General features: G+C 57.1%; 35 protein-coding genes. 14 read left to right on the forward strand and 21 right to left on the reverse strand.

Features of this window, described 5'->3' with window-relative positions; translation table 11 throughout:
* Positions 1-142: 142 nt before the first annotated feature.
* A complete protein-coding gene (locus QN377_RS15620; protein ID WP_095018823.1) occupies positions 143-1330 on the reverse strand; it encodes a methionine gamma-lyase in 1188 nt (395 codons plus the stop codon).
* Between the two features lie 124 nt (positions 1331-1454).
* Here QN377_RS15620 and QN377_RS15625 point away from each other — a divergent pair, with 124 nt between their 5' ends.
* The 3 genes from QN377_RS15625 to QN377_RS15635 all read left to right on the forward strand — a co-directional run bounded on the left by QN377_RS15625 (position 1455) and on the right by QN377_RS15635 (position 3375).
* On the forward strand, positions 1455-1925 hold the full coding sequence (locus QN377_RS15625) for an Lrp/AsnC family transcriptional regulator (RefSeq protein ID WP_095002348.1): 471 nt from the start codon (positions 1455-1457) through the stop codon (positions 1923-1925).
* A gap of 170 nt (positions 1926-2095) precedes the next feature.
* Positions 2096-2776, forward strand: a complete 681-nt coding sequence (locus QN377_RS15630; RefSeq protein ID WP_095018824.1) for a glycoside hydrolase family 19 protein — start codon at positions 2096-2098, stop codon at positions 2774-2776.
* A gap of 65 nt (positions 2777-2841) precedes the next feature.
* Entirely contained in the window at positions 2842-3375 is a 534-nt protein-coding gene (locus QN377_RS15635) for a DUF3087 family protein (RefSeq protein WP_095018825.1), read from the forward strand.
* A 157-nt stretch (positions 3376-3532) separates the two neighbouring features.
* On the opposite strand, the gene ppnN is transcribed toward QN377_RS15635, so the two are convergent.
* Positions 3533-4906 carry a nucleotide 5'-monophosphate nucleosidase PpnN gene (gene ppnN / locus QN377_RS15640; RefSeq protein ID WP_095002351.1) on the reverse strand — a complete coding sequence of 458 codons (1374 nt, stop codon included), beginning with the start codon at positions 4904-4906 and terminating at the stop codon, positions 3533-3535.
* Positions 4907-5140: 234 nt separating this feature from the next.
* Between ppnN and QN377_RS15645 the strand changes: the two genes are divergently transcribed.
* The gene (locus QN377_RS15645) at positions 5141-5461 is read left to right on the forward strand and encodes a YbjQ family protein (protein WP_095018826.1); all 321 of its coding nucleotides are present in this window, start codon (positions 5141-5143) and stop codon (positions 5459-5461) included.
* 46 nt (positions 5462-5507) lie between these two features.
* Here QN377_RS15645 and QN377_RS15650 read toward each other — a convergent pair whose 3' ends face one another.
* On the reverse strand, positions 5508-6053 hold the full coding sequence (locus QN377_RS15650) for a DUF1269 domain-containing protein (protein WP_016780418.1): 546 nt from the start codon (positions 6051-6053) through the stop codon (positions 5508-5510).
* A gap of 296 nt (positions 6054-6349) precedes the next feature.
* Positions 6350-6544, reverse strand: coding sequence for a carbon storage regulator CsrA (gene csrA, locus QN377_RS15655; RefSeq protein WP_016780419.1), 195 nt, complete (start codon positions 6542-6544; stop codon positions 6350-6352).
* Positions 6545-6795: 251 nt separating this feature from the next.
* On the opposite strand from csrA, the gene QN377_RS15660 reads away from it, so the two are divergent.
* Positions 6796-7152, forward strand: coding sequence for a hypothetical protein (locus tag QN377_RS15660; protein WP_095002352.1), 357 nt, complete (start codon positions 6796-6798; stop codon positions 7150-7152).
* A 122-nt stretch (positions 7153-7274) separates the two neighbouring features.
* Positions 7275-7895 (forward strand): TetR/AcrR family transcriptional regulator, encoded by a 621-nt coding sequence (locus tag QN377_RS15665; RefSeq protein WP_095002353.1) that lies wholly within the window; start codon positions 7275-7277, stop codon positions 7893-7895.
* A 115-nt stretch (positions 7896-8010) separates the two neighbouring features.
* Here the strand turns inward: QN377_RS15665 and preA are convergent, their stop codons facing one another.
* From preA to QN377_RS15685, 4 genes are all read right to left on the reverse strand, one after another.
* Positions 8011-9285, reverse strand: coding sequence for an NAD-dependent dihydropyrimidine dehydrogenase subunit PreA (preA, locus tag QN377_RS15670; RefSeq protein ID WP_095002354.1), 1275 nt, complete (start codon positions 9283-9285; stop codon positions 8011-8013).
* The gene (locus QN377_RS15675) at positions 9286-10653 is read right to left on the reverse strand and encodes an NAD(P)-dependent oxidoreductase (RefSeq protein WP_095018828.1); all 1368 of its coding nucleotides are present in this window, start codon (positions 10651-10653) and stop codon (positions 9286-9288) included.
* Positions 10654-10711: 58 nt separating this feature from the next.
* On the reverse strand, positions 10712-12151 hold the full coding sequence (gene hydA / locus QN377_RS15680; RefSeq protein ID WP_095018829.1) for a dihydropyrimidinase: 1440 nt from the start codon (positions 12149-12151) through the stop codon (positions 10712-10714).
* A gap of 313 nt (positions 12152-12464) precedes the next feature.
* Complete coding sequence (locus QN377_RS15685; RefSeq protein ID WP_133144381.1) at positions 12465-12704, reverse strand: hypothetical protein; 240 nt, start codon at positions 12702-12704, stop codon at positions 12465-12467.
* Positions 12705-12757: 53 nt separating this feature from the next.
* On the opposite strand from QN377_RS15685, the gene QN377_RS15690 reads away from it, so the two are divergent.
* The 6 genes from QN377_RS15690 (at position 12758) to QN377_RS15715 (ending at position 19609) form a co-directional block, all read left to right on the forward strand.
* Positions 12758-14245, forward strand: a complete 1488-nt coding sequence (locus tag QN377_RS15690; RefSeq protein WP_095018830.1) for an NCS1 family nucleobase:cation symporter-1 — start codon at positions 12758-12760, stop codon at positions 14243-14245.
* Positions 14246-14281: 36 nt separating this feature from the next.
* Positions 14282-15550, forward strand: a complete 1269-nt coding sequence (locus QN377_RS15695) for a Zn-dependent hydrolase (RefSeq protein ID WP_095018831.1) — start codon at positions 14282-14284, stop codon at positions 15548-15550.
* Between the two features lie 330 nt (positions 15551-15880).
* Positions 15881-16831 carry a cysteine synthase family protein gene (locus QN377_RS15700; protein WP_095018832.1) on the forward strand — a complete coding sequence of 317 codons (951 nt, stop codon included), beginning with the start codon at positions 15881-15883 and terminating at the stop codon, positions 16829-16831.
* Positions 16828-17394 (forward strand): phosphoribosyltransferase family protein, encoded by a 567-nt coding sequence (locus QN377_RS15705; protein WP_165446483.1) that lies wholly within the window; start codon positions 16828-16830, stop codon positions 17392-17394. The genes QN377_RS15700 and QN377_RS15705 overlap by 4 nt, the downstream gene beginning before the upstream one ends.
* 50 nt (positions 17395-17444) lie before the next feature.
* Positions 17445-18359 (forward strand): DMT family transporter, encoded by a 915-nt coding sequence (locus QN377_RS15710; RefSeq protein ID WP_322213150.1) that lies wholly within the window; start codon positions 17445-17447, stop codon positions 18357-18359.
* Between the two features lie 11 nt (positions 18360-18370).
* Positions 18371-19609 (forward strand): ATP-grasp domain-containing protein, encoded by a 1239-nt coding sequence (locus QN377_RS15715; protein WP_254925896.1) that lies wholly within the window; start codon positions 18371-18373, stop codon positions 19607-19609.
* 116 nt (positions 19610-19725) lie between these two features.
* Here the strand turns inward: QN377_RS15715 and QN377_RS15720 are convergent, their stop codons facing one another.
* From QN377_RS15720 to QN377_RS15730, 3 genes are read right to left on the reverse strand one after another with little or no spacing between them, the layout of a single operon-like run.
* Positions 19726-21138 carry an efflux transporter outer membrane subunit gene (locus QN377_RS15720; RefSeq protein WP_095018835.1) on the reverse strand — a complete coding sequence of 471 codons (1413 nt, stop codon included), beginning with the start codon at positions 21136-21138 and terminating at the stop codon, positions 19726-19728.
* Positions 21122-22288, reverse strand: a complete 1167-nt coding sequence (locus tag QN377_RS15725; RefSeq protein WP_095002363.1) for an efflux RND transporter periplasmic adaptor subunit — start codon at positions 22286-22288, stop codon at positions 21122-21124. Before QN377_RS15725 ends, QN377_RS15720 begins: the two co-directional genes overlap by 17 nt.
* Positions 22278-25499 carry an efflux RND transporter permease subunit gene (locus QN377_RS15730; protein WP_095018836.1) on the reverse strand — a complete coding sequence of 1074 codons (3222 nt, stop codon included), beginning with the start codon at positions 25497-25499 and terminating at the stop codon, positions 22278-22280. The genes QN377_RS15725 and QN377_RS15730 overlap by 11 nt, the downstream gene beginning before the upstream one ends.
* Positions 25500-25688: 189 nt before the next feature.
* Here QN377_RS15730 and QN377_RS15735 point away from each other — a divergent pair, with 189 nt between their 5' ends.
* Positions 25689-26099 (forward strand): hypothetical protein, encoded by a 411-nt coding sequence (locus QN377_RS15735; protein ID WP_095018837.1) that lies wholly within the window; start codon positions 25689-25691, stop codon positions 26097-26099.
* 120 nt (positions 26100-26219) lie between these two features.
* On the opposite strand, the gene mapR is transcribed toward QN377_RS15735, so the two are convergent.
* The 5 genes from mapR to QN377_RS15760 all read right to left on the reverse strand — a co-directional run bounded on the left by mapR (position 26220) and on the right by QN377_RS15760 (position 31443).
* Entirely contained in the window at positions 26220-27632 is a 1413-nt protein-coding gene (gene mapR, locus QN377_RS15740) for a GntR family transcriptional regulator MpaR (RefSeq protein WP_095002453.1), read from the reverse strand.
* A gap of 146 nt (positions 27633-27778) precedes the next feature.
* The gene (ccoG, locus tag QN377_RS15745; protein WP_095018838.1) at positions 27779-29200 is read right to left on the reverse strand and encodes a cytochrome c oxidase accessory protein CcoG; all 1422 of its coding nucleotides are present in this window, start codon (positions 29198-29200) and stop codon (positions 27779-27781) included.
* Positions 29201-29422: 222 nt separating this feature from the next.
* Positions 29423-30163: an ATP-binding cassette domain-containing protein gene (locus QN377_RS15750; RefSeq protein ID WP_095018839.1), complete on the reverse strand. Its 741-nt coding sequence runs from the start codon at positions 30161-30163 to the stop codon at positions 29423-29425.
* A complete protein-coding gene (locus QN377_RS15755; RefSeq protein WP_095018840.1) occupies positions 30163-30903 on the reverse strand; it encodes an ABC transporter permease in 741 nt (246 codons plus the stop codon). The genes QN377_RS15750 and QN377_RS15755 overlap by 1 nt, the downstream gene beginning before the upstream one ends.
* A 369-nt stretch (positions 30904-31272) precedes the next feature.
* Positions 31273-31443, reverse strand: coding sequence for a hypothetical protein (locus QN377_RS15760; protein WP_176464295.1), 171 nt, complete (start codon positions 31441-31443; stop codon positions 31273-31275).
* 282 nt (positions 31444-31725) lie between these two features.
* On the opposite strand from QN377_RS15760, the gene glgB reads away from it, so the two are divergent.
* The gene (gene glgB / locus QN377_RS15765; RefSeq protein WP_370824168.1) at positions 31726-33945 is read left to right on the forward strand and encodes a 1,4-alpha-glucan branching protein GlgB; all 2220 of its coding nucleotides are present in this window, start codon (positions 31726-31728) and stop codon (positions 33943-33945) included.
* A 72-nt stretch (positions 33946-34017) separates the two neighbouring features.
* On the opposite strand, the gene QN377_RS15770 is transcribed toward glgB, so the two are convergent.
* From QN377_RS15770 to glgA, 5 genes are all read right to left on the reverse strand, one after another.
* Positions 34018-34821 carry an endonuclease/exonuclease/phosphatase family protein gene (locus QN377_RS15770; RefSeq protein ID WP_095002370.1) on the reverse strand — a complete coding sequence of 268 codons (804 nt, stop codon included), beginning with the start codon at positions 34819-34821 and terminating at the stop codon, positions 34018-34020.
* Between the two features lie 94 nt (positions 34822-34915).
* On the reverse strand, positions 34916-37069 hold the full coding sequence (gene glgX, locus QN377_RS15775) for a glycogen debranching protein GlgX (RefSeq protein WP_322213145.1): 2154 nt from the start codon (positions 37067-37069) through the stop codon (positions 34916-34918).
* 137 nt (positions 37070-37206) lie between these two features.
* Positions 37207-37434, reverse strand: a complete 228-nt coding sequence (locus QN377_RS15780; RefSeq protein ID WP_095002372.1) for a DUF2934 domain-containing protein — start codon at positions 37432-37434, stop codon at positions 37207-37209.
* Between the two features lie 26 nt (positions 37435-37460).
* Complete coding sequence (gene malQ, locus QN377_RS15785) at positions 37461-39542, reverse strand: 4-alpha-glucanotransferase (RefSeq protein WP_095002373.1); 2082 nt, start codon at positions 39540-39542, stop codon at positions 37461-37463.
* 54 nt (positions 39543-39596) lie between these two features.
* Positions 39597-41168 carry a glycogen synthase GlgA gene (glgA, locus tag QN377_RS15790; protein ID WP_095002374.1) on the reverse strand — a complete coding sequence of 524 codons (1572 nt, stop codon included), beginning with the start codon at positions 41166-41168 and terminating at the stop codon, positions 39597-39599.
* Positions 41169-41707: the final 539 nt, after the last annotated feature.

Here is a 41707-nt window from a genome sequence, read left to right on the forward strand (position 1 = left end):
TTTTTACACCCCCACCCCGCCAACCCCGCTCCTCTCTGGTCTCGTGGGCTCGGAGATGTGTATAAGAGACAGAGCAGGCTCGCTCCCACAGGGAGGGTTGACCGGCAACAGAGTATCTACAGGGGAGGCTGGCGCTGCCCCCCTATAATGCCTGCTCTATATCCGCCAGCAAATCGGCGACATCCTCCAGCCCCACCGCCAGGCGCACCAATCCTTCACTTATTCCGTGTCGTGCCCGTTCCTCCAGGGTGTAGGTAGAGTGGGTCATGCTCGCGGGATGCTGCGCCAGTGACTCGGCCCCCCCCAGGCTGACCGCACGGCTGAACAATTGCAGGGCATTCATAAAGCGCTGTCCTGCAGCCATGCCGCCCTTGAGCTCAAAGGCAATCATGCCCCCCGGCAGTTTCATCTGCCGGGATGCCAGCTCGTATTGCGGGAAAGAGGGCAGGCCGGGGTAGGCCACCCATTCCACGGCAGGGTGATCCTGCAACATATGCGCAATGGCCTGGGCGCTGCTGCAATGGCGATCCATGCGCAGGGCCAGGGTCTTGATACCGCGCATCAGCAAATGCGCATCATGGGGCGACAAGACAGCCCCGGTCAGGTCCTTCAAGCCTTGCAGACGGATCCGGTCAGCCAGGAGCTGGCTGGTGACCACCATGCCAGCGGTGATATCACTGTGCCCGCTCAGGTACTTGGTGGCCGAATGCACCACCACGTCGGCGCCCAGTTCCAGTGGGCGCTGCAGATAGGGCGTGCAGTAGGTGTTGTCGATCACCACGAGCAGGTTGTCATGTGTGTGGGCAATCCGCGAGACGGCAGGGATGTCCACCAGTTGCATATTCGGGTTGGCCGGCGTCTCGAAGTAGATCATGCGGGTTGCAGGGCTGATCGCGGCTTGCAGTTCGGCCGGGTTGGCCATGTCCACATGTTTGACCACCACCCCGAATTCACCGATGCCGTGGTGCAGCAGGGCAAAGGTGCAGCCATACAAGGTGCGGTTGACGATGATTTCATCGCCGGGCCGCAGCAGGGTCCAGAATGTTGCGGCGATCGCGCCCATGCCGGAACTGAACGCCACACCCGCTTCGCCGTTTTCCAGCGCCGCCATGCGTGCTTCCAGCAGGGCCAGGGTGGGGTTGGAAATGCGGGTGTAAAAATGCCCGTGCTCTTCACCGGAAAAACAGCCTGCGCCGTATTCGGCCGTGGCAAAGGCAAAGGTTGAGGTCATATAAACAGGGGGGATTACCGCGCCGTTGTGTTCCAGCGGGTTATAACCGTAGTGGATGGCGCGAGTAGAAAAGCCGAAGTTGTTGTTCTTATCGTTCATGGTGAACTCTCCGATATTTCCTACAATGCTATGCTTTAAATGAACGTGGAAAATTCCAAATTTACCTGTAAATACACCACTTACCAGAACAAAAAACCGCCACGCTGACCGCTAGGGGCAAAACATGCCAAACGCTCTGGACAGAACCGATAAAGCCTTGCTTTGCGCACTGCAGGGCAATGCCCGACTTACCGTTGCAGAGTTGGCCGAGAGTGTCTCACTGACCACCTCGCCGTGTTGGCGACGGGTCAAAATGCTGGAAGAGAGCGGGATCATTACGGGCTATCAGGCGGTTCTTTCGCCAAAGGAACTGGGATACGGGGTCACGGCGTTTGTCAGCATCATGATGGCCTCTCACTCGCAAGAACTGGCCAGAAGCTTTGAACAACGGTTATTGGAAATTCCCGAAATCGTCGCGTGTCACAACGTGTCGGGTCGTTACGACTTTTTATTGGAAGTCGTGGCCAGGGATCTTGAATCCTTTGGCGAATTTGCCCGTGAAGTCCTGCAGACATTGCCCGCGGTCAAAGAGATTTACTCGAGTTTTTCGTATAAGTCGGTCAAGCCAAGGCGAGAGGTGCCTGTTGAAGGTTGAGTGCATCAAGGGTGCATTCAAGTCTTATCTGTAAAATAACTTTTCGATGAGTTGTAAGTGTTTTCTTTGAGTAGAGTAGTTCTGGCCTGATTACTCTTTTGGTGACGGCAGGTGCGTGTTTTAAGTGCTTGGCTTTTACTTTTAATTACATTGATTAAGAGTAAATCCCCATGTTGAACCGCGAAGTAATGCTCCAGCTGTTCCCCAAAAGTACGGCCTGCGTCGATCTGTATTTGCCCCTTGTGCAGGCCGTTAGCCGTCAAGTGTTGATCAATACCCCCCGACGCCTTGCTGCATTTCTAGCTCAGGTAGGCCATGAAAGTGCAGGGTTCACGGTACTTGTCGAAAACCTTAATTACAGTGCCGGTGGCCTCGCGGCCACCTGGGGCTCCCGCTTTGCGCAGAAGGATGGCGAAGGTCAATACATTACCGTAACGGACGGCAATCGCTCCCGGCGCGTACCCAATGCTGACGCGCTTATGCTTCAGCGCCGGCCGCAGGCAATTGCAAACCGGGTCTACAGCAACCGCCTGGGCAATGGCTCAGAGGCGTCGGGGGAAGGCTGGTTATATCGGGGCAGGGGATTGATTCAAGTCACCGGTAAAACCAACTACTGCCAGTGCAGCCAGGGGTTGTTCGGGGATGAGCGCTTGCTCACCAGCCCGCAACTGCTGCAAGAGTGGCAATGGGCAGTGGCGTCGGCGGGCTGGTACTGGAACTCGCGCAGTATAAATACCCTGGCAGACGGGGAGGATTTCGAACGCGTGACAAGGGCTATCAATGGTGGTCTCAATGGTCACGCCCAGCGTGCGGCGCTATACCGCAAGGCACTGGTTTTATTGCACGCCTGAGCGGTTCAATCAGGCCATAATGCCCGCGCAGTTTGTTCGCAGCCATCAGGAGCCATAGATCAGTGATGTTCGAGATAAAGCCGATTAACCCCGAGACATATCGTCAGCAAACTCGCCGCAGTACGCTGTATATCGCGTTGACGTTTGTCTTGCTGGCGCTGCTGTTGTCAGGTGTGCTGGTCATGGTTTTGGGTGTCGCCGGTGGCGACAATTTTCGCCTGAATCTGGCCGGGGTCATTGTTGCCCTGATCACGACCTTCCTGCTGGTGCGCTACCTGTTCTGGTCTCAACCCTGGATGGCGCCCGCAGTCTACGGCTGGCAACTCAAGCGTAGCCTGATGAAGGTCACCAATGTCATGCATCACGTAACGGCGGGAGTCATGGCGGGGGATGTGGCGGCGATGAAGCTGCTGCGCTTCTATCATCTGGGCGTGACCCAGATGTACCAGCTGGACGCCAATTCCAGCGCGTTAAGCCAAATGGTTCGCGAGATCGATTTGCACAAGGCACGTCTTGAAGCACTGGGCATCGACACCGGGCAGACCCGGCTCGATCCGCAGTGGATTGATGCGGTGAAAAAGTTTGCGCCGCTGAAGTAATGCTGCTCACCAGACCTGCTGTGTTTGTGTGGGAGCGAGCCTGCTCGCGAAGTTCGTAAGTGATAGCCTGTTTTTACGGGATAAATGCGACGATCTGGAGCTCTTCGCGAGCAGGCTCGCTCCCACCGTCGGGGCATGCGAGCCTTATGGGTGGGGTTCAGCTTACGACGCGATAGCACGGCTCATAGGCCGCACCGCCTGGCAGTTTCATACGATGCTGCTCAACAAATGCCTGCAGCAGTTTGTCCAGAGGTTTCATCACGGCAGCGTCACCGTGGATCTCGTAAGGCCCGTATTGCTCGATCAGATGGATGCCTTTCTCTTTTACGTTACCCGACACAATCCCGGAGAAGGCCTGACGCAGGTTGATGGCCAATTCATGTGCTGGCATGTCGCTGCGCAGTTTCAGGCTGGCCATGTTGGCGTGGGTCGGGTCGAACGGGCGCTGAAAGCCTTCGTCGATTTTCAGTAACCAGTTGAAGTGGAAAGCGTCGTTGCGCTCGCGGCGGAATTGTTTAACCGCCTTGAGCCCGGCGGTCATATGACGGGCCACTTCGGCCGGGTTGTCGATGATGATCTGATACTGCTGTTGCGCTTCTTCACCCAGGGTAGCGCCGACAAACTCATGCAGTTGCTGCAGATAGGGTTCGGCTTCCTTGGGGCCGGTCAGGACAACCGGGAACGGCACATCTTTGTTCTCCGGGTGCATCAGAATGCCCAGCAGGTACAGGAATTCTTCTGCCGTGCCAGCACCGCCCGGGAAGATAATCACCCCGTGACCGACCCGCACAAAGGCCTCAAGACGCTTTTCGATATCCGGCAGAATGACCAGTTCATTGACGATGGGATTCGGCGCTTCGGCAGCAATGATGCCCGGCTCGGTCAGGCCCAGATAGCGGCCACCGGTCAGACGTTGTTTGGCGTGGGAAATGGTGGCGCCCTTCATTGGCCCTTTCATCACACCGGGACCGCAGCCGGTACAGATATCCAGGCTGCGCAGGCCCAGTTCGTGGCCGACCTTTTTGGTGTATTTGTACTCTTCGGTATTGATGGAGTGGCCACCCCAGCACACCACGATTTTCGGTTCGACGCCCGGGCGCAACGTGCGGGCATTGCGCAGCAAGTGGAACACGTAGTCGGTGATGCCCGCCGAGCTGCTCAGGTCAATGCGTGGGCTGTCCAGGCCGCTCTGGGTGTAGACGATGTCGCGCAGGGCGCTGAAGAGCATTTCACGGGTACTGGCGATCATTTCGCCATCGACAAATGCATCGGCAGGGGCGTTGAGCAGTTCAAGCCGCACGCCGCGGTCTTGCTGGTGAATCCGCACCTCGAAGTCCTGATAGGCCTCAAGGATGGTCTTGGCGTTATCGACGTGAGCGCCGGTGTTGAGGATAGCCAGTACGCACTGGCGGAAAAGCGTGTAGCTGGTGCCTGAGCCAACCTCGCTCAGCTGTTGTACTTCACGTTGGGAAAGTGTTTCCAGGCTGCCTTTCGGGCTGACCGAGGCGTTGATGACTTGTCTTTGGACCATTGCGAGCTTCCTTGAGCGGGGTCGAAAAATTGCTTGGCGCAGCTTTTGAATTCATGTCATCAGTGCGAGCGAGGCGTCCCGACTCTTGCGTCTTTGGATTGCATTTCTGTAAGCATAGTAGCCTTGGTCCTGTAATTAAAAGAGCCGCAGTTAACTCCAGTTACAGTACCAGCAGTGAGCACGGCAGCGATAAGGTAACCTCGCAAGTTACTGAAACAGAAAAAGGACTGGCAGATGATCATCACCACCACACACAGCATTGACGGCAGAAAAGCCACTGAATACCTGGGGATTGTCAGTGCCGAATCGGTTCACGGCATCAATGTGGTACGAGATTTTTTGACCGGAGTACGCGACTTTTTTGGTGGGCGCTCTCAGACGCTGGAGCGAGCACTGAAAGAAGCGCGAGCAGAGGTCACGGACGAAATTCGAGACAGGGCCAAAGCCATGGGAGCGGATGCGATTATGGGGCTGGGGTTTGAAATCAGCATGCCGTCAGGGCGTGGCGGCATGCTGGTGGTGTTTGCCACGGGCACGGCTGTGCGCTTGAACTGAGGCACCAGGATTCGACCGCACAGGGCGGTCGAATGGGCTTTACGAATTAAACCGTTTTCGCCAAAGGTACGCCTGCAGTGGTTTTGGACAGCGCGTCCTGCAGTTTTTGCTCTTGTTCCGGGGACAGGGAGGTACGCAGGACCTTGCCCTTGAAGTCCGAGTCTTCCAGTTCCTTCAGCACTTTTTCCGGCTGGAATTTGCGCAGCAGAACGAACAGGGCCGAGGAATCATTCGGAATGGTCTCGCTCAATGACTTGATGAAATCATCATCGATCCCGTAATCGCTCAATGAGCCCGACAAAGCGCCGGTACCGGCACCCAGTGCGCCGCCGATGGCAAAGCCTGCCAGCGGGTTGAGAAACAGCAGCCCGACCAGTGCGCCCCACAGGCCGCCGGTGACCAGGCCTGAAGTAGCCCCGATCGCTGTCAGGTTAACGCTTTGCTTGATATGGATCTTGCCTTCGGCATTACGCACCACAATCACCGCATCTTCCAGCTCGACCAGATGCTCCTTGCTCAGCGAAACCATCTTGGTGAGGGCACGATCTGCTTTTTCGGTGTCTGAAAATCCCACTACGATTAAATCGGACATGTCTTTCATTCCTTGACGGTACAGGTCCAGCCCGGCGAAGGGCTGAAGGGTGGAGGGGTTTCTCAAGGCGGCACAATGCAAACACCCTGGCGCGCAGTGGTTCAGCTTTCTGGAGCCTGCTGCGAGGAATGAGCGTGGTCGCTAACCTTGAAACGGTCAAGTCGACGAGACATATCTCTTGATAAAGAGAGGGTGCGGCAAGGGGATAATGCCGTGGCAGGTGCAGTGTGCAAATGATTTGAGGAGGGCTGGCTGAGCAGCCCTGACCTCAAGCCTTGGGCTGATACCTCACAGGCTTATGGCTGTTCGTTCTTTTCAGGTGCATTCAGGCCGGCCTGGATACGTTGGTAAATTTCTTCACGGTGAACGGCTACATCCTTCGGCGCATTGATGCCGATTCTGACCTGTTGTCCGCTGACACCTAAAATAGTGATCGTAATATCGTCACCGATGTTTATGCTTTCACCAACTTTGCGGGTGAGTATCAGCATTTTTTTCTCCTTGATGGCTTTGTAAGGCACGTCTCTGAGACGGTGCGGCTTCGGTCATGACTACAGAATACTGCTAAGTACGTATTATTGCGCCGCTCATTACAGACGACATGGCCAGAGGTTTAATTCCCTTTACGGGGAAAATTCTCGCGCATAAGCCTTAAATTGGGGCACTTTGGATTTGTTCAAGGAGAGCAAGGCCGCTGCCCCAGTGATAAAATCTACCCATTCAAACAGACAGGGGAAACGCAGTGCGTATAGTCATCGTGATGACAGCAATATTGGCCTTGACGGCTTGCGGTCAGGAGTCTAACGATAAAATCCAGCGGGCTAAAGCAGCTTCTGAAGCAACGATGGCCCAGGCCCCTGTTGCTCACTGGGCTTTGGAGATCACTGAAGGCCAGAGAGCGACCATTCCGGACACGACCGGCAGGCTTCTTGACAACGGTTTTACTCCTTACATTTACGAGAGTGGCGGGGTTCAGCACTTCCTGATCGGACCATTCACCACCCAGGCTCAAGCGCTTGAGGCCCAGCAAAAGATGAAGCTCAAGCCCAAGCTGGACGGTATTGAAACCAACGTGATCGAACTGCCCGCCGCGAAATAGTCTGATACAGCGTCGGGTACCCGCCTGAGCTTAGCTGCCGCTGGCGTTATTCGACGCTTTGTGCAGGAAATATTTGTTCACTCGGCGCACATCAGAGCAACACGACGGCAAGGGCCATCGCCATGAGCAATCACAAGATCGAAATTCGACGCAGCAATGTCGAAAAAATCCTTCTGGGGGCTGAAAAGGTTTTTGCCGAAAAAGGCTTTGCCGGTACGGCGATGGCGGACATTGCGGCGCAAGTCCAGTTGCCACGTTCCAACCTGCATTACTACTTCAGCACCAAGACGGATCTTTACAGCGCGGTATTGCTGGGGTTGCTGGAAGTGTGGAAACAGGATGCGCTGTGTTTCGAGACCTACGACGATCCTCGTCTGGTATTGAGCAGTTACATTCGTGCCAAAATGCACCACTCACGTACCCGGCCCCATGGCTCCAAAGTCTGGGCCAATGAAATGATCCATGGCGCCCCGACCCTGGGTCTTGCGCTTGATGCCAGTTTGTATGACTGGGCCAAGATCAAGGAGGCGAAAATTCGCCAATGGGTGCAAGACAAGCGAATCCTGCCTGTTGAGCCGTCCAGCCTGCTGTATATGATCTGGGCATCAACTCAGCATTACGCTGACTTTGACCATCAAGTGATGATCATCAACGATCACCAGCCGTTGTCCGATATCCAGTTTGAACGTGCGGTGCAGACCGTCACCAGCGTGATCCTGCGCGGGATCGGGCTGGAGCCGTAAGCAACCCTGCTTATCGATCGTGTGGGAGCGGGCTTGCTCGCGATGGCATCATCCCGGTGTACCTGACACACCGCATTGCCTGCATCGCGAGCAAGCCCGCTCCCACAGGGTTGATTTACGAAGCCACGCAGTACGGGTTACGTGGGTCGTGGTTCCAGTCCAGAAATGGCAGGCCATTGTTGTGTGGCACCATCTCGATACAGTCCTGCACCGGGCAGGTTATCTGGCACAGGTTGCAACCCACACATTCATCGTCGATCACTTCATACCGATGTGTGCCGTCGGCCTGCTTCAAGCTGGCGATGGCCTGGTGCGAAGTATCTTCGCAGGCAATATGGCAGCGCCCGCAACCAATACAGGCGTCCTGATCGATCCTGGCGATAACCTGATAATTGATATCCAGATATTTCCAGTCAGTAGTATTGGCCACTGCACGGCCGGAAAAGTCCTCCAGGCTGGTATAGCCTTGACTGTCCATCCAACGCGACAAACCGTCTTTCATTTCTTCAACAATTCGAAATCCGTGAAGCATCGCTGCGGTGCATACCTGTACCGAGCCACAGCCCAGGGCAATAAACTCTGCAGCATCACGCCAACTGCCAATGCCGCCTATCCCACTGATAGGCAAGCCTTTGGTCAGCGGGTCGCGGGCAATTTCCGCCACCATATTCAGGGCTATCGGCTTGACTGCCGAACCGCAATAGCCGCCGTGGGTGCTCTGGCTGCCCACTACGGGTAGCGCCACCATGCGTTCAAGGTCGACACTGGTGATCGAGTTTATGGTGTTGATCAATGACACCGCATCGGCGCCGCCACGATGGGCCGCCCGGGCGCTAAGGCGCACATCGGTGATATTGGGCGTCAGTTTGACGATCACCGGCAATGAACAGTAGGTCTTGCACCAGCGTGTGACCATTTCCACGTACTCGGGCACCTGGCCAACGGCCGCGCCCATGCCGCGCTCCGGCATGCCGTGGGGGCATCCGAAATTCAGCTCGATGCCATCGGCACCGGTGGCCTCCACCAGTGGCAGGATGTATTTCCAGGACTCTTCTTCGCAGGGCACCATCAGCGACACGATAAGGGCCCGATCCGGCCAGTCCTTCTTGACCTGGGTGATCTCGCGCAAGTTGATTTCAAGGGAGCGATCGGTGATCAGCTCGATATTGTTGATGCCCATAACCTCGCGGTTGGGGCCGTAGTGTGCCGAGTAACGCGAGGACACGTTAACCGCGGCCGGGTCCTCACCCAGGGTTTTCCAGACCACGCCACCCCAGCCTGCCTCGTAGGCTCGTACCACGTTGTAGGCTTTGTCGGTAGGTGGCGCAGACGCCAGCCAGAACGGGTTGGGGGCCTTGATACCGGCGAAAACAATCGAGAGATCGGCCATTTATGCAGCCTCCTGATCAAGCATGAGTTGGGCATGCATGGCTTCTGCGGCCAGCTTGCCGTGTTGCACGGCCTGTACGGTCAGGTCTTGCCCCAGAGAGGTGCAATCGCCTCCGGCATACACACCGGGAATATTGGTGCGCAGGTGTTCGTCTACTTCGATGCGATCGCCCGCGCGCTTGAGTGTTTGCGCCAGCGGATCGCTCAGGGCTGCATCATCAAAGGCCTGGCCTATGGCCTTGAACACCGCGTCTGCGGCCAGCTCGAAGGTTTCACCGGTGGTCACCAGGCGCCCGTCTTCCAGGCGTGTGCGGGCAAAGCGCATGCCGCGCACCTTGCCGGTGTTGTCCAGCAACACGTCCTGTGGCTGTGCCCAGGTCATTAGTCGCACCTGATTGGCCTTGGCAATGTCCTGCTCGTGCCCGGTGGCGCCCATGTCCTGCAGCCCGCGGCGATACACCAGATTCACTTCGCGAGCGCCAAGACGGGCCATTTGCACGGCCATATCGATCGCAGTGTTGCCAGCGCCCAGCACAATGCAGCGCTCGGCCAGGGGTAACCGGGTCAGGTCGTCGCTCTGGCGCAACTCGCGGATGTAGTCGGTGGCAGCCAGCAGCCCCGGAGCATTTTCATGGGGCAAACCCAGCTGGCGACTGGCAGCCAGACCCAGCCCGAGAAATACCGCATCGAATTGCTGGTGCAGTTCGCTCAGGCTCAGGTTGTCGCCCAAGCGCTGGCCGTGGCGCACTTCAATGCCGCCAACCTGCAGGACGAAATCCACTTCGCGCTGGGCAAAATCGTCCACCAACTTGTATTTGGCAATCCCGTACTCGTTAAGCCCGCCGGATTTCTCCCGCGCTTCGAAAATCACCACCTCATGCCCGTGCAGTGCCAGGCGATGGGCGCAAGCCAGCCCCGCAGGTCCGGCGCCGACCACCGCGATGCGTTTGCCGGTGGGCGCAGCACGCTTGAACGGATGCTCGCTGAACTGTGCATGATCGACCGCATAGCGCTGTAACAAACCGATCAGTACAGGCGCGCATTCCTGGCTGTTGTTGCGCACGCAGGCTTGCTCGCACAGTACCTCGGTAGGGCACACCCGGGCACAACTGCCGCCGAGGATATTGGCCGAAAGAATTTTCTGTGCTGCGCCCTGGATGTTTTCCTGTTGGATATTGCGAATAAACGACGGGATATCTATATCGCTGGGGCAGGCATTGACGCAGGGGGCGTCGTAGCAATACAGGCAACGTGAGCTTTCCAGCACGGCCTGGCGAGCATTGAGGGGCGGCGCCAGATCGGTAAAGTGGCTGGCCAGGACCTGCGCAGATTCATGGGGGTGGGGTAAATGGTTCAAGGACTTGATCACGGTGCTTACCTCAGGGGTGAGGAGATCTTTGTGCCTCTGTCGGGCAGTGTTTTTATGCTCAGCGTTTAACAGCCACCGGTTGCTGATGCTCGGCGCGCTTTTTCAGCAAGTCGAACACCGCAGGGTAGGCCGGGCGTTCGATATAGCGACCGGCTCCGCGTTCGGCCCGCAGGTCACCGTCAACCCACACCAGGCGACCCTGACTGATGGTATGACTGGGCACACCGCGTACGGTCTTGCCTTCAAAGATGTTGAAGTCGACATTTTGATGGTGGGTTTTAGCGGAAATGGTGCGGGTGCCCTGAGGGTCCCACAGCACCAGGTCGGCATCGGCACCGACCCGGATCGTGCCTTTGCGCGGGTAGATATTGAAGATCTTCGCGGTGTTGGTGGAGGTCAGCGCTACAAACTCCTGCATCGACAGGCGCCCGGTATTCACGCCTTCATCCCACAGCAGCGCCATGCGGTCTTCGATACCCGCCGTGCCGTTGGGGATCTTGCTGAAATCGTCACGCCCGGCGGCCTTTTGTTCGGCGCAAAAGCAGCAGTGGTCGGTGGCGGTAGTGTGCAGGTTGCCCGATTGCAGGCCGTGCCACAGTGCCTCCTGATGCCCGCGAGGGCGGAAGGGCGGGCTCATCACGTAGCCTGCTGCCGTTTGCCAGTCGGGATGCTGGTACACGCTGTCATCCAGCAGCAAATGCCCGGCCAGTACTTCGCCATATACCGGTTGGCCCTGGCTACGGGCGTAGGTGATTTCGTCGAGTGCTTCACGGGTCGAAACATGCACCAGGTACAACGGCGTACCGAGGGTCTGAGCGATGCGGATCGCCCGGCTGGCCGCTTCGCCTTCCACCTGGGAGGGACGTGACAGCGGATGGGCTTCCGGCCCCGTCATGCCCTGGGCCATAAGTTTGCGTTGCAGGTGGTACACCAGTTCGCCATTTTCGGCATGCACGGTCGGGACCGCACCCAGCTCCAGGCAACGCTCGAAGCTGGCCACCAGGGTGTCGTCTGCGGCCATGATCGCGTTCTTGTAGGCCATGAAATGCTTGAAGCTGTTGATGCCGTGATGGCTGACCAATTCGGCCATTTCTTCACGTACCTGCTCGCTCCACCAAGTGATTGCGACATGAAAGCCATAGTCTGCTGCCGACTTTTCGGCCCAGCCCCGCCACTGATGAAAAGCCTCAAGCAGGGACTGCTGCGGGTTGGGAATGACAAAATCGATAATCGATGTTGTACCGCCTGCCAGACCGGCCGCAGTGCCACTGAAAAAGTCTTCGCTGGCGACGGTGCCCATAAACGGCAATTGCATATGCGTGTGGGGGTCGATACCACCGGGTATCAAATATTGGCCGCGACCATCGAGTACTTCGCAGCCTGAAGGAACATCAAGATCAGTGCCAATCGCGCGGACCAGACCGTCAGCGCAATATACATCCGCACAATAACTTTCATCATGGGTCACAAGCGTAGCGCCACGGATTAACAGCGACATACGGAGTTCCTCGCAGGCTGACCGGCTAGAGCCGGTTCTAACTGTTGTTATTGATATTTAGTGGGAAGTTTGCATTCCTGCCACTGGTGACAGGAATAAAATCTAGTGGGTTGTTGAAGAATGATCAAACTTTATTTTTAACGGGGTTAGATATGTATAACTATATGATTTTTAAAGTTAATTATTTTAAATCACCAAAATGATGCACGGCCTCACCATTTTGACGCACTTGACAGGATTCAAATATAAGCGAACTTTCTTATGCGAAATCAGGTGCTTGAGCTTGCGGATGAAGGGAGGTGAGTCGATTAAGTTAATAAGCACGCACCGAAGTGTTTCGTTTGGCGATATAAAAAAACTGATAAAGGCCTTTAACGGGAATGAGAGTCATTTGGCTGGTGTTTAAAACGGTTTTAAAAGCAGCGTGTTGCCAGTCATGCAGGACGGTTTGAGCAGGCGAGGGAAGTAACACGGCACAGTTCTTGATTGTTGCTGCCATGACCGGGCGGGATAGGCAAGTAAGTGTCCAGGCAAGGGAGCGCTTTGTGTCCATACGCAGCGCCAGGCAGTTCAACCAGGAGCAGCACAACAAGAGAGTGATCGACTATGCAACCGAGCAGATCAAAAGTCACCGAACGTAACGGTTTGTACGAACTGGATGCCGGGCCTGAAGTCCTCGATAGCCCCCGGTACAACCACGATATCGCCCCCACCAAAGTTCATGAGCGCACCTGGAACAAGTGGCATATCACTGCCTTGTGGGTCGGCATGTCCATTTGCGTACCCACCTATACCCTGGGCGGGGTTCTGACAGCCTATTTCGGGCTTTCAGTGGGTGAGGCACTGCTGGCGATTCTGCTGGCAAATATCGTGGTATTGATCCCTCTGACTCTCAATGCCTTTGCGGGCACCAAATACGGCATACCCTTTCCTGTTTTGCTGCGTTCTTCCTTCGGCATTATCGGCTCCAACGTACCGTGTCTGATCCGTGCTCTGGTGGCCTGCGGCTGGTTCGGGATCCAGACACTGTTCGGCGGTCTGGCCATTCACCTGTTTCTGGGCTCGGTGTTCGAGGGCTGGAAAAGCCTGGGCGGTACGGGTGAAGTGATCGGCTTCATGATTTTCTGGGCGCTCAACCTGTGGGTGGTATTGCGCGGTGCCGAGTCGATCAAGTGGCTGGAAACCCTGTCTGCACCCTTGCTGGTACTGGTCGGTATGGGCTTGCTGGTGTGGGCTCTGCCCAATGTGTCGATGAGTGAACTGCTGGCCCAGCCGCCCAAGCGCCCGGAAGGTGCCAGTGTGTACGGCTACTTCTTTGCCGGCCTGACTGCAATGGTGGGTTTCTGGGCCACCTTGTCCCTGAATATTCCGGATTTCAGCCGTTACGCAAAAAGCCAGAAAGACCAGATCCTGGGGCAGATTTTTGGCCTGCCGCTGACCATGTTCCTGTTCGCCGCTCTGGGCGTGGTGATGACGGCAGCGTCCGAAAAACTGGTAGGCGTTACCGTATCCGACCCGGTCAGCCTGATCGGCCATATCCAGAGCCCGGGCTGGGTGGCACTGGCCATGGCGCTGATCATCATCGCCACGCTGTCGACCAATACGGCGGCCAATATTGTGTCGCCCACCAATGACTTCCAGAACATCGCTCCCAAGTTGATCAACCGCACCACGGCAGTGATCTTGACCGGCCTGGTGGGCTTGGCGCTGATGGCTCATGAATTGCTGAAGAAACTCGGCCTGCTGGTCTCGGATGTGAGCCTGGAAACCGTGTACTCCAACTGGTTGCTGGGTTACTCCAGCCTGCTTGGGCCGATTGCCGGGATCATGGTGGTCGACTATTTCGTTATCCGTCAGCAAAAACTCGACCTTGCCGGGCTGTACCGTGACGGGGTGTACCCGGCCTGGAACTGGAAGGGTTTTATCGCTTTTGGTGTACCTGTGGCGCTGACGTTGCTGTCGTTGGGCAGCAGTGCCTTCAGCTGGTTCTATGACTTCGGCTGGTTTACCGGGTCGTTGCTCGGGGCCGTGATTTATTACGGGTTGTATCGCCTGAACAGTCAGCAAGCAGAAGCCGTCAAAGGCACGGTTTGAAGCGCCTTCCTATAAAAACTGCCTGAGGAAACTATCATGAACGCCGCACACGACCTTCAGCAGCACCGCGCGACATTGATCAACGGCGAGCGCCTGTGGGCCTCGTTAATGGAACTGGCCCAGCTGGGTGCCACGGTAAAGGGCGGTGTATGCCGCCTGGCCCTGACCGACCTGGACCGCCAGGCCCGGGATATTTTTGTACGCTGGTGTGAGGACGCTGGTTGCACCGTCAGCGTGGACGCCGTGGGCAATATCTTTGCCCGCCGTCCGGGGCGCAATCCGGATTTGCCGCCGGTGATGACCGGCAGCCATATCGACACCCAGCCCACCGGCGGCAAGTTCGACGGCTGCTTTGGCGTACTGGCCGGGGTTGAAGTACTGCGCACCCTCAACGACCTCAATATCGAGACTGACGCGCCGCTGGAAGTGGTGGTGTGGACCAATGAAGAAGGCTCACGCTTTGCGCCTTGCATGATGGGTTCCGGGGTTTTTGCAGACAAGTTTACCCTTGAAGAAACCCTGGCCAAAACCGATGCCCAGGGCGTGACCGTGGGTGAGGCCCTGAATGCAATTGGCTATGCTGGCAGCCGCCAGGTCAACGGCCACCCGGTGGGGGCCTACTTTGAAGCTCACATCGAACAGGGGCCGATTCTGGAGGACGAGCGCAAAACCATCGGCGTCGTACTTGGCGCCCTGGGGCAGAAATGGTTCGACCTCAACCTGCGCGGTGTAGAAGCCCATGCCGGGCCTACGCCCATGCACCTGCGCAAGGATGCATTGGTCGGGGCGGCGGCCGTGGTTGCCGCCGTCAACAAGGCAGCTCTTGGCCATCAACCCCACGCCTGCGGGACCGTGGGTTGCCTGCAAGCCTATCCGGGCTCGCGCAATGTCATCCCCGGTGAAGTACGCATGACCCTGGACTTCCGGCATTTGCTGCCCGAGCGGCTGGACTCGATGATCGAGCAAGTGCGTGGGGTGATTGAAGCCACCTGCGAGGAGCATGGCCTGAGTTTCGAACTGACTCCCACAGCAGACTTTCCGCCGCTGTACTTCAACCCTGATTGCGTCAACGCCGTGCGGGATGCGGCCAATGAGTTGGGCTTGTCGAACATGGATATCGTCAGCGGGGCAGGGCACGACGCCATCTTCCTGGCCGAACTGGGTCCGGCAGGGATGATATTTGTGCCCTGTGAAGGCGGCATCAGCCACAACGAAATCGAAAACGCCGATCCCAAGGATCTGGCAGCGGGATGCGCGGTATTGCTTAAGGCAATGTTGGCGGCGTCGAAAAATGTAGCGCATTGATGCTTATTTAAAGATCCAGCACTTTCTCCTGTCTATGGGAGCGGTAAAAGCCGCTCCTGTTTCCATATTTTCTTGTTCTTTAGATGCCCGCGAGATCGAATATTTGTTTCGTGATGTTTCGTTTCGCCTGCTGTGTCGGCATATTTGTATTTTAAGTTTGCGCAATAACAATGGCTTAGTGTTGTCCTAAAGATGATTCTGTAAGATGGTGTAGGATCTTTCTATGTATATTTGTTTGCGGCTATGGTCTCTTGAGGGTAATGTTTATTTGAGAACTTGTTGGGTTATTAATAACTGGGAAGTTATCAGGCTTAAGGTTGTGGGGGGGTTATGAATCTGGACGATATTGGCAATACACCACTCGTTGAGCTAATGCGATTTGCCTGCAATGGAGGTCGCTTGTTTTCGAAGTGTGAATATATGAATCCTTCTGGCAGTCATAAAGATCGAACTTATTTGAATATCATCACTTCGCTAGAGCGTGAGGGTGTCATTCGTAAAGGTATGACGCTGGTTGACTGCTCGACCGGTAACGGTGGGGCGGCGCTAGCATGGATTGGAAAGAAGAAAGGTTATTCCATCAAAATATTCATGCCGGAAGGGATGACATGTGAACGTAAAGAGCAAATAAGAGCGTATGGAGCACATGTGGTCGAAACGCCCAAAGAAAGCTTTTTGGTAGGGGCCGTTGATGCAGCTAAAGAGTATGTGAAAAGTAAAAATTCTAGTGAGGTCTATTTCTTGGATCAGTCGAGCACGCTACTTAATAAGTTGGCCTGGCATACCTGCGGAGAGGAGATTGTCAAAGCGCTTGGTGAGTACAAAGTTGTACCGGATTATTTCGTGTGTTCTTTAGGTACTGGAGGCACGTTCTCGGGTATTGCTGAAGTCTTGAAGCGGCATTATAGAGATATTAAAACAGTCGGTATTGAGGTGGATGCTTCTGCTCCATTGTATGCCGCAAGGCAAGGGCTTGAGTTTGAACATCGGTCGCATAATCTTATGGGGCTGGGAGCAGGTGTGTTGTCGATTAATACAACCCCTAACTTGATCGACGAAGTGGTTGTCGTGGATGGTGATGAAGCCTGGGAACAGATGAGGTTGTTTGTGTCAAAAAATGAATATGGCATAGGGCCGACGTGTGGTGCCAACTTGTTAGTGTGTGAAAAGATAGCGGCTATGCAAAGAGGTTTAAATATCGTCACGCTTTTTTTTGATAGTGCATGGAAGTACAAGAGCTGTTGGGATGGGGTTTATCCAGCGTATACGGAGGTCAAATGATGCTGCTGAAAGAGGTATATGAGAGAGCTAAAGTAGTTAGTGTGGGGGCAACAAGAATTACAGTAAATGAATTTACGGATCAGCTGCCGGCTTTGAGGCCGGAGGTGCTCCTCGAAGCGGCACGTGGTGTCATTGAGGTCATGGATTGGCATGTTGATAAAATAGTGACGGAGGAAGATAAGGGCGCACCGCTGGCGACAGCAGTCTCCATATTGACGGGTATTCCAATGGCTATTGCACGATGGTACACATATAGCCTTGAAGATGTGAATGATGTGTGTGTGGATCTTGAATCAGAATATTATCAAGGGAAGCTTTACCTTAATGGAGTTGTTGCGGGTGATAGAGTGGTCATTGTCGATGATACTCTGAGTACGGGAGGTGCTGTTATATCGTTGGTGGAGGCTGTTCGGCGTAGTGGGGCTGAAGTGGTCGATGTCGTGTGTGCAGTAGAGAAAGTACAAAATAATGGTAGGGAGCAGGTTTTGAATAGTACGGGTGTTGCAGTTAAAACGCTCGTTAGGATTGTATTGTCTGAAGATAGGGTTCGGGTGTTGGACTGATCCAGAAAAGCTCGCTAGGCGTGAGGGGAAGTAAGTAGGAAGGGTTGTCTATGAAGCCTGAAAACTTGGGTGTTATATTAGGGTTGTTCTTTTGTTTTATCAGCGCCGCCTTTGATGTGTATGTCGCGTTTATAACGCAGGTACTTGATACCCTGGTGGTTGTTTTCTATTGCTTTGTTTCGTCTGCTGCATTGTTTATGATGTACAGCCTCCGTGCAGGCAGGCATAGCTTGATGGACAAGATCCAGCAAGACTGGCCATTGGTGGTATGGATCAATCTGTCGGTATTGTTGAATTGGGGCGGTCTTTTTTATGCCCTGCGATTTCTGGAACCAGCGGTAGTAGGGGTAGCCTCAGTAGCCTGCGGCCCAGCATTGACTTTGCTGGTGTCGAGCTTTGTAAAAGGTGCTGGCAAGGCCACTGCACTCGAAACCCTGATTGCCGGACTGGTATTGCTCTCGGTTGCCATAATGCTGTTTCAGTCTTTGGTCGGGGAAAGTGGTATTTCTTCGACTTCCATAGAACAGAGAATTATCGGTATTGTCAGTGTAGTGCTGTGTGCAATGGGCACGGTATTTTATACGATTATTTCCAAAAAGATGTTTTATTGTCGTTGGAAAACTTATGATATTCTGGCTGTGAGGAGCATCATGATGGTAGTTGTTTGCAGCCTGTTTATCAGCTTCAGCGACACCTCATTCAGTCTCGCCCCCCAGTGGATCTTGCCGCTGTCAGTTCTGGTTATCGTCGGCCATCTGTTGCCTGTCTACCTTATTCAAAAAACCATTTTTCATCTCAGTCCAATAGCGGTGTCATTTGTATTGCTGACGTTGCCGGTTTTTACCTTGCTACTTCAATACCTGGATTCGCGGGTGGCGATTTCAATGCCGAGCATCCTGGCCGTCTGTCTTATTGTTGGACTGCTGGCCTGGCTGGCTATATCAAACAGGCGAGGTGCGAAATGATAAGAGTTGTAGTGGTTGACGGATTTTCGTCGGGTAAATTCCTGTCAAAGAAATTGTACGAAAATGAATGTGCTTTATTTCATGTTGTGTCCAGTTCTGATCTCGATGGCTATTATTATGTCGGATTTGATTCGTCTATTTACGAGCGATCCCTCGTTCATACGGATACGACGTTCACGTTGGCGGAGCTCAGGCATTTTAATCCCGATGTTATTATTGCCGGGGCAGAAAGCGGGGTGTTTTTGGCCGATCTGTTGAATGAACAGTTGGGGCTGGATTACGCCAATGAGTTTTCCAGGAGCAGGGCTCGCAGAAACAAATACGAGATGATTCAGTGCGTTACCGAAGCCGGTTTATCCGCCCCTGCCCAGTGCGCAGTGGATACGTGGAGCGACGGTAAAGACTGGGTGGCTGCCCATGGCAGGTTTCCGCTAGTCGTAAAACCCCTGGAAAGCGCAGGGGCGGACGGGGTTTATATTTGCCGCGATCTGGCAGCGTGCAAGGGGGCATTCAAGGCGCTGTTGGGTACGCGCAACAAGTTGAGTCTCGAAAACAGCCAGGTGCTACTTCAGGAGTATTTGGTGGGCACGGAGTATGTCGTCAATATGGTGTCCTTGAATGGGTATCAGTTGGTCACAGAGGTGGTGAAATACACCAAGCGTGTGCTGGAAACAGGCAGCATCGTATATGACATCGATCAACTGCTTGCTTGCACCGACGCTCCGTATGCCGAGTTGGTGGCCTATACCCGCAAGGTGGTGAAGTGCCTGGGTATCCGTAATGGCCCCAGCCATGCCGAGGTTATGTACACCGAGGACGGGCCAAAACTGGTGGAGATTGCAGCACGTACAGACGGAATTCTAAGGCCCGGTGTCTCGGCGCTGACCACCGGTCTTGGACAGATTGATGCATGTGCACTGTCCATCACTCGGCCCCTTGAGTTTGAGCAGCTACTGGCCGGCAATCAGGACTATGTACTGTCCAGGCACACTTACAATGTGTGCCTGATCAATCATTCGGAAGGTGTTTTCTGTACCGGGGCATTTGTGCAGCAATTGCGCAGCCTGGCGTCTTTTTTCGAGGTGGTGTTCTACGTCGAAAATGGTCAGCGAATTGCGCCTACCCGGGACGTATTCAGTCAGCCGGGCACTGTTTATCTGGTTCATACCGATCTGGCGCAGATCGAAGCCGATTACGCTCGAATCCGTGAAATGGAAGCAGCCGGGATCTATCTACAAGAGAAGAAATAAGACAGACGCCCCAACCTGTGGGAGCGGGCTTGCCCGCGATGCAAGCACTGCGTTCTGTCAGGCAAATCGCGGTGTTGCCATCGCGGGCAAGCCTGCTCCCACTGATGCGCAGGGCGTCAGCCCTGCCAACCACCCCCCAACGCCGTCAATAACCCTACGCTGGCCTGTAACTGTCGGGTGTGCAATGCCTGCACCTGGCGCTGGGCCTGCAGGGCGGCAGTCTGTGCGGTGACTACGTCCAGGTAACTCACCGCGCCGGCTTCATAGCTGTGGGTGGCGATTGCCCGGGTGTGTTCGGCGGCGTTTGCTGCGGCCTGTTCATCGAGGCTTTCCTGTTGCAGGTCTCGCAGCTGGGCGAGGTTGTCTTCAACTTCACGCACCGCGTGCAGCACCTGGCTACGGTAATGGGCTGATGCTTCTGCAAATTCGGCCCTGGCCTGGCGTTCCTGGCCATCGAGCCTGCCGCCGTCAAAAATCGGCAGGTTGACCAACGGCCCCAACGCCCAGAACCTGTTACCGGCAGACAGCAAATTGCCGCTACCCTGGGTTTGCCCGCCAAGCAGGCCGGTCAGGCTGAAGTCCGGGTACCAGGCGGCCTTGGCTACGCCGATCCCGGCATTGGCGGCGAAAACCCGGCGCTCGGCCGCGGCGATGTCGGGGCGCCGTTGCAGCAGGGTACTGGGCAGGGTGCGCGGTTGATCAGGCAGGTTTAGCGTTTGCGAGTTGGCCACCAGCTGAAAGTTGCTGGCAGGTTCGCCCACCAGTTCACCGATGGCGTGTTCGGTCAGGTTGCGTTGGGCGCGGACGTCATCCAGCTGCGCCTCGGCTTCGGCCAGTTGGCTTTGGGCACGGGTCAGGTCGAGTTCCGAGGCGATCTGCCCCTGATAGCGCGAGCGGGTCAGTTGCAGGGCCTGAGCGTAATCATCCAGCGAGCGGGTGAGGATTTGCTGCTGCGCATCCAGCCCGTCAAGTTGCACATACAGGCTGGCCAATTGGCGTTGCAGGCTCAAACGCGCGACGGCCAGGTCATCCGCCGAGGCCTGGGCTTGAGCATCGCCCGCCGCCACCTGATTGCGGATTTTGCCCCACAGGTCGAGGTCGAAATTCAACGCAAACCCCGCCGTATTGCTGTTGTAGACCGATGGCTGAGTACTGCCGCGCAATGGACGGTTGTCCGATTGACGCTGGCGCAACGGCTGGCCACTGGCGGTAATTTGTGGGAACAGCCCAGCGTGCAACTGGCTGGCATACGCCTGCGCCGCATCGAAGTGGGCCAGTGCCGCGGCCAGATCCGGATTGGCTTTGAGCAACTGCTGTTGCAGGCTGTTCAGGCGTTCATCCTGGTATACACGCCACCACTGTGGTGAGAGCTGGTCGGCAGGTTGCGCGCTGTGCCACGGGCCGTCGCTGGTTTGCTCACGGTAGTGCTCGGGCAACTTGAGGTCTGGTGCCTTGTAGCCTGGTGCCAGTGAGCAACCCTGCAACGCCAGGGTCAGTAACAGGGCGCTGCGTTTAAGCCTTGGCTGCATGGGGGGCTCCTGCGTCGGCCAGCTTGACCGAGTCGCCTTCGCGCAAGGCGTCGGGCGGATTGTCGATGACGGTGTCGGTGGCGGTAAGGCCTTGATCGATCACCAGTCGTTCGCCCAGATCAAGGCCGATATGGATCGTTTGCAAATGCACATGCCGGGCCTTGTCGAGCACTGCCACCTGTGTGCCCTGGGCACGGAAAATCAGGGCGCTGGCCGGGATACTGACGCCATGGGTATCGGCCGGAATCGACAGCAGCGCCTCGGCATAGTCGCCGGGCATCAGCGCGTCACCAGGGTTGAGGGCGACGAACTGGGCCATCAGGGTGCCGGAGCGCTGGTCAATTGCTGTCGAGTTGCCGATCAGTTTTGCATTGAACATTTGCCCCGGATGTTCCGGCACACTGAGTTGTACCTGCATGCCGGGGCGGATCACGCTGGCGTAGTTCTGTGGCACTGGCACATACAGGCGCAGCTGGTGCGTGTCGGCAAGATCGAACAGCTCGGTATCGCTGTCGGTGTCGGCCTTGATCAACTGGCCGATATCGGTATTGCGCGCGGTGATGGTGCCTGCAAAAGGTGCGCGAATGGTCTTGTAGGCTTCCAGCGTCGACAGTCGTGCGTAATCCGCCTCAGCGGCTTGGGCATTGGCCTTGGCGGCGGCAGCATTGGACAGCTTTTCGTCAGCCTCCTGGCGCGACACCGAATGGCTTGCCAGCAGATTTTGCCAGCGTGTGGCCGTAGTGGCCGCGAGCCGGGCGTTGGCTTGCTCCTGGAGCATATGGGCGCGGGTCTGCGCCAGTTGCTGATCCAGATCCGGACTGTCGATAACCGCCAGGACCTGCCCGGCCTTGACCTTGCTGCCAATGTCGGTTTGCCAGCTTTGCAGGTAGCCGTTGACCCGGGCATGGATCGGCGCCTTGCTCCAGGCCTCCAGATGCGCGGGCAGGCGCAGGGTATCGCCATGGGCGTTCTGCAGGGGCTGGAATACGTTGACAATCGGCAGTGCGGCCGCTTCGGTCCATTGGCTCACCGCGTGCTCATGGCGACTGCGGGCGGCCAGCCCATTGGCGACCAGCAAGGCGGCCAGGGTCAGGCCACCGATGCCCAGGTATATCAAGCGCTTGCGCGAGGGTTTTTGATCAGACGACATGGGAAGTTTCTCCAGCAGCAGCTCGATTTTTTTCACGGCCGTGCACCAGGCTAAAGACCACGGGCACGAACAGCAGGGTGGCAACGGTGGCTAGCATCAGACCGCCAATAACGGCGCGTCCCAGGGGGGCGTTCTGTTCTTCTGACAAGGCCAGCGGGAGCATGCCGATCATCATCGCCAGTGCGGTCATGCACACGGGTCTGAAACGTGTATAGCCCGCTTCCATTGCTGCCTTGAGAGCGTCGCCATGTTCGGCCAGGCGTTCGCGGCAGAAGCTCACCACCAGGATCGAGTTGGCGGTAGCCACCCCCATGCACAAAATAGCTCCGGTCAAGGCGGGCACCGACAGCGAGGTACCACTGAGAAAAAGCATCCACACAATCCCGGCCAGGGCCGCGGGCAGGGCAGTGATGATCACAAAAGGATCGAGCCACGACTGGAAGTTGACCACGATCAGCAAGTAGATCAGCACCACCGCGCCGAGCAGGCCGAAGCTCAGGCCGCTGAAGGCTTCATGCAGGGCATCGATCTGGCCGTGAAGGCTGATGATTGCGCCTTTGGGCCGCAGGTTGGCTGCGCCATCAATCACTTTTTGCACATCGGCCGCCACCGAGCCCAGATCGCGACCCTGAATATTGGCGTAGAGGTCCAGCGTCGGCTGAATGTTGTAGTGAGTGACCACGGCCGGGCTTTGCACACGGCTGATAGTCGCCAGCCCGCCCAGGATTTGTGACTGGCCGTTACTGCCGGTCACGGGCAGGGCTTCGAGGGCCGGCAGGCTGTCCAGACGATACTGCGGCGTTGCGGCTACCACACCATAAGACACACCGTTCTGCGGGTTGAGCCAGAAGGTCGGTGCCACCTGGGAGCTGCCCGCCAGGGAGGCCACCATGCTGTTGGTCACATCCCGTTCGGTAATCCCCAGGCCATTGGCGCGCAGGCGGTCCACCTTGACCTGCAGCGACGGGTAACCCACCGACTGCTGAATACGCAGGTCGGCAATTCCCGGTACATGTTGCAGGCGACGTTGCAGCTCCAGGGCATAGGCGCGGTTGGCCTCGTCGTCACGCCCGGAAATTTTCACGTCCAGCGGAGCCGGTGCTCCGAAATTGAGGATCTGGGTGCTGATATCTGCAGGCATAAAGGCGAACTGGCTGCCGGGGAAACTCTCCGGCAAGGCTTCTCGCAAGCGTTTTACATAGTCGGCCGTCGGGCTGTGGCCTTCTTTAAGGGTGACCTGAATATCGCCGTCCTGCGGGCCGATAGTGCCACTGCTGCTGTAGGCCATATCGATGCCGCTAAGCGGAATGCCGATATTGTCGATCACTGTGTCCAGTTGCTCGGCCGGGATGATTTCTCGAATCCGTGACTCGATGCGATCGAAGTCCGCAGCGCTTTCTTCGATGCGCGTGCCCAGCGGCAAGCGCACATGCAAGGCCAGGGCACCGGCATCGGTGGCCGGGAAAAAGTCCTGGCCCAGGCTTGGCAGCAAGGCAAAGGAGGCCAGTACACAGGCCATAAAACCCAGCAGAAAGCGTTTGCGATTGGCCAGGGCCAGTTCCAGTACGGCGTAGTAAGCGTCCCGTACTGCCGAAAAACGGCGCTCGAATCCCGCCTGAAAGCTCAGCAGTGCACGCACTGGTGCCGAGTGCTGGCGGGTGTGCTGATCGCCCTCGTGATGGTTGATGTAGCCGTCTTCCGGGTGATGCCCTGAACCTTGTTCCGGCACATGTGGCTTAAGCAGAAACATCGCTAGGGTCGGCACCAGAGTGCGCGACAGAATAAAGGAACTGCCCATGGCGAAAATCACCGACAGCGCCATCGGCCGGAACAGATAGCCAGCAATGCCCTGCAACATGAACATCGGCACAAACACGATGCAAATACACAGCAGCGACACGAACGCCGGGCCGACAATCTGCTTGGCGCCGTCCAGGATCGCATCGCGCACCGACTTGCCTTGCTCGAGGTGCCAGTTAATGTTCTCGATGGTTACTGTGGCATCGTCCACCAGAATCCCCACCGCCAGCGCCAGTCCGCCAAGGGTCATGACATTGAGGGTTTGCCCGCTCAGGGCCAGCAGGGCGATGGCCGACAGCACGGCCAGGGGGATCGACACGGCAATGATCAGGGTGGAACGCCAGCTGCCGAGGAACAGCAGAATCATTGCGCTGGTCAGCAGGGCGGCAATGATGCCTTCCTGGGCCACGCTGCCCACCGATTGCTTGACGAATACCGAAGCGTCGCCCAGCAACGAAGTTTTCAGTGACGGCGGCAAGGTTTCGTTGATGCGCGGCAGCATTGCGCGAATACCGTCGACGATCGACAGGGTCGAGATATTGCCGTTTTTCAGCGCCGGCATCAGCACCGCACGATGGCCGTCGACGCGCACGATATTGGTTTGCGGCGGCGAGCCGTCACGTACGTGGGCCACCTGGCCGATGGTGATCAGCGCGCCATTGACGGTCTTGATCGGCAGGTCATTGAGTTCGTCGATGGCCTTGGGGCTGTTGTTGAGCAACACCGTGTATTCATAGGTGCCAAGCTTGGCGGTGCCCACCGGGATGATCTGGTTTTGCGCTGCCAGGGCATTGCCCACATCCTGTGCGGACAGGCCTTTGGCAGCCAGTGCCTGGGGGTCAAGGTCGAGGGTGATCTGACGCTGCTTGCCACCCATCGGCGTCGGCATGGCCAGGCCCGGCAGGGCGCTCAGGGGCAGGCGGATATTGTTCTGCACCAGGTCGCGGATTTTGGCTTCCGAAAGTGTCGGGCTGGAGAACGCCAGTTGCAGGATCGGCACCGTGGACGCGCTGTAATTAAGGATTAGTGGTGGGGTAATCCCCGGCGGCATCTGCTTGAGCACGGTCTGTGACACGGCGGTCACTTGCGCGTTGGCGGTGCGAATATCGACGCCGGGCTGGAAGAAAATTTTCACGATGCCCATGCCGGGCAATGACTGCGACTCGATATGTTCGATGTCGTTGACCGTGGTACTCAGCGAGCGTTCGTAGGTGTAGATCACCCGGCCGGCCATGTCGGCAGGTGCCAGGCCGGTGTATTGCCAGACCACGGCGACTACCGGAATGCCAATATCAGGAAATACATCAGTAGGGGTCCGCACAGCGGCAAGTGGCCCGATGATGCAGATGAAAATCGCCAGCACGATAAACGTGTACGGCTTGTGCAGTGCGGTCTTTACCAGCCCGAGCATGCCAGAACCTCCGAGGAGTGGAATTGCAAACCTCGGCAGTCTCACCGCTCAAACCTAACGTTCAGCTTTCAGCAACGTGAAGGATCCTTTAGGAAAGGGCTGAAATTCCCTTCATTTTCATTCATTTGGCGCAAGGCGCGAGGCGCCGCAAGCTTGCGGCCTACTCTATTGTTTCGAGGCTCGACTGCGATGAACCTTAAACCGCTTCTGCTGATTCCGTCCCTGAGCCTGGTGCTGTTGCTGTCGGCTTGTGCAGGGCCCATGCCCAAGCAGGACCCGGGCGAAGCCTGGATCGGACTGAAAGAAGAGGGCAACAGTGACCTGATGGCCGAACGTGTAGACGGCAAAAGCATCAACGATGGCCGCTATTTTGAAGTCACGCCTGGTGCCCACCGGCTGGACGTGACCCTGTATGAAGGTGCCACGGGTGATGAAAACCAGGTGGATTGCCAGGGCAAGGTCAACTACAGCGGGTTTAAAGCGGGTGAGCATTACGAATTGATCGAATCGAGCCTGGGGCCTGAAGTGAGTGCACGCCTGGTGGATGGCCACGGCAAGGAAGTGGCCCACACGGCGGACTTCACCTGTATGCCGGGGTGAGATTGCGATCCCTGTAGATACGCTGTTGCCGGTCAACCCTCCCTGTGGGAGCGAGCCTGCTCGCTCCCACAGTTGAAATGTCCTTCAGACTTTGTAGCCACTGCCGAAGGAACGAGGGCATCAAGTGAACGATTTGACGATTTTGCCCAGGGTCTCCATGGCCTTTTCGCAGGCAGCGTCCCATGGGCTGCCGTAGTTCAGGCGGATGCAGTTTCTAAAACGTTGGGTAGCCGAGAAGATCGGCCCCGGCGCAATGCTGATACCTTGGGCCAACGCCATCTGAAACAGCTTGAGCGAGTCCATTTGCTCGGGCAGCTCCAGCCACAGAAAGTACCCTCCCGATGGCTGGCTGACCCGGGTTTGTGCCGGGAAATAACGCCCTATCGCTGCCAGCATCGCGCTTTGCTGCTCTTCCAGGGCATAGCGTAATTTACGCAGGTGGCGGTCATAGCCGCCATGTTGCAAATAGTCGGCAATCGCCGCCTGGGCTGGCATGGAGGCGCACAGCGAGGTCATCAGTTTAAGCCGCTCGATTTTCTGCGCGTAACGCCCCGCAGCCACCCAGCCAATGCGATAGCCCGGGGCCAGGCTTTTGGCAAACGAGCCGCAATGCATCACCAGCCCTTCGGTATCAAACGCCTTGGCCGGCTTGGGCGGGTGCTGACCGTAATACAGCTCGGCATACACATCGTCTTCGATCAACGGCACCTGATGGTCACTCAGCAACTTCACCAGTGCCTGTTTCTTGGCCTCTGGCATGGTCGCGCCAATCGGGTTCTGAAAGCTGGTCATGCACCACACGGCCTTGATCGGGTGGCGCTCAAGGGTTTGTGCCAGCACGCCGAGGTCGATGCCATCTCGCGGGTGCACCGGGATTTCCACGGCCTTGAGCTTGAGCCGTTCCAGCACTTGCAGGCAGGCGTAGAACGCCGGGGCTTCGATGGCCACCAGATCACCGGGTTCGGTGACGGCCTGCAGGCACAGATTGAGGGCCTCCAGCGCGCCATTGGTGATCAGCAGTTCCTCCATCGGCAGCATCAGCCCGCCGACCATATAGCGCAGGGCGATTTGCCGGCGTAATTGCGGGTTGCCGGGGGACATGTCGGTCACCACCATGCGCGGGTCCATTTCGCGGCTGGCGGTGGCCATCGAGCGGGCCAGGCGTTGCAAAGGGAACAGCATCGGGCTGGGGAAGGCCGAGCCAAAGGGTACGGTGTGCGGATCCTTGATCGAGTCCAGCACCGAAAACACCAGGGCGCTGACATCCACCTGGGTGGACTCGGTGACGTGGCTGCTGAACACTGGCTCGCAAAACGGACTGGGTGCATGGGTGTTGACGAAATAGCCTGAGCGCGGCTTGGCCCGGATCAAACCGCGACGCTCCAGCAAATAATAGGCTTGAAAAACCGTCGAGGGGCTGACGCCGTAGGTCTGGCTGGCATAGCGCACCGAAGGCACGCGCTGGCCGGGGCCGAGCACCCCGGAGCGAATCAGTTCGGCAATATCGTCGGCAAATTTTTCGTAGCGTTTCATGGAATAAGGCTCGGTCCGGCGTTGGGTTACTGGCGGGGCAAGGGTGTGGGAGCGGGCTTGCTCGCGATGGCCTGACTGCGATTTGCCTGACACACCGCAGCAATCCTGTCGCGAGCAAGCCCGCTCCCACACAAAGTATTTGCAGCTTAACGGTTCAGCGGGGCAACAAAACGGCTTTTGGCCACACTGCGCACGCTCGGTTCATCAGTGTCAGTGACCACAAACTCGATGGTCTGCGAGCTGCTTTTCGGGCGCTCGGCCAGCAGGGCCACAGACACCGGTACGTCGACAATCTCGCCGGGGGCCAGGGTCAGTTCGGTTTTACCCTGCAACTGGAACGCCTCGCCGTCCTGCAACGAAACCCGGTAGTGCTGAGGCTCCTGGGTCTTGTTGATGATTTTCAGGCTGTAGATATTCTCGATCTGGCCCTGGCTGTTCTCACGGAACAGACCGCGATCCTTGATCACATCCAGGGACACCATGGTGCGCATATTCAGCGCCATCACCAGCGCGCCGATCATCACCAGCAGCACCACGGCATAGCCGATCAGCCGCGGGCGCAGCAGATGGGTCTTGCCGCCTTGCAATTCGTGCTCGGAGGTATAACGCACCAGGCCCGGAGCGTAACCCATTTTCTCCATCACCGAGTCGCAGGCATCGATACAGGCCGCGCAGCCGATGCACTCCATCTGCAAGCCATCGCGAATATCTATCCCGGTGGGGCATACCTGCACACACATATAGCAATCGATGCAATCACCCAACCCGGCCTGCTTGGGTTCGACCCCGCGTTTGCGCGGGCCGCGGTTTTCGCCGCGGGCCACATCATAGGAAATGGCCAGGGTGTCCTTGTCGAACATCACGCTCTGGAACCGTGCATACGGGCACATATGCATGCACACTGCCTCGCGCAGCCAGCCGGCGCTGATATAAGTGGCGCCGGTGAAAAACAGCATCCAGAACAGGCTGATACCGGCGATCTCCAGGGTCAGCAGCTCTGTGGCCAGTGGCCGTACCGGGGTGAAATAACCGACAAAGGTCAGTGCCGTCATCACGCTGATGGCCAGCCACAACGAGTGCTTGGCCGTTCGGCGCAGGATCTTGTTCAGGCGCCAGGGCGCTGCTTGCAGCTTTATGCGCTGGTTTCTGTCACCTTCGGTGATCTTTTCGCACCACATAAACAGCCAGGTCCAGGTGCTCTGCGGGCAGGTGTAGCCACACCATACGCGCCCGGCAAATACCGTGATTGCAAACAGGCCAAAGGCTGCAATGATCAGCAGTGCCGAAAGCAGGATGAAATCCTGCGGCCAGAAGGTCGCGCCGAATATATGAAACTTACTTTCAGACAAGTCCCACAGCACTGCCTGACGGCCGTCCCAGTTGAGCCATACGGTGCCAAAGAACAGTAAAAACAACAGGCCTGCTCCCACGATTCGCAGTGTGCGAAACAGGCCGGTGAAACTGCGGGTATGAATCAGGTTGTCGCTGGACTTGTTATTGGTTTTTGCGGCTCTTGGTCGGGGAGCCTCAAATGATTCAAGTATCTGGACGGGAATTTGTTCGCTCATGGTCTTTCGCTCATCAGCCTCCATCAGGCCCGAGCACTATGCCCAGCGAACTGTTTGCATAACAGACTCAGTTATTTGAATTAAAAGCGGATCAGATGGCGCTTTCAGGCGGCCTGCGACAATCGGCTGCACCCGAGGTTCTGCCCCGGTTTTGCTGGCTTTGCACGCCTGTAACGCAGTTGGGTGGTACAGGGGGTGATCGGGGTCAAGAAAATCTGCGAATCACGGTCTGATGGGTTGTGATGACTTGTGCATGTCAGCCCCACATGCGGCCTTGATAAAGGCTTGATCGAGGGTGCTGGCCTGATAGTGATATTTGAACGCTTCACCGTCTTCAAAGTGTAGGAATTTCTGTTGGCTGATCATGTAAAAGCCTTGGCAGTTTTCGCTGATTTCATCGACATTGTGCGAGGACACAAGGATTGCCGCCCCGTCCTGTGCCGCACCGCGCAGGCATTGCCAGATATGAAAGCGAAATTCCGGATCTACCCCTGCAGTGGGTTCATCCAAAATGTAGAAATCAGCTGCGATCGACAGCAGTGAAACGGTGAAGAACCAGCGTTTTTCACCGTAACTGCACAGAGAGGATTTTTTGCTCCAGATCTCGTTGTAGCGGTCAAGGATTCGAGGGCTCCAACGGGCCAGCTTCTCTTGTATATGGCATTTGTTGATGGGGGCGGGCGAGCAGAGTAAGGCCGTCATTTTGAAAATGTCATACATGCGCAACGCGGGAGGTGTCATTAGCGTCTGAGATAAATAAAGTTGTTGAGTAAAAGGGTTTGTGATCTGGCCATTATCTGGTTTTTTTAAACCGCATAAAATATCAAAGAACGTGGTCTTGCCTGCACCATTAGGTCCTAGTAAACCAGTCATTGAGCCTGAGCAAACCTGCAGGCTAGCTTGGCTGAAAAGCGGTTTTTCTGGGTAGCGGAAATCAATGCAGTCTGCCTGTAAAATACTCATTAGTAGCGGCTCCATACTGGATTGATACGCAAGTACTTGCAGGCCAATAACAAGGCAATGATGAAGGTCGCAAAAATGCTGATAATGATTTTCCATAGCGGTTGTATACCCTGTTGCATAATGCTTTTGCCAAGGCTTAGAGGGTTGAATAATTCAATTGGGAAATAGGTGGGTTCAGGAAGGGCAGCTTGTGCTACCCCGAGGGCAAGCATGATAAAAGATAAGATTGAAAAAACAGTGTTGGCCGTTTGGAAGTTGAGTGGTAGTGCGGTAATGAGCAGGCCGGGTGAGCAGAATAAAATAAAGCAACTATAAAATCGGATCATGAGTGTTGAGGCTTCATAAGTGGAGTAACCCCCAAAAGGAAGCCGTGTCATCATGTAAAAAAACAAGCAGTACAAGCAGGCGATTGTGGAATAAGCGATGAGTTGCGCTATCAGGAACACTGCTCTGGCGTGTGGCGTATAAATGAATGAACGGATGAAACCACTTTCTCGACGGCCAATGATATAAAAAGAAAATCCAAAGAACGCTACGCTTGAAGATATATAGGCATAAAACCATGCGGTGACAGCGCTGTAATCTTGATTGAAATTATCGTCTCCTTTCGAGTAGATCAGCAGATAGAAAACAGCACCGGGCGACAGTAATATCCAGAACAGTGCAGTCGGTTCCTTAAGCTGTTCCTTGATAAAAATCATGGCCAGTTGAAAGGCTCGAGATCCTGTATTCTTGTGCATGTGGTACCTGCTAAGGAAAGAGCATCTTTGTAGATTTAATACCTGCCTTGAAGTTTGTCAAAAATATGCACATCTTGTTTAAGATTGCTCCTACAGTAGTCGTATAGTTTTCCCTATAGCTTATTAAGGCTTCCTGAAACCTTTGCGATGATCTTATTTCATTTGCGTGAGGGCTTTTATATGCTTCGCCTGAAAATATTAAAAAATTTCAAATGCTTGTGAATGTTTGTTTGTTTTTGGTAGGGCCTGTTTTAAAGAATACTTGTAAGCCCGCTCTGTAGTACGGGTATGACTTTTTTTCAAAAAAAGCGACGAGCGGCATGCTGTTTGAATGTGCGCTGCCATGCCGCTCCTTGTTAATTGCCGTAATTAGAACTTTTCAGTCTTTACCTTTCGCGGCACTTGCTCACAGGGCGGGTCACCCATGGGTTGCGGGTCGCACTCGGGCGGCTCCTGTTGCGGTTGTGGCTCGGGAACGGGCGGCAAAGCTGGCTGGTCGATATTGGGGTCAGGGGTTTCAGGTGCAATGGGGATACTCATCACGATGACCTCTCGGTGGCGGGATGTAGAGGGCTGTCGGACGGTTGACCGTGTGATGGCAGGTTTGATTCCGCTCACGTGACCGACGGCGCACTGCGCTGCGCGTACCGCAATATTTGCATGGGTTTTGCATAAACCAAGGGTAATTAGCCCTCACGGGGTGCCCCACAAGAGCTAGTCTTGGTGGGACTGTGGATTCAGGACATAGGCCAAGTCGAAGACCGAAACGTATGCACAGGCATGCACAACCTTTACCAGACGGAGAGCAGCATGAGTTCGAGCATGGATACTGGTAAAGGTAAAGACTCGCTGTTACCCGCCCCTACGGACATCGACGCACTGACCAAAGCCGAACACCCCGATCCGTTTGCGGTGCTGGGGCCTCACGCCGATGCTGCAGGCGGGCAGTTTGTCCGGGCTTTTTTGCCCGGCGCAGTCAGTGTCAATGTACTCGCCAGGGATACCGGTGAAGTACTCGGGCGCCTTGATGACGCACAAGTCACCGGCCTTTTTGTCGGGCATTTCACACAGGCGCGGCCGTACTTGCTCCAGGTTGATTGGGGCAATGCCGTGCAAACCAGCGAAGATCCTTACAGTTTTGGTCCGTTGTTGGGTGAGATGGACTTGTACCTGTTTGCCGAAGGCAACCACCGTGATTTAAGCAGCTGCTTCGGGGCGCAATTGCTGGAGGTTGATGGCGTGCCGGGGGTGCGCTTTGCCGTGTGGGCGCCAAATGCGCGGCGGGTGTCTGTGGTAGGCGATTTCAACGGCTGGGATGGCCGTCGCCACCCCATGCGCCTGCGCCACGCCAACGGCGTGTGGGAGCTGTTTGTGCCGCGCCTGCAGGCGGGCGAGGCGTACAAATACGAAATCCTTGGCGCCCACGGCATCTTGCCGCTCAAGGCCGACCCCGTGGCGCTGGCCACTCAGTTGCCGCCTGATACGGCGTCGAAGGTGGCGTCACCCCTGGCCATCGAATGGCAGGATGGTGACTGGATGCAAGCCCGTGAGCAGCGTCAGCGCCGTGACGCACCGCTGTCAATTTACGAGTTACATGCAGGGTCATGGCAGTGCGAAACCGATGATGTTGGCGACATCGAACGCCAGTACAGCTGGCCCGAGCTGGCCGAGCGCCTGATCCCTTACGTGCAGCAACTGGGTTTCACCCATATCGAGCTGATGCCGATCATGGAACACCCGTTTGGAGGCTCCTGGGGCTATCAGCCTCTGTCACAATTTGCGCCGACGGCCCGCTATGGTTCGCCTGATGATTTTGCCGCGTTCGTCAATGCTTGTCATATGGCCGGTATCGGTGTGATTCTGGACTGGGTGCCGGCGCATTTTCCCAACGATACTCATGGGCTGGCGCAGTTTGATGGCACGGCACTGTACGAATACGCCAACCCTCTTGAAGGTTTTCATCAGGACTGGAACACCCTGATTTACAACCTGGGCCGTACCGAAGTGCATGGTTTTATGCTTGCCTCGGCCTTGCACTGGCTCAAGCACTTTCATGTCGACGGGTTGCGCGTGGATGCGGTGGCGTCCATGTTGTACCGCGACTATTCGCGCAAGGCTGGTGAGTGGGTGCCCAACCGGCATGGCGGGCGGGAAAACCTCGAAGCCATAGAATTTTTGCGCCATCTCAATGATGTGGTTGCCTACGAGGTACCAGGCGCGCTGGTGATTGCCGAAGAGTCCACGGCCTGGCCCGGCGTCAGCGAGAGCACCGATCAGGGCGGGCTGGGGTTTTCCTACAAATGGAACATGGGCTGGATGCACGATTCGCTGCATTACATCCAGCAAGACCCGGTGTACCGCGCCCATCATCACAACGAACTGAGCTTTGGCCTGGTGTACGCCTGGACCGAGCGCTTTATCCTGCCGATCTCCCACGATGAAGTGGTGCACGGCAAACACTCGCTGATCGACAAGATGCCCGGTGATCGCTGGCAGAAATTCGCCAATCTGCGTGCTTACTTGAGTTTTATGTGGGCACATCCGGGTAAGAAACTGCTGTTTATGGGCTGCGAATTCGGCCAGTGGCGTGAATGGAATCATGATCAGCAACTGGACTGGTATTTACTGCAATACCCCGAGCACCGGGGGGTGCAAAAACTGGTTGGCGACTTGAATCGTTTGTACCGCGAGCAGCCAGCGCTGTATGAGCAGGATGATGTATCGCAGGGTTTCCAGTGGTTGATTGGCGATGACGCAGCCAACAGCGTTTATGCGTGGCTACGCTGGAGCAAGGACGGTTCGCCCTTGCTGGTGGTGACCAACTTTACCCCGGTGCCGCGCGAAGGTTATCGGATCGGTGTGCCATTTGCCGGTACCTGGCAGGAGGTTATCAACAGTGATTCGGCGATCTATGCCGGTTCCGATTATGGCAACGGCGGCGGGGTGGTGACCCAGGAGGTAGCCAGCCATGGTCAGGGCGTATCGCTGGCCTTGAATCTGCCGCCGCTGGGGGTGCTGATATTGCGGCCGGTGACGGGGTAGAGCAACAGCGCCCTCACCCCAGGCCTCACCCTCGGGAGAGGGTTGGGGTGAGGGCAGGCGGGCACCTCGGTATTACAGATGCACCTCAACCGCCAACGGTAAATGATCGGATAGATGGCTCCACGGCTTATTGCCAAGGATCTCTGGATTATGGCTGCGTGCATTGCGCAAGTAGATACGATCCAGACGCAGGAGTGGCCAGCGCGCGGGATAGCTCTTGGCCACTTGGCCGTGATGGCGCTCAAACACCTCATGCAGGTCGTCACGCTGGCGCAGGGCAGCGTTGCCTTGCTGCTTCCAGTCGTTGAAGTCACCGGCAATGATCACCGGCTCATGGGGCGGCAAGGATTTGAGCAGTTGGTTGAGCAACACGATCTGCAGTTGGCGATGGCTTTCCAGCAGGCTCAAATGCACGCAAATGGCATGCACATTGTCATGCCCTGGCACATCCAGCACACAGTGCAGCAAGCCGCGCCGCTCAGGCCCGGTGATCGACACATCGAGATTGCGCGAAGCCTTGATCGGGTACTTGGACAACAGGGCATTACCGTGATGACCGTCGGGGTAAACGGCATTTTGCCCGTAGGCAAAGTCGCTCCACATGCTGTCGGCGAGGAATTCGTACTGTGAGGTGGCAGGCCAGTCTTCATAACGTGAGGCGTGCTTGCCGTGCTCGCCGAGCACTTCCTGCAAAAACACCAGATCGGCACCGGTGCTGCGCACGGCTTCGCGCAGTTCGGGCAGGATGAAGCGGCGGTTGAAGGCGGTAAAGCCCTTGTGTGTATTGACCGTCAGCACCTTGATTCGATGCACGGCAGGTGCTGTTGCCGGGGTGGCAGATAAAAGTGTATTGCCGACAGCTTGTTCGGTAGGCATGGTCACTCCTCTGTCAGGGGCAGTTTCAAAGCGGCAAGTTACAGTCACAGCTTGCCGCTTTTTATGGGGGTGCACTTGATGTTTATCAATACATTCACGACACCTCGGTGTGTTGCAATTCAAACAGCACCAGCGAACGCCCGGTGACATTGTAGGGTTTGTTGAAGGGCAGATGCTGCGGGCCCTTGATGCTCGGGTCAGTGGTGTCGAGCCGGCATGACCAGCTGATGCCGTGGGGCACTTTGGGCAGGTTGAAGTTGACCGGGTCGTGGTTGGCATTGACCACGATCAGCAAGGTGGCATCAGCGCCGGCGCGCTGCACCCCGGATACCTGCGCCCGGCCATCGAGCAGCATGCCCATGCACCGGGCCTCGGCGTCCTGCCACTGTTCGGTGGTCATCTCGTTGCCATCGGCGGCCAGCCAGGTCACGTCCTTGTACTCGGGCGTGTCAACGGAGTGCCCCACCAGGAACAGGCCGCGCCGCAGGATGGGGTACTGCATGCGTAACTTGATCAGGCGTTTGACAAAGGCCAGCAGGGATTTGCCGGTCTTGTCCAGTTCCCAGTTGATCCAGCCGATTTCGCTGTCCTGGCAGTAGGCGTTGTTGTTGCCGTGCTGGGTGCGGGCGAATTCGTCGCCGGCCACGAGCATCGGCGTGCCCTGGGCCAGGAACAGGGTGGCCATGAAATTGCGCATTTGGCGCTGGCGCAAGGCGTTGATTTCGGGGTCGTCGGTGGGCCCTTCGACGCCGTGGTTCCAGGAAATATTGTTGTTGCTACCGTCCTGGTTGTTTTCGTCGTTGGCCTCGTTATGTTTATCGTTATAGGACACCAGGTCGTGCAGCGTGAAGCCGTCATGGGCGGTAATGAAGTTGACCGAGCTATAGGGCCTTCGGCCCCGGTGGTTGAACAGGTCGGCCGAACCGGTCATGCGCCCGGCAAATTCAGCCAGTTTGCCTTCGTCGCCTTTCCAGAACGCGCGCACGGTGTCGCGGAAGCGGTCGTTCCATTCCGCCCAGCCGGGCGGGAAGCCGCCGACCTGGTAGCCACCGGGGCCACAGTCCCAAGGTTCGGCAATCATTTTTACCCGGCGCAGCAGCGGGTCCTGGCGACAGGCCACCAGAAAGCTGTGACGTTCGTTGAAGCCGTCGTGATAGCGCCCCAGAATCGTCGCCAGGTCGAAGCGGAAACCGTCGACGTGCATCTCCCGGGCCCAATAGCGCAGCGAGTCAGTGACCATCTGCAAGACGCATGGATGGCTAAGGTCCAGAGTGTTGCCGGTGCCGGAATCGTTGATGTAGTAGCGCTTGTCCTCGGGCATCAGGCGATAGTACGAGGCGTTGTCGATGCCGCGCATGGACAGGGTCGGACCTTGTTCGTTGCCTTCGGCGGTGTGGTTGTAGACCACATCCAGAATCACCTCGAGGCCGGCCTTGTGCAGGCGCGCCACCATCTCCTTGAACTCGGCAATCTTGCCGCTGGCCAGATAGCGCGGGTCGGGGGCAAAAAAAGCGATGCTGTTGTAGCCCCAATAATTGGTCATGCCTTTTTGCAGCAGATGCTGGTCATTGACGAAGGCATGCACCGGCAATAGCTCGATGCTGGTTACGCCCAGGTCGGTGATGTGCTCGACCACTTCATCGATCATCAAGCCGGCAAAGGTGCCACGCACCGCATCCGGCACGGCGGGGTGGCGCATGCTGATGCCGCGCACGTGGGCCTCGTAGAAGATGGTGCGTTCCCAAGGCACGCTCAAGCGGTGGTCATGACCCCAGGTGTGCGCCGGGTCGATGACCTTGCACTTGGGCACGAAGGGCGCGCTGTCCCGTTCATCAAAGCTCAAGTCGGCATCCGGGTGACCGATGGTGTAGCCAAACAGGGCCTCGGACCACTTCAGTTCACCCACCAGCTGTTTGGCGTAGGGGTCGATCAGCAGTTTGTGGTGGTTGAAGCGATGGCCGTTTTCCGGGTCGTAAGGGCCATGCACGCGATAACCGTAGACCTGCCCGGGATGGGCGTCCGGCAGATAGCCGTGGAAGGTCTCGTCGGTGTACTCGGGCAGCTCGATACGCTCCAGCTCGACCTCGCCTGCGGCATCGAACAGGCACAGCTCGATCTTGGTGGCATTGGCCGAGAACAGGGCAAAGTTGACGCCCAGGCCATCCCAGGTGGCCCCAAGGGGGAAGGGCAGCCCTTCGCGGATGCGCAAGGGGTCGCCAGTGGGCGGTGCTGACGTGTGTTTACTCATGACCTGCTCCTGCACAACCGGATTTTTGGGTGTAGGTGGCCTGTGGGGGCGGGCTTGCGATTGCACTTCTGCGGTTCAATCCGTTGGCCGGGTTGAGGCAATCGCGAGCTGGCGCTCCCACAAGGGGGAAGGTGGACTCAAGACGAGGCAGGCTTGCGCGGTGCCCGGGGCTTTTTCTCCCCAGCAGGTTTTGCTGCGGCCTTGGCCTTGGTGGCCTTGGGGGCTGCCTTGGAGGGGGCCAGGGCTTGTGCCTGGGCCAGTTTGTGGGCCATTTCCCAGTGACGCGCCTCCTGGCCCTCCGGGCGACCTTCAGACTCCCAGATCTGATAGGCAAATTCACGAATGTGCTTGTCGTCATTACTCATGGTGAAGCTCCTTGCTCATGGGTGATTTAGCGGTCTCGCTCGTGGGCTTGCTGGCGGGCGCAGGCCAGCAGTTCAAAACGTTGAGTGGCATCGATAGCGTCCAGCAAGGTATTGCCGTCGCCCGGCAGACGTCGGCACCAATTGGGGTGGCCGCTGACGGTGCCGGGCAAGTTGGCTTGCTCCTCGAGCCCCAGTGCATCTTCGATTGGCAGCAGTACCAGCGGCGCACGGGTGTGCCCCAGATAACGGATGCTGGCGTCCAGTGTCGGAGCGTTGCCCTGGGCTTCTTCCTGAAAGTTTTGCGGATCCAGGCGCAAGGCCAGATCCAGGCCTTCGCACTCGCGCTGACGGCTTTCGCGCCAGTGGTGTGCAGTGACCGGGTCAATCAGGCCCAGGCGTTCATTCCAGTCGATATCGCGTCCGTGCAGCCAGCCGGTGAGTGTCGGCAGGTCGTGGGTGCTGGTGGTGGCCAGGGCATCGTCCGGCCAGTCCAGAATCGGTTTGAAGCGCGCGCCGTAGTCCTGCTCGAACAGCAGCACGCGAATGCCCAGGATTGCCCGCTCGCTGAGCTTTTCCCGCAGGCCGTCAGGTACGGTGCCAAGGTCCTCGCCCAGCACGATGGCCTGGTGGCGCACCGATTCAAGGCACACCAGGCGCAGCAGGTCGTCGATCGGGTAATACAGATAGGCGCCTTCATCGGGCGAAGCCCCCAGGGGTATTACCCACAGGCGCTGCAAACCCAGCACATGGTCGATGCGCAGCCCGCCAGCATGGGCAAAATTGGCCCGCAGCATCTCGATAAAGGCACGAAAACCATTGCGCTTCAGGCCTTCGGGGGAAAACGCCGAGATGCCCCAGCCCTGGCCCGCGCGGTTGAGTGCATCGGGTGGCGCGCCCACGGTCAGTTGCGCCAGCAGTTCATCCTGGCGGCACCAGGCCTGGCTGCCGGCACCATCGGCACCCACGGCCAGGTCGGCGATCAGGCCGATGGCCATGCCGCTGCTACGCGCCGTGGTCTGGGCCCGGTCCAGGCAGCGGGCGATCAGCCATTGGCAAAAGGCGTAATAGCCGATGAGCGCCTGGTGCCCCTCGGCAAACCGCAGTAGCGCCGGGCTGTCCGGGTTGCGCCATTGTTCGGGCCACTCGCGCCAGTCGAAGCTGTGATGCCCGGCCACACAGGTTTCCTGCAGGGCCTCAAAGCGGCAGTGGTTTTCCAGTGCTTCGCCACCCAGCTCGCGAAAGTGATTGAAGTCGGCCAGCAGCGGGTGTTCGTCCCGGGCAAAGTCGTTGTAGAGCTGACGCAGCAATGTCTGTTTGGCCAGGGTTGCGGCTGGCCAGTCGATCAGCGGCAACTGTTCAAGGCGTTGCAGTTCGTCTCTCAGGCCTGTGGCTTCAATGGCCCTGTGCAGTGCCTCCTCGCCAAGGATACTGGCGGGTGCTGCATACAGGCTGTTGAGAAACAGGCGACTGGAAGGTGAGTACGGGCTGTAATGTTTGGGCGCGCTGCTGAACATGGCGTGCAGGGGGCTGATTGCCAGCGCATCGGCGCCGCGCTCACCCACAGCCTGCAACAGGGTTTCGAGTGCCCGGGTATCACCAAAGCCGCCATCGCCGTGGCGCCGCAGCGAGTACAGTTGCACGCTGACACCCCATGCCCGTGGCGCTGTCTGATGCAGGGCATCGCCGATACTGAAGCACCTGGCCGGGGCAACGGCCAGGGTGAACTGTTGATCTTCCAGCTGCACCCGGTGGTAGCCGACGGGGATCATGCCCGGCAACATGGCGTCGGCATCCAGCTGGATTGGCAACGCATCGCCGTTCTCCAGATGCACGATGCACTGACTATGGGCGTGAAAGTAGCGTGACAAGTCCAGGGCCTTGCCGACGTCTGCCGTGAGCAAGGGCGGCAGGCGTTTGTTCTGCTGCTCCAGTTGCAGGTTGAGCAGACTGGTTTCGATGGCTTCGGCGCTGTCGGCGGGCAATCCCAGCCCCGCCAGAATGGCCTCCAGCACCTGTGGCCTGACCCTCTGTGGCTGGCCGTTGGCATCAATCCAGTCAACGGCCAGTCCGGCCCGGCCGGCGAGTACTTCAAGTTGCGCTTCGCTCATTGGCGGTTCCCTTGATGGCGATAAATGAACGAACGTCAGGCAGATCCGCAGGGCTCATGGCTTCACGGTGCGAAGCAATGACTTGGCAACCAGTTGCTCATACAGCTCGGCATAGGGTTCCACGGCCTTGCACCAGTTGAATGGAGCGGCCATTGCGCGGCAGCGCATGGCATTCAACAGTTTGGGGTAGCTGAACACCTTGAAGGCGCGCTTGAGTGCTTCCTCGTAGCTGGCCACGGTGGACTCGTCGAACAGAAAACCGGTCACGCCGTTTTCGATGGTGTCCGCCAGGCCGCCGGTGTTGCGCGCTACTGGCAGCGAGCCGAAGCGTTGTGCATACATCTGGCTCAAACCGCAGGGTTCATAGCGCGAGGGCATCAGCAAAAAGTCGCTGCCCGCGAACATGCGCCGTGCATCGGTTTCATTGAAACCGATGCGTACTCCGATCTGACCCGGGAAGCGCAAGGCAAGTTCACGCATGGCCTGTTCTTCTTCGGGTTCACCGCGGCCGATGATGCAAATCTGCCCGCCCGAAGCGACGATAAAGGCGGCCACGGCTTCGGTGAGGTCCAGGCCCTTCTGGTAAACCAGGCGCGACACGACGGCAAACAATGGCCCTTTGGAGGGGTTGAGGCCGAACAGGGTACGCACATGGGTGGTATTGACGGCGCGGGCATCCCAGTCACCGATACCGAAGGGCGCCACCAGATGGGGGTCGGTGGTGGCTTCCCAGCTTTCATCGATGCCATTGGGAATACCGCTCAACAGGCCTTGCTGGGTCTTGCTGGCCAAAAAGCCATCGAGCCCGCAGCCAAAGGCCGGGGTGGTGATTTCGGCGGCGTAGGTCGCGCTGACCGTAGTGATATGGCTGGCGTAGGCCATGCCGGCCTTGAGAAACGACAGTTTGCCGTAGAACTCCATACCGTCCTGTTGCAGGGCATGGTGCGGGATGCCCAGCTCCGGGCAGCAGGCGCGGCTGAATACGCCCTGGTAGGCGAGGTTGTGAATAGTGAACAGGGTGGGGGTGCGTTGCCCGCGCCAGTGCATATAGGCCGGGGCCAGCCCTGCAGGCCAGTCGTGGGCATGCACGAGGTCGGGTTGCCAGTGTATCTGTGCCAGATTGGCAGCGATATCGGCTGCAGCCAGCCCCAGGCGGGCGAAACGGATGTGGTTGTCGGGCCAGTCGCGGCCATTGTTGGCGCCGTAGGGCGTGCCTTCGCGCTCATAAAGCTCAGGGCAGATCAGTACATAGATGACCAGGCCGTCGGTCATGTCCATGCGTCCGATCTTGCAGGCGGGCAGGGCGGCATGGCCACCGAGTTCACCGATGATGTGGATCGGGTTGTCGCTGTTGAGCACTTGTGGGTAGCCGGGGATCAGCACCCGTACATCATGCAAGTGACGCATGGCCCGCGGCAGTGCTGCCGACACATCACCCAGGCCACCGGTCTTCACCAGGTCGGCCAGTTCGGAGGTGACAAACAGCACCTTCTTTTTATTGGGATTGGCGTTTATCACCGCCAGCGCGGGCCTCCCTGCAGGGGCCAGATCTGGCAGTGAAATCAGCTCATTCACAACTTGCGGGGTCAGACGTTCTTCTTGATGTGGCGCAGCAGCACTGATCATGAATCTCTCCCGTTGTATTTATTGATCTGCTAACGGCCACCCGGCCGGCACTTCCCCACTGACTGATCGGCCATGTCATCCACGGCAAAAATGCGTAAAAGATGATTTGGGCACTGCAAGGAATGCACCAACAGCTGCAACCCAGCCCCAAGTTGGCCTATCACGGGCGAAGAAGATCCGATTATTCAAATACGACAAATACACGCCGTAGATGCGACAGCGTTGAGTGTAGAAGAGATGGGTCAAGCTGCTAGCTAAAGGCAGTGTTTTTTGTAAGACAATGAGAGTTGTCTTGTAGGAAAAGTATCTATCACAAAGTCTGTTTCAGTTTTTGTAGCAGCTGACGAGCGGAGCGAGGCTGCGCAGCAGCCGTAAAATCAGACACTGCGATATGCTAGCCCAATCGGGTTCGCAGGGTTCACGGCCGCTACGCGCCCGAACGCAGCCTCGCTCCGCTCGTCAGCTGCTACGGGGATGGGGGGCGGTTCTGCAAAATAACAGGGCGCGCGCACCGATGTGGCTGTCTCTTATACACATCT

Source organism: Pseudomonas sp. CCC4.1 (genome assembly GCF_035019225.1).
In the GTDB taxonomy this organism is placed as follows: domain Bacteria; phylum Pseudomonadota; class Gammaproteobacteria; order Pseudomonadales; family Pseudomonadaceae; genus Aquipseudomonas; species Aquipseudomonas bubulae.

Bases quoted from the DNA above. Each gene is read 5' to 3' on its own strand.
- QN377_RS15620 (WP_095018823.1), bottom strand. From the start codon at position 1,330: ATGAACGATAAGAACAACAACTTCGGCTTTTCTACTCGCGCCATCCAC.
- QN377_RS15625 (WP_095002348.1), top strand. From the start codon at position 1,455: ATGCCAAACGCTCTGGACAGAACCGATAAAGCCTTGCTTTGCGCACTG.
- QN377_RS15630 (WP_095018824.1), top strand. From the start codon at position 2,096: ATGTTGAACCGCGAAGTAATGCTCCAGCTGTTCCCCAAAAGTACGGCC.
- QN377_RS15635 (WP_095018825.1), top strand. From the start codon at position 2,842: ATGTTCGAGATAAAGCCGATTAACCCCGAGACATATCGTCAGCAAACT.
- ppnN (WP_095002351.1), bottom strand. From the start codon at position 4,906: ATGGTCCAAAGACAAGTCATCAACGCCTCGGTCAGCCCGAAAGGCAGC.
- QN377_RS15645 (WP_095018826.1), top strand. From the start codon at position 5,141: ATGATCATCACCACCACACACAGCATTGACGGCAGAAAAGCCACTGAA.
- QN377_RS15650 (WP_016780418.1), bottom strand. From the start codon at position 6,053: ATGTCCGATTTAATCGTAGTGGGATTTTCAGACACCGAAAAAGCAGAT.
- csrA (WP_016780419.1), bottom strand. From the start codon at position 6,544: ATGCTGATACTCACCCGCAAAGTTGGTGAAAGCATAAACATCGGTGAC.
- QN377_RS15665 (WP_095002353.1), top strand. From the start codon at position 7,275: ATGAGCAATCACAAGATCGAAATTCGACGCAGCAATGTCGAAAAAATC.
- preA (WP_095002354.1), bottom strand. From the start codon at position 9,285: ATGGCCGATCTCTCGATTGTTTTCGCCGGTATCAAGGCCCCCAACCCG.
- hydA (WP_095018829.1), bottom strand. From the start codon at position 12,151: ATGTCGCTGTTAATCCGTGGCGCTACGCTTGTGACCCATGATGAAAGT.
- QN377_RS15685 (WP_133144381.1), bottom strand. From the start codon at position 12,704: ATGGACACAAAGCGCTCCCTTGCCTGGACACTTACTTGCCTATCCCGC.
- QN377_RS15690 (WP_095018830.1), top strand. From the start codon at position 12,758: ATGCAACCGAGCAGATCAAAAGTCACCGAACGTAACGGTTTGTACGAA.
- QN377_RS15695 (WP_095018831.1), top strand. From the start codon at position 14,282: ATGAACGCCGCACACGACCTTCAGCAGCACCGCGCGACATTGATCAAC.
- QN377_RS15700 (WP_095018832.1), top strand. From the start codon at position 15,881: ATGAATCTGGACGATATTGGCAATACACCACTCGTTGAGCTAATGCGA.
- QN377_RS15705 (WP_165446483.1), top strand. From the start codon at position 16,828: ATGATGCTGCTGAAAGAGGTATATGAGAGAGCTAAAGTAGTTAGTGTG.
- QN377_RS15710 (WP_322213150.1), top strand. From the start codon at position 17,445: ATGAAGCCTGAAAACTTGGGTGTTATATTAGGGTTGTTCTTTTGTTTT.
- QN377_RS15720 (WP_095018835.1), bottom strand. From the start codon at position 21,138: ATGCAGCCAAGGCTTAAACGCAGCGCCCTGTTACTGACCCTGGCGTTG.
- QN377_RS15725 (WP_095002363.1), bottom strand. From the start codon at position 22,288: ATGTCGTCTGATCAAAAACCCTCGCGCAAGCGCTTGATATACCTGGGC.
- QN377_RS15730 (WP_095018836.1), bottom strand. From the start codon at position 25,499: ATGCTCGGGCTGGTAAAGACCGCACTGCACAAGCCGTACACGTTTATC.
- QN377_RS15735 (WP_095018837.1), top strand. From the start codon at position 25,689: ATGAACCTTAAACCGCTTCTGCTGATTCCGTCCCTGAGCCTGGTGCTG.
- mapR (WP_095002453.1), bottom strand. From the start codon at position 27,632: ATGAAACGCTACGAAAAATTTGCCGACGATATTGCCGAACTGATTCGC.
- ccoG (WP_095018838.1), bottom strand. From the start codon at position 29,200: ATGAGCGAACAAATTCCCGTCCAGATACTTGAATCATTTGAGGCTCCC.
- QN377_RS15750 (WP_095018839.1), bottom strand. From the start codon at position 30,163: ATGAGTATTTTACAGGCAGACTGCATTGATTTCCGCTACCCAGAAAAA.
- QN377_RS15755 (WP_095018840.1), bottom strand. From the start codon at position 30,903: ATGCACAAGAATACAGGATCTCGAGCCTTTCAACTGGCCATGATTTTT.
- QN377_RS15760 (WP_176464295.1), bottom strand. From the start codon at position 31,443: ATGAGTATCCCCATTGCACCTGAAACCCCTGACCCCAATATCGACCAG.
- glgB (WP_370824168.1), top strand. From the start codon at position 31,726: ATGGATACTGGTAAAGGTAAAGACTCGCTGTTACCCGCCCCTACGGAC.
- QN377_RS15770 (WP_095002370.1), bottom strand. From the start codon at position 34,821: ATGCCTACCGAACAAGCTGTCGGCAATACACTTTTATCTGCCACCCCG.
- glgX (WP_322213145.1), bottom strand. From the start codon at position 37,069: ATGAGTAAACACACGTCAGCACCGCCCACTGGCGACCCCTTGCGCATC.
- QN377_RS15780 (WP_095002372.1), bottom strand. From the start codon at position 37,434: ATGAGTAATGACGACAAGCACATTCGTGAATTTGCCTATCAGATCTGG.
- malQ (WP_095002373.1), bottom strand. From the start codon at position 39,542: ATGAGCGAAGCGCAACTTGAAGTACTCGCCGGCCGGGCCGGACTGGCC.
- glgA (WP_095002374.1), bottom strand. From the start codon at position 41,168: ATGATCAGTGCTGCTGCGCCACATCAAGAAGAACGTCTGACCCCGCAA.